Source organism: Streptomyces cinereospinus, from assembly GCF_042430725.1.
Classification (GTDB): domain Bacteria; phylum Actinomycetota; class Actinomycetes; order Streptomycetales; family Streptomycetaceae; genus Streptomyces; species Streptomyces cinereospinus.
In genome coordinates, this window is record NZ_JBHMCY010000054.1 from 1 (window position 1) to 51,978 (window position 51,978).

Consider the following 51,978-nt stretch of genomic DNA (forward strand, 5'->3'; position numbering starts at 1 on the left):
GTGCCAGTCATCCGGACGCATGCCCCATGATCCCGCGTGCTATTGGCGTCCGCCCATGATTTTCCGCTTGGGCGAGGGGGCGCCTGCACGCACGGAGAATGGCAGTAGCGGACCGCGTCGGAGCCGTGCTGGACTAGCAGGTCGGCGACCACCGAACTGCCCGCCGCGGGTCCTCGGCATCCATATCACCAGCGCCGTCAAATGGCAGCGAGCCGCAGCCGGGACTGGGACGCCTACGCGGCCGAGATCAGCCACCGGACTGATAAGGAAGTAGCTCATGGACATCCGACAATGCCGGAAAGAAGATCTTGACCTCCTGGAGAGGAACATGCCCTCGCCCGGGCGGACGCGACGCCACGCGATGCGGTTCGAAAAACAACAGCAAGGTCTGAGTACCTTCCTGGTCGCCTGGTTCGACGGAATCCCCGTCGGAACGGCGCAGATTCTGTGGCAAGGATGCGAAGCGCCCGAAGTGCGCGAGCGTTTCTCCGAGTGCCCTGAGTTGAACGGTCTGGGAGTCTGGCCGCCGCAGCTGCGGTCCCAGGGCATTGGGACGGCCATCATCCGCGCAGCGGAAACCGAGGCCCACCGCAGCGGTCACGACCGGATAGGTTTGGGCGTGGACGACCAGAACCTCCGCGCAGCCTCGCTCTACCTTCGACTCGGTTACCAGGAAACCGACTGCCGCTACCTCGACCGTTACCACTATCTCGATGACAACGGTTTGCGACACGAGGTTGCCGACGCTTGCCGGTTCTTGATCAAGCAGCTCACCGGCCGCCAGCCAACCTGACCCCAACCAGGCAGGCACAACAGGAATATAGGTGTCCGCAAGAACATCTCGGAGCTGCTCAAGGCGCCCTTGGGCATATTGGATACCGCGAGCGAAGTCGTGACCGGTGGCGGGGAGGGTCTGATGTGAGGCGTGAAGGGGTACGGTTTACCGCGAAGTGCATCTTCCGGTGACTTCGGTGTCAACAAAAGTCGACCGGCGTACCATAACTCGCCGAAGGGTCAAGGCGTCTTGACCGGAGTGCCTACGGACAGACTGTCCTCACACAGCTCTTGTCGGGTGGAAGGCTTCTTCTTCACTGAGGCCACTACCAAGGTGAGGATGTCGTCATGGCGAGTCGCAGTCCCGAACGTCCGACATACGGATTCACGGTTGCGGCTGCTGTCGACGCTGTCCCGGCCGCACGCCGCCACGTTGTTTCGCTAGCCCAGGACCTGGGGCTTCCGCTGTCGGACCAGACACTGGAGACCGTCGAACTGCTGGCTGGAGAGGTGATCGCCAACGCTGTCCTGTACACAGACGCTCCGTGCGACGTCTCTGTGACGCGGGCCGACGAACGGCTTCGTGTCGAGGTCACGGACACGGACGCATCGTTGCCGAGCGCTGTTGAGGCCGGGCCGAATGACGAGAGCGGTCGGGGCCTCCTGCTCGTGAACGCCTTGGCGGACGCCTGGGGGACGCAACCGGAACCCCCGGGCAAGACGACATGGTTCGAGATCACGCCGGAGCCCTCGACCGCCCGCTTGGGCAACAATTCCGCGGATGCACCGCCCTCACCTCATACAGGTGACGCTGCCATGCGACGAACTGAGTGCCAGAGCCGCATGGCGGTATCGGCGACCACCGCCCGTCGCACAGGCACGCTCGCGACAGCTTCTCCCGTCCACGGGTGGGTTTCTTGATTGCCACCGCCACCACACGCTCCGTATCCTGCTGGGCAACGCGTTGACGGAGACGAGTAGCCACGGATCACGCGAGCAGAGAGAGCCGCCGGCAGCTGGGAAGGCGGTCTCGCGCCCCGAGGTGAAGACCCTCCTGAGCGTGGGGAGGAACGACCCCGTCTGGTGGTCCAATGCCCCGCCGGCCGGCACAGTCCGGGGTCACCCGGTCCTGCGCCGGAGCGGTCAGGAAGTATCTGATCGCGGCACGGGGCGCGTTGACACTGACTGACGCCTGACCATAGGGGCAGCGTCGTATGTAACCGTCGGTGGACACGTATGCGGTCGCCGAGCGGCACGACCACCGCTCGCCCCCAGCCGGGGGAAGCTGCAGGTACCGCAGCTCATCGAGGTAGGCCCGGTACCCTCCGGACAGGTTGAAAAAGCGGCCAAGCCGGTCGGCGTCGAGGTGCTGCTGCAACAGATAGTCCTGGACCGATTTGCCCTCGCGGCGCAGGGCGCGCTCGTCGAGGACGACGGGGCTGAACTGAATCTCCACGTCCGCCTCGGACACGAGGTGGGCCAGCTCCTGGCACTCGCCGTCGCTCAGGCCCCAGCAGGTGACGTGCAGGATCTTCGTCCCGGTACTGATGGCGCGCAGCGTGTCGATACCTGAGGCCGCTGTACGGGTCGTGCGTCCCAGCAGCATCGCGCCTGCAGGTTAGACGATCCAGCACGACGGGCGAAGCGGCCCTCTTGCAGACGCAGCGGTGTCCGTGGCATTGGCCAGCCACCAGAGTTCGGGATCACGCCGAAGGATCACGTTCGCCGACGTCACGCTGCCTGCTCCCTTTTCGCCTGCGCGTGGGGTCCACCGAGCACGAGATCTGGCGCGTACCTGCCGCGAGTGTCGGCGGCGCCTGAATCGTGGTGCTGGGTCACTTTTCAGCCGTCGCCGACACTGCAAGCTTCCGAAAGAGGGATTGTGATTGCTGTCTGGCCGTCGCCCGCCCTATCCTCATCGCATCGCGCGAGCCGAGCCGAGTAGCTACGGGAGCCAACAATGCAGGTGGGTGAAAGCGTCGCCTTCCGCGACACGCTGACTCACCGCTGCTACGGCATCCAGGCCACTCCGCGTTCCGCGCACCTCGGTCTCCTTGCTCAGGCGCGACTTCCCCAGCGGGTCGCGTCCTCTGCGGTGACGGTGCCTGAGGTCAGCACCGGCTTGGGCCTTCGATTGCAGGCTGCTGCGCGACTATCTGCCTGACTTAGGGTCAGCAGGCCGCAGGCTCGTTCTTCATCGAGCAGGACGCCTGCTGTCTCCTCATCGCTGACTGCGACGGAGCCGGAACGGCTCAGCGGCCATCCGGTACGCCGACCTTATGTCGTCGCCAGCGGTCCTCTCTGTCTCAACACCGTCCCAGCCCCGTCGCCGTAGCCCGGCCACGGCCAGTCCGGCGGGGCTCGATCATCTCTCACGAGGAAACCCATGACCCAGGACGTCTCCATGCCGCACTTCGACCCTTACTCGATCGAGGCGCGATGGCAGCGACTGTGGCGGGATGAGCGCGCGTGGGAGGTAACGAACGCGCACGCGTTTCGCGCCAGCCAGAGGGCGTACGTGCTGGAGATGCTCCCCTACACCAGCGGTGAGCCGCATGTGGGGCACCTGAAGAACTACGCGGTCGGTGACGCGGTCGCGCACTTCCTGCGGCGGCAGGGCTACTACGTGCTGCATCCCATGGGGTACGACGCCTTCGGACTGCCGGCGGAGAACCACGCGATCCGTACCGGCAGGCATCCCCGGGATTCCACGGACGAGTCGATCGCGTCCTTCAGGGAGCAGTTCCAGCGGTGAGGTATCTCGATCGACTGGAGCCGAGAGCTCAGTACCCACTCTCCGGAGTACTACCGCTGGACGCAGTGGATCTTTCTGCAGCTGTTCAAGGCCGGTCTGGCGTACCGTAAGCGGTCGGCGGTCAACTGGTGCCCCTCGGATGCGACGGTGCTGGCGAACGAGCAGGTCGTGGACGGGCGCTGCGAGAGGTGCGGCACGCTCGTGGAGCTGAAGCAGCTCGAGCAGTGGTTCTTCCGCATCACCGGCTATGCCGAGCAGCTCCTGGAGGGGCTGGACGATGTCGACTGGCCGGCGCATGTGAAGACCATGCAGCGGGCGTGGATCGGCCGCTCCGAAGGTGCCACTGTCGCCTTCGGGTGTGCCGAGGTCGAGCACTCCCTGGAGGTGTTCACCACCCGGCCGGACACCCTGTACGGGGCTACTTTCCTGGCGCTGTCCCCGGAGCACCCGGATCTGGAGCAGCTGATCGCCGGAACGCCGCAGGAGGAAGCGGTGCGTGCGTACGTCAACGCTGCCCGCAGGGCCGGGCATGGTGAGCGTGGGAGTGACCAACGGCCGAAGACCGGCGTGTACACGGGCCGGCAGGTGATCCATCCGCTGAGCGGGCAGCAGCTCCCGATCGTGGTGGCCGACTACGTGCTGATGGAGTACGGCACCGGCGCCATCATGGGGGTGCCCGCCCACGATGAGCGCGACTTCGCGTTCGCCCGCGCGCTCGGTCTGCCGATCCAGCCGGTCATCGCCGGGGAGGGCGGGAGCGTGACAGAGCTGCCGTACACCGCCGAGGGAATCACCATTAACTCCGGTGAGTACGACGGTGTTTCAAGCCGGGATGCAGCCGCGCGCATCACAACAGCACTCGCCCAGAGCGGCCAGGGCCAGGCGGTCGTCAGCTACAAGCTGCGCGACTGGCTGGTGTCGCGGCAACGCTACTGGGGGTGCCCCATCCCCATCGTGTACTGCGACAGCTGCGGCCCGGTGGCCGTACCCGAAGAACAACTGCCTATCGTGCTGCCGGATATTGACGACTTCGCGCCGAAGGGCAAGTCGCCGCTGGCCGCAGCCGGGGACTGGGTGTCCGCGAAGTGCCCGGGCTGTGGCGCTCCAGGACGCCGGGAGACGGACACGATGGACACCTTCGTCGACTCCTCCTGGTACTTCCTGCGCTACTGCGATCCCTCCAATGGCAGCGCGCCGTGGAGCGAGGAGGCGATGCGGGCTTGGATGCCGGTTGACCAGTACATCGGTGGGGTCGAGCACGCCATCCTGCACCTGCTCTATTCGAGGTTTCTGTGCAAGGCCCTGGCTGACCTCGGATACCTGCCGGTGCGAGAGCCGTTCCGGAAGCTCTTCACGCAGGGGATGATCACCAAGGACGGGGCGAAGATGTCCAAGTCCAAGGGCAACGTCGTCTCCCCGCGGACGATTGTCGACACCTACGGCGCGGACACGGCCCGCTGCTACGTGCTGTTCATGGGGCCGCCGGAGCAGGGCGCGAACTGGTCCGACGAGGGCCTGGAGGGCGTACACCGCTTCTTCAAGCGGATCTGGCGGCACACCGAGGAGATCACCAGCACCACCAATGACGTGATCGGAACCGCAGCCTCCGACGAGCGGGATCTGGCGCTGCGCCAGCGCACGGCATGGACCATCACCAAGGTCACCGAAGACCTGTCGGAGCGGTTCGCGTTCAACACGGCGATCGCGGCCCTGATGGCGCTGTCCAACGACATCAGCAAGGCCCTGCACGACGGCATCGGCAGGCAGGCCGCGACCGAAGCGGTCAGCACGCTGGCGTCCCTCCTGCTGCCGTTCGCCCCGCACATCTCCAGCGAGATCTACCACCGGCTCACCGGCAAGCACGTGTGGGAGGAACCCTGGCCCACAGCGGACCCGGACCTGCTGCGGACGCAGACGGTGGAGCTGATCGTCCAGGTGAACGCGAAGTTCCATGCCCGGATGACCCTGCCGACCGGGACCTCCGACGAGGAGATCCGCCGGGCTGCGCTCGCCATGCCTGCAGTGCGCGAGGCCATCGAAGGACGTCACATCTCCCGGGTGATCGTGGTGCCCGGCCGCCTTGTGAACTTCGTGGTCGCCTAGGTCCGCTCGGTGTGCACCTCACCGTGGAGCCCGGGAACCCGTGGGGCGCACACCGAGCAGCGCAGCGACAACTTCGGTCTCTGAGTGACAGGGCGGTCCAGGCTATCCCCGGGCCGGCACCGACCCCTACCGGCTCGCGAGCACCAGGGTGCGAACGGAGCAGCCCGCCAGAGTCGGCTGATGTCTGTCTGGGCGGCCTGAGACGATGGGTGATCGACGAGGATCGTTGCCATGACCTACGTGATCGAATCCGCTCGTCCGGACGATTCTGCGCGGTTGGGGCCGTTGCTGCTGAGGGCTTGGCTGCAGACATACCCCAACCCGGAGGTCGGGATCGACGAGGACTGGATCCGTGAGCATCGTGGTTCGTCAGCCACCGCCGAAGGCGTCACCCAGTGGCGGGAGTTCATCGAGGAAGCGAACCAGCAACCGGACCTGCTGTTCTGCCGTGTTGTCCGTTCCGCAACTGAGATCGTCGGCGTTCTCTGTGGGCGCCGCGGCGAGGTGGTCACCCTCGGACCGATGTATTTGCTGAACCACGTCCAGGACCAGGGACTCGGTGGAGGCATGATGACCGAGTTCCTCACCTGGGCCGGAGCCGCACCCATATGCCTATGGGTCACTGACTACAACGACAGCGCGGTCCGCTTCTACCAGCGCTACGGATTCGAGATCACGGGCGAGCGAGAGCTTTGGCAAGGAAGGCTGCCCAACCTACGTATGACCCGCGAGGCCGCATCCTAGGAATGCCCGGTTGCTGAAGCCCATGCCCGATGTGCACCGTAGTAGCCGTCATGCAGCGCGCCGGCCGGCCGTCGCGGTTGGCCGGTCCTCAGTACGTTACGAAGACCCTGCGCTCTGGCCCGTCTACCCGGATAGTCCCCCCGCAGGGGATTACGAGCTGAGGGTCTGTGTGGCCAAGGTCGACGTCGAACACCGCCACCGCCTGAGGTGCGTACTCTGCCAGGGCTCGCAGCACGGCCTCTCGCTGTGCTTGGCGAAACTGCGTCTTCTGGCCAGCGTCCAACGTGCGATGGCGGGACCACGTTTTCGGACGGCCCATCAACAAGGCGGAAAATTGTTCGAGTAGACCTCGCTCCCCCATGCTGCGCATGATCACATAGACTTCCTCGGCGCTCGGCATCGAATCCCCGGTTTCCAGGAACAGCACCCCACCGGAGTACACCTCGACCGGTTGCACTGCCAGGTCCGCCATCAGGAGCCAAGACACGATCTCCAGGTCTCCTCCCCAGCCGGCGCCTTCCACTACCCGATTCGCGTTGTGCCAGATCCAGCCCTCGGCTGGCTCCATCTGCGGTTCGACTTCGAAGGTCCTTGGATCGTGCCAGGAGCCGAGGACCTCGCCAAACAGGGGTGCCTGCCGGAGTTCGAACTCGCCGGAGCTAAAGAGTGCCGCTCGCAGGGATTCTGCTGTCATCGGGTGTAATGTGCCGGGCCGGCCGTACTGAGTCATAACCATGCCGCCGTGAAAGCTGACAATGCCTAGGCTGCGCAGGAAGAGCACCAGGTTGGTGTTATCGCTGTAGCCGAAGAATGGCTTCGGGTTGGCGCGGATTAGATCGCGGTCGAGGTAGCGCAGCACTGTGATCTGGTCGGAGCCGCCGACGCTGGCGATGACTGCCTTGACCTGGGGATCAGCGAAGGCCGCGTTGATGTCGGACGCGCGAGCCTGCGGGGATGCTCCCATTGTGCGGGTAGTGGGGTATTCGACGGCCCTGAGTTGGAAGTCTTCCTGAAGCCTTCGCAGTCCCAACTCGTAGGGCAGTGGTACCTCTCCGGGTAGACCCCGAGAGGGTGACACGATCGCGACGCAGTCGCCGGGCTGGGGTTTGGGGGGATAGATCGGGACGGCCACGTCGCCATCGTAGTAAGCCAGTTGCCAGAACCCTGAGAGATCGCTGCTGGGCACGCCGTCACGGGTAGCCCCTGGCTGAGGCACGCGGGACTGCCGACGTTGAAGACGAGAATGGGACCCTGACATTGACCGCTGGACAGCGAAGCGGACGACTGCGGGCGACTGTCCGTCAGCCCGACAGCCGCCCGCGGGTCCAGGTCCTCGGTCAGCGTCCGAGGAGCTTGCTCACCTGTCCGACGACCTCGCTGAGGGTCACCTCGATCTGCTCGCGGGTTGCAAGGTTCCGAACTGCTACGAGTCCGCGCTCCCACTCACTTGGAGCGATGACGACTGCGACCTGAGCCCCGACCTGGTCGGCGCGCACCAGCTCCTTGCTCAGCTTTCGAGGCTCCAGCGGCGTAGACGTGCGGATGCCAGCCCGCCGCAAGTCTCGGGCGACGGATCGACAATCAGGCAGCAAGTCCGCACCGACAGGGATCACCACGGCGTCCACCTCGGCGCGGGGCTCCGGCAGCAGCCCGTGGCCCTCCATGAAGTCGTGGAGTGTCACGTCGCCCATGCCGAACCCAATGCCCGGAATGCTTTGGGTCGTGAAGAGCCCGGCCAGGTCCTCGTACCGGCCGCCGCCGAAGAGCGAGCGGCTGTTCTGGGGGTGCTGGTCGAAGACCTCGAACACGGTTCCGGTGTAGTACTGCAGGCCACGCACGATGAAGGGGTCGAAGGTGACCAGGTCCCGGGAGTCACCGGCCAGGATCTGCGCCAGCATGGACCGGCTGCGGGCTTCCTCGGAGATGTAGTCCAAGACGCCAGTTCCGCTACTCAGGACCTCTTCGAGGAGGTCGAACCTCTTCTCGTCGATCCCAAGGTCCTCGGCGTCGGCGACGAGCTTCTCGCGTGGGTACTTCGCCCATCGGTCGATCAGCGACGATGTCTCCTGCAGCTTGTCGGCAGGGACTTTGACCACGTCGAGGAGGATGCTCTCCAGCAGGACGCGGTCTCCGGCCCGTAGCACCCACATATCCTTGGTGGCACCGATAGCGGCCATCATGTCGTGGATCAGTTCGAAGATCTCGATCTCGCAGCTCACGCTGTCGGACCCGAAGATGTCCACGTTGATCTGCAGGTGCTCGCGCATGCGCCCGCGCTGGGGGCGTTCGTAGCGGTGGCAGATGACGTGGCTGTACCAGCGCACTGGCAACTGAAGTTGCCCGGCGTTGCCAGCGATCATGCGGGCGACCGACGGGGTCATCTCCGGGCGCAGGGCGAGCCGACGACCGCCTCGGTCGGTGAGGGAGTACAGCTGCTGATTGGCAATCTCTTGGCCGGACTTTGCCTCGTAGATCTCTGCCGACTCCAGAATGGGGCCGTCATAGCGGACGAAGCCGTAGCGCTCGATCGCCTCGTAGAGCTGATGGAAGACCTGCTGCCGAACGGACATCTCCGAGGGGAGGAAGTCCCTCGTGCCGCGATACGGGGTTGTCGGCAACAAACGTCCCACCAGGGGTGCCCTTCTACGAGAAGCGAAGCGAAGTCCGCCAAGGAAACAGACGAATCGTCAGCCTAGCAGCGGCGCAGTTACGGTGTGTTGATCTTGCATCGGCCAGGAGAGCCTGCGTTCGTGGCCTGCCGGATCCGGGTTCAGCTCCGGCGGGCCACGAGCGAGCGTGGCTCGGACGTTCTACTCAGTGCCCTCGAGCCCGCGCGGCACCAGGTCGTAGAACGCGAAGCGCGGGCCGGCGTTGCGGCGCGAGTAGACCGCGCGGCACGCGAGGTCGGAGCGCGGGAAGAGGTCGAGCCAACCGTTGTGCCTGCGCGGGAAGCCCTGGAGCGTCAGGATGTGCACCAGGTCCAGGTCGGAGTCGTTGTCCTGCCTGTCGTAGTACAGCTCGGGCTCCCCGAGAATGATTGATTTGAGCCCCCCGCTCCACGCTGCGGCGAAACGGTTCAGGATCTCAATGACCGCATCCTCTCCCTGGCGGAAGTGCTCGTGCAGGACGCCAGCCGCGAAGAGCGCGTCGGCCCGCGTGCAGGCCGCCGGCCAGGTCGCTGCATCGAAGGCGTCGGCGACGTGGAATGACACCCGCTCGGCCACTCCCGCCTCCACGGCGCGCTTGGAGGCTTCCGCGATGGCCCCTTCCGAGATGTCCAGCCCGATGCCGTGGAACTGTTGATCGCGCCGGGCGGCTTCGATGAGGAAGCCGCCGGCCCCGCACCCCAGGTCCAGGGCACAGGTCGCACTACGTCGAGCGAAGGCTTCGAGCACCACATCGATGTGGTAGAGATCGAACAGGATGTTGCAGCTGCGTCCCAGCGCCGCGCCGTCGCGCTGGATGTCACGCCCGTAGTGGGCGGTTCCCCTCAGAAGGTCCTCGATGCGCTGCGTCACCGGGCCGTAGGCCTCGATGTAGAAGCTCAACTGCGCGAGAGCAGTGTCACTCAACAGTGCGGCGCCGGCCTCGGTCGGGGCGTATCCGCCCTCGACGCGCCGGGTGTATCCGGCGGTGGAGAGCCAGCGGAGCAGCTTCTCGCCGAAGTAGGGGTCGAGAGTGCCGAGGAGGTCGCCGAGGTCCGTGCGGCCCTCTCGCAGCCGCTGGAGCACTCCGGTGCGCATGAGTGCCGCCAGGACGACGGCCTTGTGGTAGCCATCCAGGATCTCCGGCATGTCGGACTGCCGGTAGGCGCTCCATGCCTGTTCGGTGTGCTCGTCTTGGAGCTCGACACTGCGGTGGTCGTAGCGGGTGATCACGATGCTGCTCCTCCTGTGTTGAGTGATGAGGGGTGGCACGGGGTGAGCCAGTCGCCACAGGCGGGGTCAAGGCCCCGGACGACCTTTTGATAGCGACTGGCAAGCTGGTCGGCGGCCGGGCTGGTGCCGTTCCCGATGGCCTTGTGCTCGACGGAGCGCACGGCGCGGATCTCCGCACCTGTCCCCGTGAGGAACAGCTCGTCGGCGCCGAGGACCTCGTCCAGTCGGAGCGACCGCTCCGTCACCCGTAAACCGGCCGCGGGGGCCAGGGAGAAGACGCTCGATCGCGTGATCCCCGGCAGGGCGCCCTGGGGCAGTCCCGGACTGATCAGCTCGTCTCCGATGCGGACGAAAAGATTGGCTCCGGTTGACTCCACGACGTGGCCGGCCTCGTCGAGGAGCAGCGCATCGTCGTAGCCCCGTCGGACCGCGTCGGCCTTCGCGAGCATGAGCGGGCCGTAGCTTCCGTTGGCTTTCGCGCCGGGCGGCAGGATCGCCGGGCCGGGCCTGCGCCACGGACTGATCGTCAGCTGAAGATCGCCTGCTTGCAGGAGGCCACCCCAGGCGGTGACCAGGACTATCGCCCGCGCGGTGCCGACCGTCGGGTCGTTCCCAACGCCGCCTGCGTGTAGATGGATGACCGGGCGTACGTAGCAGGCGTCATGTCCGCTGGCGCGTACGGTCTCCACGACCGCGCGCCGAAGGTCCTCCTCGGTCCAGGGGATCACGTCCAGCGGAGGATAGAGGCGGGCCGAGGCGAACAGGCGGCTGATGTGCTCGGCGAGCCGGAAGGCGCTTGGGCCACGGGGAGTCGGGTAGACCCGGATGCCTTCGAACACGCCGTAGCCGTAGTGAAAGCTGGGCGACCAGGCTTCAGGGCGAGCCGCAGCCTCGTCCTGGAGTGCTCCGTCGACCCAGGCAACGGCGCCTGCTCCGCCGGTCATGAGGCCGTCCCGGTTTGCTGCAGGACCCAGCTACTGAGCTCCGCACGGTCGATCTTTCCCGTGGATCCGGTGGGCAGGCTCTCCCGGACGTACAGCACATCGGGCACCTTGTACCGCTCGACCCGTTCGAACATCCACCGAATCAGTTCCTCCGGCGTGGGCTCGTCCCCTGGCGTCGGGGCGACGACGGCGCAGAGCCGCTCCCCCAGCAACGGGTCCGGGACCCCGCAGGAAAAGGCGTCGACCACCTGGGGGTGCTGCTCCAGGACGGCCTCCACCTCGGCGGGAGCGATCTTGTTCGCCCCCTTGACGACCACGGCAGTGCCGCGGCCCAGGACTGAGATGCGGCCTCCCTTTCGAACTTCCACCTGATCCCCTGTGCGGAAGAAGCCGTCCTCCACCGCAGCGCCGGTCAGTTCTGGTTGCCCGAGGTAGCCGCGCAGGACGCCTGCGCTGGACACCGCGAGAACGCCGGTGTCGCCGACTGCGGCGGCCCGATCCGGAGCATCCACGTACCAGCGCACCCCGCTCAGGGCCCGGCCCACGGTGTCTGGATGCGCGTCGTAGTCGGCGGCGGGCAGGATGAAGTCGGGGGCGCTGGTCTCGGTCAGCCCGTAGATGATGGAGATCCCGCTGTGGGGCAGAAGTGTGCGGTAGCGGTCGCCGGTCTGCGGGGGAAGCAGTTCGCCGCCCACGACCACCTGCTGGGGCGAGCGTGTCCGCACCAGCGGGTCGCGTACGGGTTGGTTTTCCAGTAGCGGCAGGATCTGCCTGAGCATGGTGGGGACCACCGCGACGCGCGAGACCGGTTCGTCCGCCAGCGCTTCGCAGAGTCCGCTGGGGGTGAACTTGTCCAGCAGCCGGACCGAGCCACCCGTACCGAGAGTCAGCAGGATGTCCCACTGGCAGAAGAGGAAGCTCGTCCGGAGCACCGCGAGAGCCTGGTCGCCAGGCTGATAGGCCAATGCCTCTTGGACCATGGCCAGTTTGGCCAGGATTCCGGTGTGGCCGAGGACCACGCCCTTGGGGATCCCGGTCGAACCAGAGGTGAAGATGACCAGTGCGGCCCCGGAAAGCAGCGGGTCACGTTCGCCATCCTGTACGGACAACACCCGGAGCCCACCGGGCACGGCCTCCCCCAGTTTCCTCAGATCGTCGCGGGAGCGCTCGATCTCGCCCAGACTCACCGCCGCGGCACCGGTACGGTCCACTGCGCTGATGACCACCGGAGCCGGCACGGAGGCATCCAGAGGGACCGCGCAGCGTCCGGACCTCCAGACGGCGAAGAGGCGCACCAGGCTGTCGACGCTGTTGTCCATGAGGACGAGCACTGGCCCGTCGTTGGCTCCGGCGCTGCCGTGGATCAGCTGGGCCGCCTCTTCGACAGCCGTGTGGAGTCGGCTGTACGTCATGCGCGCCCCGCCGTCCGTGAGCGCGAGTCGTTCCGCGTGCTTGGCGCAAGTGAGCACCAGATAGTCGCTCAGGTCCTGCGCGTCGGTCGGCGGCGCTGCCTGGGACGTCATGCCTGCCCTCCGGAGGTCGTCGGCGTGATGGCCTGCTGCAGCCGCTGGAAGGGCAGCGGCGTGATGCTGTTGAAGGTCCGGGTGTCCCCGCAGGGCATCGTCCGGCGGCGCAGGTGGTCCCTCAGGTCTTCGACCAGGTCGTCCGTCGGGCCCAGGAGCAGCCCGCGCCTCAGGACGAAGACCGGCGGGCCGTCAACGGAGGTCTGTGGTTCCCCGTCGAGGGCGACCACGATTCGGCCTTCGGCCGCGCTGTCGAGGCCCGTGGCCTGTGCAGCGTCCTGCCACAGCTCGACCACCCTGGTGCACCCGGGAAGGTGCACGCTCCAACGGTCGTCCGACGAGTCGGTTTTCATGCCCTTCCAGTCGAGCTCCCGCTGCCAGGCGGCCAGGGCTTGGCGGACCTCGTGCATGGCCTGGTCATCCGTGAGCGGCGGCTGGTCGAAGAGCGCCTTCTCGCGGGCCGGCACGCCTGCCAGGAGTCGGCGGGGCGGGAAACTCTTGGCGACGACGGCTCCAGCGGCGACGATGCAGCTGTCGCCGATGTCCGCGCCGGGCATGATGGAGCAGTGGTAGCCGAGCCACACCTTGTTCCCGATGCGCACGCCGTCGAAGGCGGTGCTGTAACCGTCGAGGACGCTGTGGGCGAAGTGGTAGCCGTGGGTCCAGATGCTGACGTACTGGCCCGAACCGACGTTCGAGCCGATGTCGATCAGGCAGTTGGCGTTGAGGATGTTGTGGGGGCCCACGGTGACGCGATCTCCGATGCGCACGGTGGCCGTGGATTCGAGGGTGCCACCGCCTCCAACTGTGCTGTGCGGGCCTACGTAGAGGAGTCGGCCCGCGTCGAAGGCGCGGGCGACGATATCGACGCCGGTACAGATGCGAGCGGCTGGCCCGGTGCTGAAGCTGTCGGCGCAGAGGACCCGTACGCCGGCGGCGATCTCACTGTTGTCGCCGATGCTGACGTGGCCGGCGCGCAGGTCGGCCCCCGCGCCGAGGTGGACGTCGCGGCCCAGGTGGATGCGGTCGCCCACAAGCCGGACGCCGTCGTCGAGTCGTACGCCTGGTTCGATCGTCAGCTCGTGGGCGTGCACGACCACATCCCGTCCCGCTGTGCAGTCTGCGGGCAGATGCGCGCGGGGAATGGCGGAGTCGATGAGCAGGGGCATGCGAACCTCCTTGGAGTCAGTCAGCAGGCAGCTGTGCCAGCAAGTCGCAGACGCGCCGGACATCGGCGTCGGACATGGCCGGATACAGCGGCAGGGAGAGAGTTCGGGCCACAATGGCTTCAGCTGCAGGGAAGTGCTCGGGGCCGAACCCGAGTTCTCGATGCAGTAGTTCATGGCGCTGTGTCAATCGACTCGCGTCGACCTCGTGCTTGTGGAAGAAGCCGAGGAGGCGCTCGCGTTCCTTTTCGTCGGCGCACCGCAGAACGAACCGGTAAACGAGTCGGCCGGAGTCGGGCAAGTCCGCCGGCGAGAGTGCCTCGGGGCAGGCCGCGAGGTACTGGTTGGTGATCCACGCCCGACGTTCCCGTACTTGGGCGAGCCGCGAGAGCTGTGAGCGAGCCAGCGCCGCGTGCAGGTCGGACAAGGTGAGGGTCATCCGGGGCCAGCGGCTGCTGCGAAAGCTCGCCTGGGTGTAGGAGGCGATCTGTTCGGAGATCTCGGGGTCTGCGCTCCAGCACAGTCCTCCGGTCGCTCCCGTGAAGACCTTCGTGGCGTAGAGCGAGGACACCGCGATGCGCCCGAAGGTCCCGTGTTCACCGTGCGGACCCCTGCTCCCGAACGAATGGCAGCAGTCCTCGACGAGGTTGGGGCAGATCTCAGCCAGGTCGGGCAGAGCTGCGGTCGCACCGTAGGTATGCACTACGAAGGCGGCGTACGGCTTCCCTATCCGGTCGGAAGCGTCCTGCAACGACCTTGGAGACATGGTCAGTCCGTCAGGCTCAACATCGACGACGAGCGGGCGGCAGCCGGCCAGGCGTACGGCGTCGAGCAAGGCCACGCAGGAATAGGTGGGTACGGCGATGAGAGCGCCAGCTGGTGCGTCCAGGCCAACGAGTGCGAGGAACAAGGCGAGCGTGCCCGAGGTCGTGGCGACAGCATGGCCTGCGCCGAAGTACGCGACCAGGTCCTCCTCCAGGCGTCGGCGTTCGGGCCCTGGGGCAATCCAGCCGGACTGGAGCACTCGGTCTACGGCGGCTCGGTCAGCCGTGGTGACCAAGGGCGCATTGTGATCGATCCAGGTCACTGCTCATCCCTTCTCGGGGACAGGCGCTCAGTCGGCTCGCGTAGCCACTCAAGGAGGCGCCGGTCAGGATGGCCGTGCCCTGCATCGTGTTCCAGGACAACTGCTGCCGGACGACAAGTCCGCAGGACATGGGCTACTACGTCGTACGGAACCTGCGGGTGCGTGCCGCTGTCCCGGGCCGGGTACGGCCGGTGCCCAGAACCCGCCCGATCATTGTCGTAAAGGTGCACGGACCTGATGCGGGGGCCGAGTACGTCCGCGAAGGATTGCACCGCCTCAGGGCCGCCCAACTGGTGTGCGTGGCCGATGTCCAGGCACAGATCCAGGTCGGGCCACTGATCGAGGAACCGCAGGTACTGCTCGGCGCTCGCACAGTGAGGGTTGTTGGTCATGTTCTCGATCAGGACCGGGACCTGGAAGAGCTGGGTGAGCCGGGTAGCCTCCGCGAGAAACGCTGCGGCGAAGTCTTCGAACTCCTCAACGGGGAAGGGCGGATATGGCGTCGGGAAGTGGGCCACGACGTGCTGCGCCCCAAGATCTGCTGCGCACCTGACCGTGGATTCAAGGGCAGCGATCGCCGCAGCGGCCTCCTGTGGGTCGGGCCCCGTAGGGCAGTAGCGGGGCATCAGCTGCGGGTGGGGAGTCGGGGTGTGCAGCGCCGGCCTGATGTCGTGCTCGGCGCAGAACTTCAGGATCCGGGGCAGCGCTTCAACCGGATAGGTGTAGAACTCCACGAGGTCCGGCTTGTACTCCAGCAGCGCCTCCAGGTCCGACTTGACCTGCAACACGCTGGTCGAGACGCCGAGCATCATGTGCTCCCTCCGCGCGCCCACCGAGCGATCTCAAGGACGGCGTGTTGATGGATGAGTTGACTTCCGTTGATCAGCCGCTGCTGTCCGTCGACCTCGGTGGACCAGGAGTGCAGCGGGTCCTCGGACCAGCGCGACACCGTTCGGGGCGGTGCCAACGCTGTCCAGCGCCACCAAAGTCCCCGCTCTCGCAGGCCCGCTTCGACGGTCCGCCGCGACCACAGGGTCCAGCCGCTCTGCCATTCCCCGGGCGTGCCTGGGCCCGAGCGGCGTACCCGCACAAGGGTGTCCACGTCCTCAGGGTTGAACAGCCCGAAGACCACCAGCCGGACCTGCGGTGTGCCCGCTCTGAGCGCACCGTCCAGCCAGATCAGCGGTTCGTCGAAGATCGAGTGGACGCCGAGCAAGGTGACGATGTCCTGGTTTCGCGGCAGCGTCGCCGGGTCGAGAACATTTCCAACGCGCAGGTCCATGCCCGGCTGGAGCTCGCGGGCGTACTCCACGACCTGCGGCAGCACGTCGATGCCCGTGCACCGCAGCTGCGGCCAGCGCGAGCGGAGTTGCTGAAGGAATCCGCCCAGCGAGCAGCCGATGTCCAGCAGCGACGCGGAAGGATTCGCATCCAGGAAGGGGCCGAGCACATCGATGACGCCCGTGAAGTGCGGCTTGTCGAGGGCCCGGTCGGGCTCGCCGAGGCAGTTGAGGTCGATACTGCGAGAGCCGGGGGGCAGCTCAGGTCGAGCCATGCTGCTCACCTCGCAGGACACCTTTGAAGGCGGTCAAGTAGGTACGCAGGGCCGCCGTGTCCGGCGAGTCCGTGGCGTTGAGTGCCTCCTTGAGTCCGGCGCACCGGTCGGCGAAGAACGGCGGCTTGATGCCCGCGAGCTTGGTGCGGAGGCACGTCACCTTCACCCAGGTGGATTGGAAGAGCGCGGCTCCGGTCAGGTCAGCGTCCGTCAGGTCCGACTGGCTGAACCGGCTGTACGCCGCGTTGACCTCGCGTAGGTTCGCGTTGCTGAGGTCGGCCGCGATGTATGCCTGGACCAGGATCGCGCCGGCGAGTGAGGCATCGGTCATACACATGCCGCGGGGCGGGTCACCGGTGATCATCGCTCGGTAGAGGTTGCTCTGCGCGAGATCGGCACCGCGCATGTCCACGTCCCGGAAAACGGCGCAGCGGCCGGTGAATCCACCCATCCGGGCCCGCTGGAGCTGCGATTCGACCACGTGCAGGTTCTCGGCCTGGGCGTTTCCCAAGTCGGCCTCGGTCAGGCAGGTCCTGTGCACGGAGGCGGCGACGAGGCTGGCCGAGGAGAGCTTGGCACGTGTGAGGTCGCTGTCGCGCAGCCTGAGCCCGGGAAGAGCGGCTGTGCTCAGGTCGATGCCGGACAGGCTGCAGTGCCCGATGTCTGCGTCGGGCGCGTGGAGGTCACGCGCGACCACGGTGTCGCCGCGAAGACCGTCGAGGCGCAGGCGCGGCAGTCTCGCTCCACTGAGGTCGAGGCCGTCGCAGTTCGTGGCTCGTTGGATGACGACACCGGTCCCGGTCATCCCGTTGAGCCGGGTTCCGGCCATGTCGCTCTTGGTCATGGTCAGTTGATCGGCGACGGCGTTGTCGAAGGCGGTCTTGCGCAGGACGGATTCGTTGATGCTCGCGCCCTGCAGGTTGGCGGCCTTGAGATCGGAACCTTCCAGGTCGCACTGGTAGAAGGTGGTGCCGGCCAGGTGGCCGTTCGGCAAGGCGGTGCCTCGCATGGAGCAGCCGTGGAAGAGGCTGCCGGTGGCGTCTCGCAGATTGCTGAGGTCGGCGTTGTCGAAGACGGAGGTCTGTGCGGCGAGGGCGTGGACGTAAGCGTCGCGCATGCTGGCGCCGGTCAGGTCGGTGCGTTCCATTCCCGGGCAGATCATGGTGACCCGGTCCAGGAGCGCCCTGCGCAGTGAGGTGCCGTGCAGCGTGGCGCGGTTGAGGACGGCACCAGTCAGGTCGGCGTCCGCGAGGTCCAGGTTGGCGAGGTGTGCCTCGGCGAGCTGGAGTCCCCGTCCGGTGTTGTGCAGGAGATCTGCGGTAAGAGCTGCGATCTTCTTGAGGACGGGTTCGCGGTCTTCGGCGGCGTCCAGAGCGGTCAGGAGGCTCACATGCGTGGCGTTGGCCATCGGAATTCCCCTCTGTCGGTACGTGCGAGTCGGGTTGGTCCGCTGTCTGCTCAGCCCTGGGGCAGCGCTGCTCCCAGTCCGTGCTGGCGTTCCAAGGCGAAGGCTTCGGCGTACTCGGTGCCACTGAGCTGGCCGTGAAAGCGGTCGGCGAGTTGGACGACGGCACCGTCCACGGGCCGGAAGCCCGGTCGAGGGCGGGTGAATGGTTCGAGGGCTTCGGCCTTGCGCTTGAACTGGTCGGTGATGTCGACGAACACGGTGGGGCAGAACTGCGAGGTGGCGATCGTTCGAGGCTCGGCGGGGCGAAGAGAGAACAGATCCGCCCGGTGGTTGCGCAGAGCTGCGGCGACGGCTCGTCCAGTCAGGGCATGGTCGACATGCCCGTCGCCGCGCCAGTGGGTGAGCACCGTCTGCGGAGCTATCTCTGTCATCAGCCGGTCGAGGGTGGCAACGAGGGCCACCTCCCCGTAGTCGGAGACCTGGAGCGCGGGCTCCCCGCGGGGCCAGCGAAGCTCGTAGCCGAGGAGTCCGGCGGCTCGTTCGGTGTCCGCGATTCGCTGTTCCGCGCTGGGGCCGGTCTCCGCGAGAGAGAGCACCGCCGTGACGACCCGCACGCCCGCGTCACTGAGGCGAGCGATCGTCCCCCCGGCAGCGATCTCGGCGTCGTCCGCGTGAGCGACGACAACCATGACGGTACGGCGCGATGTGTCCATCCCGGCCCGCGTACCGATGGGCAGGTCCTCGTCTGCACTCATCGGGCCGACCCCGAAGCTGACGATCCGCTGACCGGGGTCGGAGTGCCCACTTCCACGTAGCGGACCCGGGTGCCGGCAAATGCTCCGCGAAGTCGGCCGAGGCTGTCGATCACAGTCGGCGGGTCAGCAAGGGCCGACAGGCGCTCGGGTAGATCCGCGTACGCCGCATGCGGGGTGGCGATGACGAGTGTCCGTACCGATGCCAGGTCTTCCGGCCAGCTCAGCGCACTCGCGCCCTCCCCGCGGGCAACGACTTCTTCCGCTGAGAGAAAGGGGTCGTGAAGTCGGACGTCCGCCCCGCGGGCAGACAGTGCTGCCGCGAGGGCGAGAGTCGGCGAACCCTGGGGCACGTGAACGTCCGGTGCGTAGCTGATGCCGAGAATGCCGACGGGACCGTCGAACTTGCTGGTCAGCCACTGGGCAACCCTGCCGGGGTGAGTGGCGTCCCATTCGAGCGCGCTGTCCACAAGGGGCAACTGCCCCTCGCCGAGGAGTCCGTCGCCGGCGTAGTGCGGGCTGAGCGGTATGCAGTAGCCACCGATTCCGATCGAGGGATGGAGGGCAGGGACGTTCCACTTGGTCCCGGCCAGCCGGAACACCTCGGCCATGTCCAGATCCGGATAGGCCGTTGCGAGCTGGTTGGTCAACACCAGGTCCACATAGCGGTAGAGGTTCTCAACCGACTTGGACAGGGCCGCGCGGGTCCAGTCGCCGGCCACGTGCACCACGTCGCTGACGGTCCCATACAGATCGGTGACCAAGGCCTGGGATGCCGCTCTCTGGGTGCCGACCACCCGGGGCAGGCTGCGCAGGTTCATCTCCGGGTCCAGCAGCCAGTCTCTGCGCGGGGCCGTTGCGAGATGGATCCCAGCTTCCACCAGCCCGGTCGCACCCGTGAGCAGCGGAAGCACCAGCTCCAACCAGCGCACGCTCACCGTGCTCTCGATGCTGACCAACAGCTCCTTGTCCGCCCGGTGCGCGGAGCCGATGGCTTTGAGTACGACTTCGAGGGGATCCCGGAACGCCTTCCCGCCGCGATCAGTGTTGACGCAGATGAGGTGGATCTGGGCTTCGAGCGCCTCCGTGTCGTCCGGCGCAACCGCGCGGAGCCGGCCGTCCCGGAGTGTTCGCGGGTCCAGGTGGATCTTGTCCTCGAAGCCAGGCAGCGGCACCGTACCAGCGTTTATGCAGCGGACCCGGTAGGCGTTCACGTCCACGATCGTGCAGCGGAAGCCTTCTTGGGCGAAGGCAGCGGCTGCCGAGAGCCCGATGAATCCGGCTCCCCAGACAGTGATCCGAGCCGACCTGTCACCGATGCTTTGATGGAGGGGGGAGGAGCTGGTGGCCATCATGCCTGCTTCCTTTCGGGACGTCGGGGAGCCACCACATGGCCTGTCAGCCGATCGGCGAGAGATGTCCTGACCGGGACCTGCCGCGTGCGGCCGACGACGGCCGTGTTCTGTAGGGTCAGTGAGCCATTGGCTTGCTCGCGTTCGCCGACGAGGGCGAACCAGACCAGCTCGTCACGGGGCATGCGCTTGAGCTCGCGGCCGAGACGTCCGGGACGCCAGTGTTCGATCACCTGCATGCCGCAGGCGCGGAGCTCACTCGCTGCCGCGAGGAAAAAGTCGAGGTCAGCGGAGCCGTGGACCTTCAGCAGGTGGACTTGCTGCATAGAACTCTCGGGCACCAGCTCAGCGAGTAACTCGACCGAGACGGCGGTGCTCCAACAGGTCTGTATGTCTTCCCGCAGGCCGTGGACGACTTGGTGGTAACCGCCACCATCCCCGAGCATTCGGCCGTCCGAGTCGTGCACGGTGAAGCTCAGCCCAGCGCCGTATTCGGTTGCGCGTGGCCATTTCATGGAGAAGGCGGTGGCAGCGCCCAGCCCTCCTGCCGTGCGGAGCACTTGGCGTACATGGCTGGTCCGGGATCGCAGCAGTGGTTCGGCACGGTCGATCGCCGATAAGGACTGCTCCGCGTCAGAGTCCTCACAAAGCGCGACAAGCTCCTGGTACCGCCGTAGGAAGCCCATCGCGCGCTGGTCGGCGACCGGTTGCTCTTTACGGACTTGGTGCAGGACAGTCCGCGCCTGCACCAGTGAGAGCCCTTCGTCCTCCGCTAGCGTGTCGATCATGTCGAAGTCGCAGTAGCGGAAGCCTGCGCCCGGAGCGCGGCCACCCAGGAGAGCGGTCCAGAGACGAAGGAGGGTCAGGTCCGCGCCGACTTCGTCCTGTTCGTTGCACAGGACAGCGACAGCCTGTGTCCAGCCTCGGCGGCGCTTGTGTCGATACCGTGCCACGGGGACGCAGGCGGCGGCCCGAACAGGCTGACCGTGCCGTAACTCCCCGGACCCTGCGATCGCCCGCAGCACTGCGACCAGAGAGTCCGCAGTCAGGGCGAGTTCTCTTCCGCCCAGGTCTGCGAAGCTGAAGATCCGCCCCGTTGCCGCCGTACCGAACTGCTCGAACGTCGCCGCATAGCCAACCGGCGACACTTGCACCGGGATGAATCCGAAGCTACTGGCCGCCGAACGGAACTCCGCCTCCGCCCGGAAGATCCCTGCTGCCATAGGCCCCACGTCGTCGGCAAATCCTCTGGGGGTTGCCCATGCGTCCACGTTGGTAGCACCTCCTTGGGCGTCGGTGGTCTTGTTTCGGGGCCTCGCGCCGCCCCGTGGCTCTCAACATCCGCAGGCTTCACAAGCCGTACTCCGGCAGCCCGGCTCCATGGCGGGAGTTGGCCGACCATCTCCCGGTCTCCAGACCATTCCACTGTCGGGCTCGTCTGAGCGGACAGGCTGTCCGTAGGCTTTCTATGTAAGGGACTTGACGGATCATCAGTGAAATGCAAGGCCCAACGGGGCGAGTCGGCTTCCGCGTTCAGGTAGGACGGAAATCTTCGAGACAAGGGAGAGCCGGAGGCGGCTTCGGTCATCAACGCACCGCGACTGGGTGACCATCGGGAGGCTCCGTCCGCTCGTGGGTTTCTTGTCCGGTGACTTCGGTTGCGCCTCACGGAGGATGTTGGGGCCCCCGTTCTGTCGGGAACCATGAGACCGGCTGTGGCGTGCCCGGAGTATCACGCACAGTTATCGAAGCTGCTCATCGCGCAGCCACACGGTTTTTCAACATCCGCTTACACATGCGTTCATGAGGGGCAGACTTAGCCTCGCGAACATGGCGAACCTGGAAGAGGCGGTAGGGGACGTGGGTAAGGTCCGCGCGGGATGGCGGCCGGAGAAACTACGGGAGCAGCGCGAAGCGCATGGGCTGACGCTGGAAGGTGCTGGAGAGAGGCTGCGAGAGGTGGCGGGAGCCGCCGGACTGACGGTTCCAGCCGCGAACTTCCAGACCCTGTGGCAACACGAACAAGGTGAGGTCTTCCCCGGCCCGCACTACCGGCGCGCGTACTGCCTGCTCTATCGGGCCACCGAGCCTGAGCTCGGATTCCGGCGCGGGCTGCCAGGCGAAGAGACCCGGATGCAGCTCACCCCGTCCAGCGAACCGCACAACGGTGCTCATGTCCTGGCCGTTGAGCGCGCCTTGCTGCAGATCGCGCCGGTCGGCGGAGACGCTGACGGCACCAAGCTGCAGCAGCGCATCCTCGACGCGTGGAAACGCCGGCATACCGGTGGCGACCCGAACCGGCCCACGTTGGTCATGGTCGGCGGCTACGCGGGCAGCGGGAAGTCGGAGTTCGCGCGGTTCCTCTCCCAGCTCACCGGCTGGCCCGTGCTCGACAAGGACCCGATCACCCGGCCGCTGGTGGAACGCCTGCTCATCGCCCTGGGCAGTGATCCCAACGACCGGCATACCGCGCTGTACCGCGAGCAGGTACGACCGCTGGAGTACCAGTGCCTGTTGGAAGCCGCGTACGCCAATGTGGACTGCTCGATCAGTACCGTCCTCACCGCACCATTCATCACCGAATTCGCCGACATTCGCTGGATGCAGCGCTTCGTCAACCGGTGCGAAGCACGAAGTGTCTCGGTCTCGCCGATCTGGATTCAATGCGACATCGACACCATGCACGAGTACATCAGCTTCCGCTCGGCTGCCCGGGATTCCTGGAAGCTCCAGCACTGGGACGACTACGCCGCCACCATCGACCCCGACATGCGCCCCGCCGTACCGCACCTCGCGGTCGACAATCGACTCGGCGCGGCCATATCGCTCACTGACCAGGTCCGTCAGGTCGCCGGGACGGTGTTCTGATGGGCCGCCAAGGCGTCCTCTTGTACGGACCGCCAGCCGCGGGCAAGGACACCGTCACGGCTGCGCTCGCAGCCCTGGATCCGCGCTACGTCCCCTTCGCTCGGCTCAAGATCGGAAGCGGGCGAACCCGGGGATACCGGATGGGCACGCCGGAGCAGTTGAAGGAGATGGAGGCCCTTGGACAGGTCCTCTACCGCAACGACCGGTACGGCAACACGTACGTTGTCGACCAGCTCGGCCTGCGTGATGCCACCGCGGACGGACAGGTCCCTTTGATCCACCTCGGACAGATCGTCGGGCTCCAGACGGTCGCCGACGGATTTCCGGCTCGCTGGTGGCGGGTGCTGCTGTGGTGTCCGCGAGAGATCACCGAGCAGCGGTCAGCGGCACGAGGAGACGGCGATACCCCAGCCCGGCTTGAGGCGTGGGACGCCACGGAGCGCGACCTGGCCGAGCAACCCGGTGCTGTCTGGGACCTGACCGTACACACCGCACTGGTGTCTCCGCAGGAGGCCGCGGCCCAGATTCACGCGCTGGTCAGCGCTCGGGGCTGACCGCCGGCGCAGCGTCACCACGCAGCTGATCGAGGGCGTCGCTGATGCTCAAATCAGCATCCCGTGCACGGTCCCAGCGAGACAGGACGGAGGCCGTGGCGCGCATGAGGTCGTCCGGCAGACCCGCCTCGGCGAGCAATTCGGCAGCCTCTTCCATCTCCGGACCCCAGCGCCATGCGCGGGCGGCGGTCTTCGGGATGTACTCGGTCTCGGCCAGATAGCTTCCGGTGCGCTGACGGGCGATGTCCAGCAGCTCGTCGGCGACTCCGTTGGCGTCCGCCAGGCCATATGCCACAGCGGCCAGGACCCGGGATGCCTTTTGGTAGCTCGTGTAGGCGAGCTTGAGCGACGACGCTTTGCCGATCTCCTCCCCGAGGGGGCAGACCTGTACGTCCGTTGTGGCGAAGAGGCCGGCAAGACGGTCCAGGGCGGCGGAAGGGCCGGAGGCGTAGAGCTTCGGCCGTTTGCCGCCGACCGGCGGCGAGCCGATCACCGTGGCATCGACGACGGTCACTTTCGGCAGCATATGCGCGATGCGACGCACGCGTTGTGGGGCGATGGCGTTCGCCTCGATGAAGATCTTCCCGGCGAAACCGTGATCCGCGATCTGCCGGGCAACGTCTTCAGCCGCAGCAGGAGGACACAGGGAGAGCACGACATCGGCGCGTGCAAGCAGCACAGAGAGATCATCCACAGGTTCCAGCGCGGCTGCCGCCGCCCGCGCGGCGGTGGCGTGACTCCGGCCGTGCGGACTCCACAGCACTGTCGTCCCGCTACGGCGGAGCTGGTCGGCGACCGCTGCCCCCATGCGGCCGGGATGCAGCATTCCCACAGTGATTCCGGCTCGGCTCATGCGGCTCTCCCTACTGGACCGATCGCGACCAGCAGATCGATCGCGGCACGGGCATCCCGTACCTGATGGTCGGGTGGGGGCAGCTCTTCCGGCCAGGATCGGCCGCGGTCGATCCATACGGTCAGGAATCCGGCTTCCCGGGCTCCGGCCATGTCGTTTACGGGGTCGTCCCCGACCACCCACATACCGACACCGTCGTGCGCGCCGCCGCAGCGGCGTACGGCTTCCTGGAACATGGCAACGCCGGGCTTGCGTGCGCCGGTTTCTTCAGAGATGCATACGGCGTCCACACGGTCGAAGATTCCAGTGGCGCGCAGCTTGGCCTGCTGAATGTCTGTGGCTCCATTCGTTGCGACGCCGATCCGCCAGCCGCTGGTACGCAGCTCCTCCAGCCCGGTCAGCACCTCGGGTGGGCAGGCGACTGTGCTTGCGATGTCGGTGCAGTAGCCATTCCATAGCGTGTCGACGGGCTCGGCGATACCGAAGCGGTCGCGTACCTCAGCGAAGTGCGCCGGGGTGGCACGATCCGCGAGCAGCTCATAGAGCCAGGACTTGAACGCGCCAGGGAGACCATGGCGAACCAGGAAGATGGCGACCCAGTCGGCGAGCGTGGATTGCCGGTCGACCAGCGTGTTGTCGAGATCGAAAAGCGCCAGCGGTTGCACGGGACATGACTCTATCCCCGTATCCCGAGGATGCTGATCACCATCCGGGATCTGGCCGTGCGCGGGTGGTCCCCCCGACGGATGCGTCGAGCTGGTGACCGCCGCCCGTTAGGAGAGGAGCTCCGCGATCGCGGTCTCCAGTCCCTCCACGTCTTCCAAGGTCCGGAGAACGACGTCCGCGCCGGCTCGCTCGAGTTCCTCCGCTGATGTCGTACCGGATGCGACGCCGATGACCGGGACGCCGCCCCCGTCCATGGCGGTACGTACGTCTTCCAGCGAGTCCCCGATGATCACCGAGTTGGAGTGGTCGAAGAAGAGGCCGTACTTGGCCTGTGCTCCCTTCTGGGCGATGCCGACGAGTGCGGGGCGGTGGTGGTCATCGGACGCGTACCCGCCGATCTCGGAGTCCACGAATGACTCGAGGTCGAAGGCCGCGAGCTTCAACATGGCGTTCGCTTTGAGATTGCCGGTAACGACGGTCGGTATGAGATCCGCACGGGCCTGTACCGCCCTCAGCGCCGCGACAGCTCCTGGCATCAGCTTTCCGTGCTGCCGGAGGTCCGCTGTGCGCGCGGCCAGCCGCTTCGGCAAAAGCTCGATCATGAGCGGCAGCAGCTCCGGCACCCGGCCCTCGGGAACGCCGTTCTCCATGAGCATCGCACGGATCGCCAGGGGCATCGTGACGCCCGTGCCTCGGGCCGGCAGACGTTCGACCGGGTAGCCGACGACCTCCGCGAAGGTCTCGCGATAGACCTGCCGATCGATCTCGCCGACGTACAGCAGCGTGCGGTCGATGTCCCACAACACGAGGGACCGTTCGGCTTCAGCCACTCCCGACTCCTTGCCTCCGATCAGGGCGGCACCACCCTATGGCTGCGTGCGTACGTGGGGACGCACCCGTCCGTCATGTCGACGTAAGCGCCTGGCTACTGTCTGCGGCTGGATGGCGAACGCGAGTATCTGGCACGTGCAGGATTCGCGCGGACAATCTGTCCGTAGGTAGTTCGACGCCTACCTCTTGACTGGAAGGCGATGACCCCACTCACCCTGCGCCCGCTTCGTCATGATGTGCCCCGCTTCGTCCATGTGGTCGGAGATCCAAGGAGGAACCGCAAGTTGGCTCGGGCCCGTTCCGCAGATCCACGTCGTGGGCGGGAGGCCATCGGCTCTGTTAACAGTTGGCGACCAAGGGCGCAGGCTTGGACATTATCCGTACTCTGATGCAAGTGCTTCGTCGCGAAGGGACAGGTCCACCGATGAGTGAAAACCTGACGCTGGGAGACCGTCTCCGTATCGCTCGCAGGACACGGAAACTGTCGGCCGCTCAACTGGCGCAAAAGGTCGCAGTCTCCCCGAGCTACGTGCAGAAGTTGGAATCCGGTGCGCGGAAGGCTTCACCGTCGCTGGTGCTGGCGCTCGCCAGAGCGCTGCGCTTCGGTCCCGAGGTTCTGACCGGCCAGCCGTACTACGGTGAGCCGGAGGCGGAGGACGGTGTCCACGCCGTCATACCCGAGCTCCGCCGCCTCCTGCTCTGCTACGACAGCCCCGACGACCTGGAGATCGCTCCGCGGGCGCTTCCCGTGCTCGCCTCGGAGGTCGACCAGGTGGCGGCCCTGCGCCGCGACGCCCGGTACGCCCCGATGGGCCCCCTGCTGCCGCCGATCATCACCGAACTGACCCACGTCGCCCTCGGTGGCGACAACGGCGACCGGGCCAAGGCGTTCTGGCACCTGGCCCGCGCCTATCGCGCCGTGAACTCGCTGGCCCACAAGATGGGTCACCACGACCTGTCGAACACGGCGCTGGAGCGCGTCCGTTGGGCGGCCGACCACTCCGGCGACCCGCTGATGCAGTTCACGGCCGGTTACCTCGTCGCGGGAGCGATGCTGCGCCAGGGCGCGTACTCGCCGGCACGCCGCAAGCTCCTCGGGCTGCGGACCGAGTTGGAGCGGTTCCAGCCGGAACGCTCCTTCACGGAAGACGCGCTTGCCGTCGACGGCGCGCTGTTGCTGAAGCTGGCCGTTCTCGAAGCCCGCGAGAACAATGCCGATCGCGCCGACGACTACCTGAGGGAGGCGGAGCAGGTGGCGGCCATGGCCGGCAATCGCGACTCCCTGGCGTACGAGATGTCGTTTGGCCCGACGAACATCCGCATTCATGAGGTGCACGCGATGATCGACACGGGCGACACCGAGCAGGCCCTCGCTCGCCTCGTCGAATGGTCTCCGGTCTCCGGCGGCGAGTGGGCGCCGCCCAGTACGACCGTCGGTGAGCGATCGAGCCACCACTTCATCGACGTGGCCTCCGCGAAGCTCGCGGAGAACGACCGGGAGGGTGCCTTCGCGGACCTCAAGCGCGCACGGAAGGTCGCGCCCAACCACACGCGGTTCCACCCGTCCGTTCGCGAGACCACTGCCGCGCTGCTCAGGATGGACTCCCACCCCTCCAACGAGCTTTCCGCGTTCGGTAGTTGGACGGGCATTAGCACAACCTGAGCTTCTGTCAAGGACTTTGGCAAGCGAACCCCACGGACAGACTGTCCGCGCAGAGCACCTTGCTGAATGGAATGGTCTCCTCACACGTAGTGGTGAGGAGGCCTTTTCCATGTCCGACGACAATCCCGCAGCTCGCGCGATCCCACCGCGCTGGATGCCCATCGGCGAGGAGCCTGAGCTGTGCTCGGCGGGGGAGTGGTGGGATGCCGTACGCGCCGTGGAGGCCGTGGGCCGACGCGCGATCGAGATCCTCAACGAGGGTGACGAACCGGTCGGCCCGGTGATCCTGGACCACGGGGGTCCGGAGCCCCGGCTGTACTTCCTGGTTCCCGTGGGTACCGCGGTCCGTTGGGAGGAGCCGGGGACCGTTGCGCTGGGACAGAAGTGCCACGTCGTTGTTCCGTCCGCGGAGAGCACGACGCCTCCGGGGATGCACTGGCACGTCTTCCCCCAAGGCCCGCGATCGCTGACGCGGCCCGATGCTCTGCGCCGCGCGCTGAGCCAGGCTCGCCGGGAGCGGCGGGGGCCCGCGGAGGAAGCGGCCTCCTGATGGCTCTGAGCATCTCATTCGTGCTGTTGCTCGGCATCGTCGTGGTCGTTCTCATCCGCAGCAAATCCGTGAAGCCCGGACCCGCGATCGTCTGCGTGCTCTTCGGGTTCTTCCTGTCCAGCACCTCCATGGCCCCGAGCATCAACCGGTTCATGACCGGCATCGCCGACATGATCGGCCAGATTCGCTTCTAGGGAGCCGGACTCGGCGTTCGAGTCCTTTTCCCTGCTCGGTCAGCGGTCCGCCCCAACCACTTCGCGGCCCCTTCCCCCCAACCTGCCTGAGGCCCCCGATGACATTCACGTCCAGCTCGGAGCGCACGTCACCTCGCACAGTCCGCACGCATCGGATGGACGGCCCCGATCCCGCTCGTCAGCGGCGCCTCGTCCGCGCCGAGGGATTCTGATGGGTCTCGTCTATCACCCGGCCGGCCATGACGACGACCTGCGCGTGGCCCTTGTCGAAGTGCAGGCGGGGCGTTGGAGGCCGGCGCGGGAGCTGCTGTGGAAGACGGGCGCGCACTGGGCACTGCGGACATCACGCACTCAGCTGCTGGCCGTGGCAGCCGCCCGATCGGACGTGGTCGACGTCTGGCTCGCCGAGGAGCCGGGCAGCTACGACGCGCAGCTGATGGGTGTTCGTGTCGCCGTCGAGAGGGCGTTGCGCGCTCACCGTCAACAACACCCTCGGACCTTGGAGTTCGAGGCAAGGGCGCGACGTGCGGCGCTGCTGGCAGCTCGTCGTGCGCCGCATGATCCCGTGCCGTGGGTGTGTCTCGTGGCGCTGGCGCAGATCGACACGCGCCAGCTGCGTCAGGAACACCGAATGAGGCCCGACGAGCCCATGCTGCCCAGCGGTCCGTGGGGGTTGCTGTACGAGGTCAACCAACGTGATCCATACAACCGCGAGGCCTACCACCGCGTGCTGCAGTTCATGCTCGCCCTTGAGGGGCCGTGGGGCGCTTCCTTGGCCGCGATCTTCGACTTCGGCCGATCAGTGGCTTCACAGCGGCCCGTCGGGTCGCCGCTGCTGCTTCTGCCAGCGTACGCGCAGATCGAGCAGCGTCGGCAATCGCGCGCCGATCCGCTGTGGCGGCGGCAGTGGGCGCAGGAGTCGACGCTCGACTACACACTGACCGCCTTTCACGACTGGTTCCACAAGGCACCTGCCGGGCAGCTCTCGGTAGCCGATCTGAACCTCCTGGCCTACGCGTTGTGGGCAGGCCACCAGTACCTGGAGGCCGCCGAGGTGTTCGAGGCGATGGGCCCATACGCCGCCCGCGAGCCGTGGGCGTCGGTGCACGACGGAGCCGCAGGGCCGGACCCCGGCGAGGCGCTGCTCCTGCGAGCGCGCGCCGAGTCCCTCTCGTACGCCCGTACCCGTAGGCCGCGCGCCGGGCCGCACCCGTGATCGGCATCCGCTGCCAACAAAGTCCCAATTGGCATGAACCTGTCCAGATATCCCCGAGTTTTTGGAGGCTGACCCGTGTCTCGCTTGAGTCCAAGCCACCGTGCGACGTCCCGGAAGTCCGATGACGCATACCTGCGGGAGCTCGGCTACGAGCCCATGCTGACCCGGCGCATGGGGCCGTTCGGGAACTTCGCGATCTCCTTCAGCGTCATCAGCGTCTTGTCCGGCTGCATGACCTTGTACGGCTTCGGCCTGAACACCGGCGGCCCGTCGGTGATGCTGTGGGGCTGGCTGGCCGTCGGCGCCATGGTGATGTTCATCGGCGCCGCACTCGCCGAGGTGACCTCCGCCTATCCGACCTCCGGGGCGCTGTACTACCAGGCGGAGCAGCTCGGCGGGCGGAAATGGGGCTGGTACACCGGCTGGCTGAACCTGCTGGGCCTGCTCGGCGCGATCGCCGGCATCGACTACGGGGCCGCGCTGTTCACGGGCGCCCTGTTCAACCTGCAGTGGGGCTTCGAGCCAACGCCGGGCAGGATCATGGTGATCTTCCTGTGCATCCTCGCCCTACACCTCGCCCTGAACCTGTTCGGGGTCCGGCTGGTCAGCATCCTCAACAGCATCAGCGTGTGGTGGCACCTCGGCGGCGTCACGGTGATCGTCGGTGCACTCGCGATCGTGCCCTCCCACCACCAGTCCACCGACTTCGTGTTCGGCGAGTTCGTCAACAACACCGGCTGGTCCAGCCCTCTGTACGTGGCGGTGCTCGGTCTGCTGCTGGCCCAGTACACGTTCTGCGGTTACGACGCCTCCGCGCACCTGTCGGAGGAGACGACCGACGCCCAGGTGTCCGCATCCCGCGGGATCATCCACGCCATCGGCTGGTCGTGGCTGGCCGGGTTCGTCCTGCTGGCCGGGCTCACGTTCGCGATCCAGGACTACGCGGGCACCGTGGGCACGGCGACGGGGGTGCCGCCGGCGCAGATCTTCCTGGATGCCCTGGGCGTGGCGGGGGCGAAGGCGCTGCTCCTGGTGGTGATCATCGCGCAGTTGTGCTGCGGCAATGCCGAGACCGCCGCGGCCAGCCGGATGGTGTTCGCGTTCTCGCGCGACGGGGCGCTGCCGGGCTCGCACCTGTGGCGCCGGGTTGACCGCCGCACCGGTACCCCGCGCATGGCCGTGCTGCTGGCGGTCGTGTGCGCCGCCGTGCTGGCCCTGCCGAGCCTGTACAGCCCGGTCGCGTACGCGGCGATCACCAGCATCAACGTGGTCGGCATCACCCCGGCCTACGCGATCCCGATCTATCTGCGTATCAAGAACCGCCACCGGTTCCGGCCCGGACCGTGGAACCTCGGCACCTGGGGCGTGACCGTCGGCACGATCGCTGTTCTCTGGGTGGTGTTTGTGACGGTGCTGTTCTGCCTGCCGCAGACGCGCCCCGCCGGCGGCGGCCTGGTGTCCGTGGAGACCTTCAACTACGCGCCGATCGCTCTGCTCGTCGTCCTCGTCCTGGCCTGGGGGTGGTGGCGGAAGCAGGGCAGCTCGTACGAAGTGCCGGCCCAGAACTTCGACCGCTCGGCGGCTACGTACGAAGACGAGGTCGTCTGATGACGAGAACCACGAGCAGCAACGGCACCGTGGCACGCCTGGCTGCCGCGTCCGCCCCCGAGCAGGGCGGGCGCTCCGAGAAGGCCTTCTCCCTGTCTGACCTGCGGAACCTCGTCAAGGCGGGTGCGATCGACACGGTGCTGCTCGCCGTCCCCGATCTGCAGGGGAGGCTGAAGGGGAAGCGGTACGACGCGAACCACTTCCTCAAGCGCGTCGCGCATCACGGCGCCGAGGTGTGCGCCTACGTCCTGGCCACCGACGTCGACATGAGCCCGGCGGACGGCTTCGCGCTGAGTTCGTGGGAGACCGGCTATCAGGACCTGTCCGTGCAGCCGGCCCTGTCGACCCTGCGGGTAGTGCCGTGGCTACCGCGTACCGCCGTCGTGCTCGGCGACGCCGTGGCCCATGACGGAACACCCATCGAGATCGCACCCCGCCAGATCCTCCACCAGCAGATGACCCGGCTGTCCAGGCACGGTCTGCACCCCAAGGCGGGGATCGAGACCGAGTTCGTCCTCTACAGGGGCACATACGCGGAAGCGGAGCAGGCCGGATACCAGGGCCTGCAGCCGCTGGCCACGGAGAACCTGGACTACGCCCTCGACCATGATCCGGTCTCCGACCGGTTCTTCCGCCGCCTTCAGCGCGCGCTCGTGGGCGCCGGCATGTCCGTGGAAGCGATCAAGACGGAGGCCGGGCCTGGCCAGGTCGAGGTGACCTTCCCGTACGGGCCCGCCCTCACCGCCTGCGACCGGCACCTGCTCTTCAAGCACGCGGTGCGCACCCTAGGCTCGCGTGCCGGACTGGCGCCCACCTTCATGGCAGCCCCGGAAACCGGCCGTGCCAACGGTCTGCACCTCCACGTGTCGCTGTGGTCGAAGGCCATCAGCCAGCTCAACGAGCCCGGCGGCGGACTCTCCCAGACCGGGCGGCACGCCATCGCGGGCCTACTCGTCGGCCTGCCGGAGGTGGTCCCTCTCTACGCCCCGAACACCAACTCCTACAAGCGGTTCACGCCTGGCTCATTCGCGCCAACCACGTACAACTGGGGCTACGACAACCGCACCTGTGCCGTCCGCGTCGTCGGCCACGGCGAAGGCCTCCATCTGGAGATCCGCGTGCCCGGCGCGGATGCCAACCCCTACCTGGCCATGTCCGCGGCCCTGGCAGCCATCGACCACGGCATCGAACAGAAGCTCACCCTCGGTCCCGCAGAGACCGGCAACTCCTACAGGGTGGGCGGCACCTCCGTGCCGCCCACCCTCGCCGACGCGCTCGCGGCCTTCCAGAACAGCGCCCTCGCCCAGGAGGCCTTCGGTACCGAGGTGGTCGAGCACTACACCCGTCTTGGCCAGCTGGAAATCGACCACGAGCGGAGCCTGGTCTCCGATGCCGAGCGGCGTCGGTGGCTGGCTCGCGCCTGACAGCCATTCCTACCCGAAAGGATCGAGAGCTCCCGTGAGTGCCCGACCGGCGCGCCCCTCCACGACATCGCTCGACCTGACACCCGCGCAGATCCGGATCGTCCAGCAGGTCGCGGAGGGCAAGAGCACCGACGCGATCGCCTCCGACCTCACGATCACGGCTGGCACGATCAACGTGCAGTTGAAGCACTGCGGACAGAAGTTCGGCATACGTGGCCGGGCCGCAGTCGTCCATGCCTGCTTCGTCACCGAGCAGCTCCGGCGCCCCGTGAAGGCCACCTTCCCGGGAGCCTTCTCGGAGGCGGAGATCGAGACGTGGCGCATGGTCGCCATCTGCGCGACGTCAAAGGAGTACGCGGAGCGCGCTCACATCAGCCACGACGAAGCCCTGGGACGAGTACGAGCGTTGCGGGAGCGCGTCGAGGCGGAAAACGACCCGCACCTGGTGACGCTCGGCTGGAGGTACGGAGTTCTGGACGAGTCCCTCCTCGAGATGGCCTCCGGCACCGCCCTTCGTCTCCGGGCACGCAAATGACCAGCTCAGAGCGCATTGTCAGTGGCACTTGGCAAGCTACCCACCCACACGTGAATACCCTGCGCGCCCGTCTAGTCACATGCTGTGGCTCAGCTGGGCGACTCAGCCAGCGGAAGGGCGCACCGACGTGACCGACATGCCCAGCGCACTCCACCAGTTGGTGGCTTCGGTGACTGACACGTACACCGTCGTAGCTGAACATCCCCGGCCCGGCGACATCCGGCCGTCGGTCTGGGAGGTCAACGGACCCGGCGGTGAGCGGTGGTTTGCCAAGCAACATGCCGGCCCCAAGCTGCACCGACGCGAAGTCGACGCCTACCAGAAGTGGACGATCTCCCTCGGCGCCGACCGTGCGCCCGAGCTGGTCGCTTCCGACGCGGAGACGCGCGCCGTCCTGGTCACCGGGGTGCCCGGGCGCAGTCTGGACACGCTGCGTCTTCCGGCCGAGCAGGAGCGCAAGGCCTACGAGCAGGCCGGCGAACTCCTTGCCCGGCACCACGCTGCGGCGACGGACGGGCCGATGACCGCGGACGTGACCGAGGAGGCGTGGGGCGCGACGGTTGCGAAGCTGCTCGACGGTGCTGCGCGGCACGTGCCGGAGCATGAGATCACGTTGGTGCGTGCCCTCCTCCAGGAGGCTCCGCCACGTCTGCCGCAGGTGGCGGCACATGGCGACTACATGCCCAAGAACTGGATGTGGGACGAGACCGAGCAGTGGCTACGGATCATCGACTTCGAGAGGTCTGAACTCCAGGCCGCCGCCCGGCGGGACTTCAGCCGCCTGCGCTACAGGATTCTGCTCCAACGTCCCGACCTCAATGCCGCCGTCCACCAAGGGTACGGCCGTCAGCTCACCGAGGAGGAGCTGGTGGCGTGCCGGGCGTACGGGGCTCTGGACGCGCTCGACTCGCTGTCCTGGGGGATCAAGCACCACGACATCGGTCTTATCGACGAGGCCCACACCATGCTGGAGAACCTGCGCCTGGAGAGCCGCACGCGCATGTGGGGCGGGTGGAGCTCGTGAACGCCTTTGCCGGCACCTCCTCGTACTACCGGCGCTTTGGCCCCGGCATCCCGACGGATCTCGCCGCTCTTCTCAACCAAGCGGCTCCCACGGGTTCTCCGCGGCGCCTTGTGGACATTGGCACCGGACCGGGGCTCGTTGCCCACGCGCTCTTGCCGTACTTCGACGATCTGTTCGCGGTCGATGCCGAGCTGGCGATGCTCGCTGAGGCCGAAGCTGTGCTTCGGCCCGTGCTCTCCAGCGACCACCAGTTGCGGACCCGGCATGCACTGGCGGAGGACTTCCTGCCGCCGGAGGGCTGGCGGCCGCATCTCGTCACCTGTGGTCGTGTCTTTCACTGGCTTGACCAACCCCGCTTCCTTGATCGGCTCAGTGAGTACGTCGCACCGGATGGCGTGGTCACGGTGTTCAGCGATCGCAGCCTGTGGACAGGAGGCTGTTCCTGGCAGCAGGCCGCACGAGAAGTCGTGCAGGACTTCCTCGGCGAACAGCGGCGCGCGGGCGACGGCTTCTTCAGCCCGGTGGGACCGCCGTACGAGGAAGTGCTGCGCGCGTCCGACTTCTGCGATGTCACCTCTACGACCGTTCCCGTGCACCGCCAGTGGAGCGTCGACCACGTCATCGGCTACCTGTACTCGACGTCGTTCGCGGCCCAGCACCTGTTCGGTGACCGCCAGGATGCCTTCGAGGCGGCTCTCACAGATGCCCTTGCCCCTTTCGCGGAGGGCGGGCAGCTCCCGGAGGACAACGCCTTCACCGTGCTCACCGCCCGCCGGCCCTCCGTGCGCAAAGAGCGGTGACAGGGATGAGCGAGGCGGACTGGGGCGCGGAGTTGACTGCTGACGTGCTGGCGGACCGGTACGGATTCGTTGTCGACGTGATCGAGCCGGTACCCATGGGCACGGACACGATCAACCGACGGGTTCTGACTGCGGACGGATTGCGGCTGTTCGTCAAGGAGTACCGGTCGGTCGCGGATCTGGATGCGGCACGGGCCGCGTTGGACATGTCGGAGTACTGCCGCGCCGCACGGCTTCCCGTACCGCGCGTGTGGCCCGATGCGGATGGCAACCTCGTCACGATCTCGGAAGGCAGAGTATGGGCGGTGGTCGACGAGGCGCCCGGTCGCGTGGCCACCTCGGCGATGACGGTTTCCCTCGCCGAACACATCGGTGTCGTGATGGGGCGCATGCACCGTGTGCTGGCCGCGTACCCGCTGCCGAAGAGTGTGCAGCAGTCCCGTTGGCGGACCGGTGCCGTCGAGGAAGCGGTCGCGAAGTGCGACAGTGTGATGGCCACGGCACTGCGCCAGGAGCACGACGGTCTCGGGCAGCTGCGGGTCGACCTCGATCATCGGCGTGAGGACCTGCACGGTCATGTCCACCGGTTACGAGAACAGTTGCCCGACGTGTTGGTGGAACAGGCTCTCCACGCGGATCTCAGCCGCACCAACCTGATCGTCCTCGCCGATGTCGTCACCGGCGTCATCGACTTCCGCTGCGCGACCGGAATGCCGGTCTGGGAGTTGGGCCGGGCGGCGTTCGACCCGCGCACCGTGGCCAACAGCCCGGACTGGGCTGCCCGCGCACTGGCGATGGTGGGCGCCTACCACGCGGAGAACCCCGGCCTCCCTCTGGCGGAAGTACGGTCCTGCGCCCGGCTCGCACTCCTGTACATGCTGTTCAGCTTCTACGGCGCCACGACCGCCGAATACGAACTTCCTCAGGAAGCCGAGGCGGACCTGAAGCAGCACTGGAGCGAGAGACAGACCACCATCCGCCGCCTGCTGAACCGCATAGACGACCTCGACGATGCGTTCGCCCGCCTTGGAGCGGACGGCGGCACGTGACACGCCCACTTGTTCGGACCGTGCCAGCACGCACGGCAGCGCAGCAGTGACCCCATCCGCACTTCACCAATAGGGGGGACGTCTTGTATCGCACGCTGATCGGCCGGCACCGGACGGCCGAGGCGGTCGCGCCGTACGTCGCGACCGCGGTCGACGCTGTCCAGGCCAGGCGCCGGACTGCGGCGGAGGGATGGAGCCGATGACGACCACCGCGAAAACCGCCCAGAAGGTCACCCGGCCCGAAGACGCGGAGGTATCAGATGAGGAACTGAGGTTCGCCATTCCCGGCGACCGCCGTATCGAGGCCGCCAACGCCATCACCAGCCGCTCCATGGCTCGCCGCCTACCCCAGCTGATCCGGCGAGCCCTCGCCCTGGGCTGGCAGGTGGACCGCAACGCGGTCATCGCCCTGCTGGTTGTACAGGTCCTCTCCGGGGTGCTGGAAGCGTTCGGGCTGATGGCCACCACCGGGGCGATCAAGCCGCTGATCGCCTCCCAGCACATCAGCAGTGACCAACTCATGGCCGCCGCACCTTCCTTGGCCGTACTGACCGGGGCCATTGGTCTGCGTGCCCTCCTGGGCATCGCCTCGTCGTCGCTGTCGGCCCGGTTGGCGCCCCGTATCTCCCGCGAAGCCGAACTCAAGCTCCTCGATGCCGCGACCAAGGCGGAATTGTCCGCGTATGACAATCCCGGATATAACGACCGCTGGGATGCGGCCGACCGTGGCGTAGAGGTCTCCCGGGACCTCCTGACGGAGACCCAGTACATCCTCGCGTCGTCGGCATCACTGATCGCCTCCGCGTGTGTCTTGACGGCTGTGCACCCGGCGCTTCTGCCGCTGCTCGTCCTTGCCGCGCTGCCGAAGGGTGTGGCCAGCGTGCGAGCGGCCCGCATCAGCTACATCGCCTCACTCGCCACATCGAAGGACCGTCGACTGCTGGGGATGCTGCGCTGGTACATGGTCGACAAGCAGACCGCAGACCAGGTCCGCTCCGGCACCATGGCGCCCTTCCTGCTCGGCAAGTACCGCACGGCAGGAGCGCGGATCGACATGACCACCGACCAGGCCACGTGGCGCGCCGCCCGGATCTCCCTGGTCGGCGGGGCCACGGGAGGCCTCGCACACGCCGTCGTCTGGGTGGCACTGGCGCTGCTGGTGTCCGCCGGCCAGATCTCGGTCGCCGCCCTCGGCACCGCGTTCCTCGCCTTGGGCCGTGTCAGCGCCGGACTGGACGGAATCGTCGGCTACGGAGCCCAACTCTTCCGTACCGGCATGTATTTGGACGACTGGGCCGACTTCATCGACGAAGCCGGCGGCCACCGCATCGACCGCGGCACCCGGAAACCGACCGGACCCACGGTCGTATGCGCCGAGAACGTCACCTTCAAGTATCCGAGTGCCGATCGCCCAGCCGTCAGCGACGTGTCTCTGGAAGTCCGGCGGGGCGAGGTCGTCGCCCTCGTGGGCGAGAACGGTTCGGGCAAGACCACGCTCAGCAAGCTCTTGTCCTCGCTGTACCTGCCTGACAACGGAGCGATCACGTGGGACGGCGTCGACGCACGGGAGTTGGATGCGCACGCAGCCTGGGAGCGAGTCGCCGTTGTACCGCAGTCCTACGCGAACTGGCCATTGTCAGCACGGGAGAACATCACCCTCGGCCAGCCCACCGAGGACGGGGACACCGCCGTACTCGCCGCAGCCCACGCGGCGGGCGCCGACGAGGTCATCGACGGTCTGCGCAACGGCCTGAACACCCTGCTCGCCAAGGAATGGTGGGGCGGACAGGAACTCTCGGGCGGGCAGTGGCAGCGCATCGCGATCGCCCGAGCGTTCCACCGCCCGGCCGGGCTCTTGGTGCTGGACGAGCCGACGGCTGCCCTCGACCCGCGGGCCGAGCACCGCATCTTCACCGGCCTCCGCCGCCTCGCCGCAGACCGCGCCGTCGTCCTGGTCACCCACCGGCTCACCAATGTTGCTATCGCGGACCGCATCGTTGTCCTGAGCAAGGGACGCGTCATCCAGGACGGAACCTTCGACGGACTCCTCGCCCAGCGCGACGGGTTGTTCCGCGAGCTGTGGGATCTGCAAAACGAGCGCACGGGACGCGTCCCCGCCCCCACCGCGTCGGCCGAGGTCATCTCGCCGGACCAGCACGCCCTGTTCTGACATGGAGCGGATGCCAAGAGACACGACGGAGTTCGTCTGCCACGGGTATCAGCCCACCGGTGCGGCAGGGTAGAGCGTCGATCCGGTACGTCGACTCTGTCGTTGATCCCATGCGGGATGTCGGCCCTGACTGCGACGTGCACCACACGCGCCACCGATGGTCGGGAGGCCAAGCCCCAGTTGGCTCAGCAGCCACCGTGATCGAGACGGACCCAAAATTGCTGGTGGTGTTCTCCGGGCGTCTGGCACTCTCCCTGCATGCTGCTGATGCTGACCGGATCGAGCTGCTCCGGGAAGTCCACCCTCGCCTTCGCTGTCGCCGACCGGATCGATCACATCGCCGTCCATGACACCGACGAGAGCGGCGTTCCGCTCAACCCACCCCCGCACTGGCGGAATCACAACACGGAGGAGTGGATTCGCCGCGCGCTCGACTACCAGGCTCACGGCATCGACCTCCTATTGACAGGACAGGCACCGCTCGGCGAGGTTCTGGCCGCCCCCTCGGCGTCTCTGCTGGACGGCATCGCGTTCTGCCTTATCGACGTCGCCGACGAGGACCGGCTCCGCCGGCTCCGCTGGCGCGACCCAGGCCGCTGGTTGGAGCCCGACGTCGACCGTTTCAACAACTGGGCAGCTTGGCACCGCGGTCACGCCCGCGACCCCCAGCATCGCCCGGACGTCATCACTGCCAGCAGCGCACCCATGATGGCGTGGCACCGCTGGACGTCCTGGACCGCCGAGGACCCCCGCTGGCAGACTCATGTCATCAACACCACTGACCGTGGCCCTGAGAAGTCCGCCGACGAGCTGGAGCAGTGGATCAACCGGCAGCGCCAAGCCGTCCGGGCAGGCAGTCATCCCTTGTGCCGGGGCTGGGCGGAGCAACGCCCGCTCCTGCGATGAGAACGACTGTAGGCGCGCTGCCATCAACTTCCGTGGACAGAACGCCTAGTCCGCGACCTTCACGGCTCTTGGCTTGGGTGCGTCTACGTGCCCCATGGCTCGCTCGATCGTGATCTGGATGACCACCCGCTCGGGGTCCGGAGCAGGCGTCCGACCGTATCGGTTGCCATAGCGCGCTACGGCATCGTTGACGACATCCGGGTGCGTGCGGACTTCGGCTGTGCCCTCCAGAGTGGCCCAGCGCCCTCCGTCGACTTGGCAGACGGCTACGCGGGCCTGACGAGGTTGTGCGGCAAGGATGTTGGCGACTTTCTTACTGGATTTGCGGGTGATAACCCGAGCGATGCCAGCGTCTGCGTCAACGGTGACTCCGACGGGCACAACGTGAGGGCTGCCATCGGGGCGCACCGTGGTCAGCGTGCACAAGTGGTACTCCCGCCAGAACTCCACGTAGCCATCGCCTTGGTTGCGTATCTCGGTCGACATGGCTGGAAGCGTAATAGTGCGCGATGCCCGAACTACCCCGAAGTGACCACGGCCACACTCGTCCTCCCGTGCCGCGATGGGAGTCGATTCGCCCGATTGTTAAACACATGCCCCAGTTGGCCCGCGACGTAAATATCTCAGATTGATAACTTCGGCATATGTCAGAAGTGAGCGATTGAAGCGCACGCGTCAGATTTTGAAGTGCCAGTTCAGGGGCATGATTCACCGTCGGAGCGGCTAATTTGCCACGATTTATCACGTCGCTGGCGATGGCTTGCGAACGTCGATTTCAGGCCATTCCTCCCTTTGGGCTTCACGTAATGTCCATGGGGTTCCCGAAGGTTCCATCGGGGCCGCTCGGCCGCGTTGGGGTTGCTGATTTGCGTACGCGATCATGACGTATTGGGGAGGTGTGGGCACATGTGCGTGCGGCTCACTTGCCGCTGTTCAGCGGTACCCACCGAGGTGTTGTCCTTCGACGCCGGTGATCGTTTTCGTCCTCGCTGTGCCGTACGGGAACTGAACGCTTGGCTCGGGCGCGGCTGCCGCCCGTCTCCCGTGAGAGCCGTCAACGGCCGGTACGAAGGGGATTTCTGATGTGGTCGGGAAGACGTGCCGGCGGGGGCTCGGCAGAATCCGAGAGGCCTGAGCAGGGCAGGGTGAGCCGTCGGTGGTTGGGGCGGTGGCGTACCGCTGAGAAGCGGACGGGCGAGAGGGACCTGCACCGCTGGCTGCGGCGAGAACTTCAGGGCCTTGGCGTAAAGCCCCCACTGGATGTGGAGGAGCTGTGCCGGGCGCTGGGCGAGAGGCGCGGGCGTCCGATCCTTCTTCGGCCGTTCCCCCTGGAGAAGCCCGGACCATCGGGGCTGTGGGTCGATACGCCTCAGATGGACGTGATCCTCTACCAGCAGGAGACGACGCGCCTGCACCAAGAGCACATCATCCTGCACGAAGTGGGCCACATCCTCGTGTCCGAGGATGAGCAGGCCGACGAGGAGCAGGAGACTCCGGACGATTTCGTCGAGGGCTGGGCGACCCTTATCCCGGTGTTGGATCCCGATCTGGTCCGCCGGGTGGCCCAGCGGTGCTCGTACGACGACGGCGAGGAATGTGAGGTCGAGCTCGCGGCCACGATCATCCTGGAGTGGTCTTCAGCGCTGGACCCTGCCACCCCGCTGTCGGACGACCCTACGCTGCGTCGGATCCAGTCAGCCCTCGGTGACCGGAGAGGGTGGCTGTAGCCGTGCTGAAGTTGCTCCTCCTGATCCCCGTGGCTGCCGTCGTATGGAAGGTGTACAAGCTGACGCGGGATCCCCATAACGCCCCTCTGCGTTCCGTCACACTGTGCCTGCTGAGTGCCGTTCTGTCGTACCCCCTGGCCATGCCTGGCGGCGCATCTGGCATCGACGCCGTGGCCGGGCATGGCACGGCGAAGCTGATTCAGAACGTGCTGCTTCTGCTGACGGTCTACTTCCTGATGTGCTTCTACCTGTACTCGGCGGACGGGCATGCCGCCCGCCGCCGTGCCCGGCGGGAAGCCGTCGTCGTCGCGTTCGTGGCGGTGTCGATCATCGTGGCCGCTGAGTCCGTTCCGAACGAGGTCTTCGCCGGCTCCTTCAGCACGGCGGACATGACAATCCCGCAGATCGCCTTCTTCTACGGCGGCGCCGGCCTGTATCTCATGTACGCCCTGGGCGTCGCCGGGTGGTGGACTCGCCAGTACGCCCGCATGTCGCGGCGCCCGCACGCCACGGGCCTGTGGATGGCCGCGATCGGGCTCGCCGCGATGGCCGTGGCCTGCGCCGTCCGCGCGGTCTTCGTCGCCATCCGCTGGACCGGCGGAACCGTACCGCAGCCGCTCATGGCCGGGGTGGCGTTCCTGCTGGTGGTGTCCATCCTGCTCTTCGTCGCTGGCGTCACCTACGCCGGGGCCCGCGCCAGGATCACGTCCCTGGCGCTCTGGCTCCGCCATCGGCGTGATCACCGTCGGCTCACCCCGCTGTGGCAACTCCTCTCCGAGGCTTACCCCGAGAACGTGCTTCGGCTCGCTTCTCCGGCACTTCGGGACCGGTGGCGGGCGCGTGGCGTGCACCGGCGCTACCACCGGCGGATAGTGGAATGCCGAGACGGACTGGTCGACATCAGCCCCTACCTGGTCGGCAAGGCCGAGGACACCGAAGTCCTAGAGCTCGACCCTGGCGAGCTGGCCGAGCGCCTCCGCCAGGCAGTAACCACGATGGGAAAGGGTGCCCTCTCGCCACGTCAGGCGGTACCGCTGGCGATGCCGCAGGGCGATGACCGGGAAGCGGATGTGCGGCAGCTGATCGCGGTTTCGGACGCGCTGCGTATGTCCGCGTAACCACCGAAGACCAAGGAGACGAAATGCTGATCACCGCTGGCCGGGTCCTAGTCGGCTCCGGGACGTACCTGGACGACGGCGCGGTCCTCGTCGAGGGCGACTCGATCACCGCGGTGGGGCCACGCGTGGAGATCGCGGAGCGGACCGGTTCGGACGTGATGCGCCTCGCCTTCCCCGAGGGGACGGTGGTGCCTGGCCTCATCGACGCCCACGTCCACCTCGCGTTCGACGGCGGCGCGGACCCTGTGGCCGCCCTGCACGAGTCGAACGACGAGACCTTGCTGACGAACATGCGCCACCGTGCGGAGCAGCTCCTGCGCAGTGGCGTGACGACGGTGCGGGACCTGGGCGACCGCAACGGCCTGGCCCTCCGTCTGGACGCGGAGATCGCCGGCGGCAGCACGCTGGGCCCGCGGATCGTGTCCGCAGGCACGCCCGCGACCCCGCCCGGAGGCCACTGCTACTTTCTCGGCGGTGAGGTCTCCGGCGCGGCCGAGGTCCGCGGACTGGTGCGGCGCAACATTGCGGCGGGCGCCGGCGTGATCAAGGCGATGGTGACCGGTGGCGGGTTGACCAAGGACGGTCCCAAGAGCTGGCAGAGCCAATTCACCCCGGAGGAACTTCACGCCCTGGTGGATGAGGCCCACCAGGCCGGCGTGCCGGTGGCGGCCCACGCTCACGGCACGGAGGGCATTGCCGCGGCCGTGGAAGCGGGAGTCGACACGATCGAGCACTGCACCTGGATGACGAGCAACGGCTTCGACCTGCGGCAGGACGTCCTGAAGCGGATCATCGACGACGGCATCGCCGTCTGCCCGGCCGTCAGCCCCCACTGGCAGATGCTCCCCCGGTTCTTCGGCGAGGAGCGGGCGGCGGCCATGTTCGACCTGGTGCGGCAGATGGCCGAGGCCGGCGTCCGGCTCATCGCCGGAACCGACGCCGGGGTCCAGCGCGCGGGGTTCGACGGCCTGGTGCCCGCCCTGTCGTTCTACGCGCACCTGGGCCTGCCGAACAGCAAGATCCTCGATCTTGCGACCGCCGATGCAGCCGACGCGCTGGGACTGGGCGAGACGACCGGGCGAATCGCTCCCGGGTTCCGGGCAGACCTGCTGGTGATCGACGGAGACCCCCTCGCAGACCTCACCGCGTTGCAGGCGGTCCGGACGGTGGTGACCGCAGGGCAGCGGCACGAGCCGCGCGAGACGGCCGCACAGCAGTAGGGGCCAGAATGTCCGGGGCTCGGGCTCTTCAGAGTCCCGGACAGGGGGCTACTCGTTCGCCTCCGGTTCTCTCTGCTCCATCTCCGTGACCAGGTCGTTGACGAACGCCATGACGTTCGCCGGCAAACCCTGGGAGCCCGTCCCCCGTCCCCTGACCCGGCCCACGGCCCCCCTCCTCGACGCCGACAGCAGTCGGAGGCCCTCGTAGACCTGACGGGCCACGGCATCGTCCGGCTGGAAGTACATCGGGGACACACCGAAGAAGGCGGCCAGGCCCTCAAGGACGACGGGCGAGGCCGTTTCCGCGACGCCGGTCCGGAGATCCCGGACACCCTCCCAGGTGATGACCTGCGACCCGGCATGAGCATTGACGGCGTCGGCGATCTCCGCATCCGTCGGCGGTCCGTGCTGTCCGGGGTACGAGCGCTCCAAGATCAAAGTGATCTTCTCGGCCAGCGTGCCGGGCGGCCCTGCGGAGGCCGGGACGGTCCCTGCATCCTTTGCGGATTGGCCCCCTTGTGTCTCCTGGGCCTTGGCGATCGACCGGTCCTCTGCCCGCCGCAGCTCCTCCTCACTCACCCCGTACGCCACCGCCAGATCCGGGACGTACTTGTCCTTGAGCCGCCGGTCCCCGCGTTCGGCTCCCGCTACCGGTCCGGCGCTCTTGGTTCCGATCAGTGCTGCCGTCTCGTACTGGTAGTAGCCGGCATCGCACCGCAGGTCCGTCAGATCGGGCAGTCCGTTACGCGGGAACAGCTCGTCCAGCCCTCGCTTGAGGGCGCGGGCCAGCGCGGGCAGTTTCTCCGCGTCAGGGACCGTGTCTCCCGATTCCCAGCCGGCGATCGTCGAGTCGGCCACGCCGACGGCTGCGGCCACCTCGGCCTGCGAGATCTCGGCAGCTCGCCGCACCGCGCGCACACGGTGTCGGTCGAAGTGACGAGCAGACATCTCACCCTCGTTTTTCGTCAAACCGAAGGAACATCGGCGCGTTGACTTTTCCGTTGAGTCGGAATAGCTTCAGCCTAGCGAAAGACGGGGAGCTTCGCACGCTTACTCGATCTTCGCCTTCGGCCTCTCTGCGACGCCTCCGGGATCGGAGAGAGGCCGCGGGGGAGCCTGCGCTGTCCCAGGTGCGGAACGATCCCGAAGCAGTCGGCGCCCGAGAATTGACACCTCTCGGACGCCGGACAGCGCGTCGCCCGCTTCGACGGCGGGTGGCGGAGATCATCTGAACGGCTGCTCGGTGCCCTTGGTGCGGTACTGGCGAAGCAGCCACCCGAGAGGAATGTCGCATGTCTTCTGCTGCTGACAACGGTCCGGCCGCCGGCTCGCCGAGATAGGTCTGGATCTTGGCGCGACCTGTGCATATGTTCGTCGTCGCTCGCCGGGCAGCCCGCCTGGGGAGCGACGGTAAGAAGGAGGCGCGTATACGAGACGGGCATACCGACCGGGCCGGGTAAGCCCGGAGAACTGCACCGGCGCCCAGGAGCGGGAACTCCCAGGCGCCGACAGGCCGCCGCCTCCCAAGAGGGGCGCGGATTCACTACCAAACGACTCGGCTGGACCTTTTCCACGAGAGACAGCCGGGCCGCTCACTACCAGCGAAGGATACTCGCATGCCCGAGCACCGGAGCGGAAGCCGGAGCGTCACGGAGCCTGACGACCGGCACCGTCGCCTGGCTGACCTACTGGCCGACATGATCCCCGGAGCCGCCACTTTCCGGGTGACCCTGCACGACCCCGCCCAGGCGTGGCCGCACCCCCACGCCCGCGCCTACGACACGGCGGGGAAGCCGATCACCCTGAATCGCACACAGGCGATTACCGCGGCCCGCTGGATCATCCGGACGTACCCGGAAGCCACCTGGGGCGATGTGTACGACTTCGACCTCGCCACCGCCTGCCTGACCCGGGCGGTCATGGCTGCCGCAGGTCGGGGGCGCTGACGTGGCGAGGATCCGCACCATCAAGCCGGAGGCGTTCTTCTCCGAGTCGCTCGCCGAGGTGAGCGTGAACGCCGAGCGGACCTTCTTCGGCCTGCTGACCCAGGCCGACGACCAGGGACGCTTCCGCGACAACGCGGCGATCATCAACGGCCTGCTGTGGCCGCTGCGCGCCGAGCACACCGCCGTCCACGCCGAGGACGACCTCCAGCAGCTCGCCGACGCCGGACTGATCTGCCGGTACACCGGATGCGACGGTCGCCGGTACCTGCACGCGGTCACGTGGCGCGAGCACCAGAAGATCGACAAGGCGTCGCAGTCCCGGCTGCCCTCTTGCCCGGTCCATCACACTGTCGACCGGTGCGGGGCATGCAAGGGCGTCTGTGCCGCTGCCTCGGCCGAGCCCGGCGACGTGTCTCCGAGCCCTACCCGAACCCTCCCCGAAGCCTCGCCGAACTCCCCCCGAAGCCTCGATCGGCCTGCCCACGCTCCCGCACCGTCCGCTCCAGCGCATCCTGACCACGGTGTCAAGCGTGGCGACGGCCGGCGGGACACCCAGGACGAAGCCGTCGCCAACCCTGCCCACGGCAATCGTGAAACGGCAGGTCAGGCGGCATTCGCTGAGGCTTCCCCGAACCTTCCCCGAAGCCTCGGGGAGTCCTCGGCGCCTGGATCTAGGATCTTGGATCCTGGATCTTCTAATCCTTCGGGGCGCACAGCGCCCGCACCATCGCCATCGGCGCGAGCCCTGATCGGCGAGTACGCCGCCGCGTGTGCCGAACGCCCGCCGAACGACGTGCTCGGACACCTCGGGCGGAAGGTCCGCGAACTACTCGGCGAGGGCATCGACCCGCAGTACGTCCGGGCGGGGCTGGAGCGCTTCCGGGCCAAGCCGATGCATCCCTCGACGCTGCCGAGCCTGGTGAACGAGGCGATGAACGCCGGGGGCGGTCGTTTGGTGCGGCCGGAAAACCGGCCTACCGTGCCCGGTCACACGGCGTGGACCAACCCGGTCGACGCTGCCGCCGCCTACGCCGAGGAGCTGTGATGCGCGACCGCAACCGCGAACCCCAGCGGCTCGGCGGCGAGGGCACCATGGCCCGCATCGCCCGGATCCTGGCAGCCCGGGGCGTCGACCCTGCCACCGCCGTGGTGCACGACACCCCCGAGCCGATCGCCGCGCTGGAGGCGGCAGAGGCCCGGATCCCGCTGCGCTACCGCAGCGCGATCGGCGATCACCCGCAGATCGAGGCGTGGGTCCGCAACGTCGCCTCGGAGGCTGTCGCTCCCAGCAGGGGCGCCCGCCGACAGGTACGCACCGGCCCGTCGCTCCTGCTCGTCGGCACCACCGGCACCGGCAAGACGCACCTGGCGTACGGCGCCATCCGCAGCCTCGTGGGTGCCGAGATCGGTGTGCGCTGGCACGCCACCACGGCCGCCGACATGTACGCGAGCCTGCGCCCCCGGGCAGGCATCGACACGGAGCGGGAACTGCTCGCGCTGTTCCGCTGCCCGCTGCTGCTCCTGGACGACCTCGGTGCGTCCAAGACCTCGGAGTGGACCGAGGAGATCACGTACCGGCTGGTCAACCACCGCTACAACCAGATGCTGCCGACGCTGATCACCACCAACCTGGCCATCCGCGACCTGCGCCGGGCCGTCGGCGACCGGGTCGCCTCCCGGCTGGCGGAGATGACCGAGCGCATCGTGCTGACCGGCGCCGACCGCAGACGAGGCCCCGCCGCCTGACCACCACCCGGCCATCCCACCGAGCAGGACCGGCCGCTCGCCCCCATCACCTCCCCGACCACGCACCATCCTCCGCCGACGCCCGCCGGGCGCGCGGAGGGCGATCGGAGACACCCCGCGCATGCCCAAGACCTCGATGCCCCCTGCCCACTTCCGCACGCTGGGCGACCACACCTGGCAGAACCGCGCCGCCTGCCGCTCCACCGAGCACCACCCAGTCGACCCCGAGCTGTTCTTCCCCGAGCCGGACGACCTCGACAAGATCGCCGCTGCCAAGGCACTGTGCGCCCAGTGCTCGGTCCGCCGCACCTGCCTGGACGTAGCCCTGGAGAACCGGTACCGCGAGGGCATCCGGGGCGGCCTGACCGAGGAGGAACGCGAGCCCCTGCACAAGAAGCTGCCGCACCGCCTGGACTACGCCCGCGTCAACGCCGTACTCGCCGGACAAGACATCCACCTCACCACCCGGGAACGCGAGGCCGCCGCCCTGGCCGCCTTCCGCAACGGCATACCCGCCAGCCGCCTCGCCTGGTTGCTGAAGATCACCGAGGAACACGCCGACAAGCTCTATCGACGCACCCGCCGCCGACTCGAAAACCGCAACGCCTCCACGGCGAAACCCAAGAAGCGCGGGCGGCCGAAGAAGAAGACCACGGTGTCCCGCGACGACCTCCGGGCGGCGGCATGACCACCGCCGTGCCGATGCCGGCGCGCATGACCGGCTGGGACCGCGCCGCCATCGTGGCCCTGGGCGCGGCAGGCAGCGCGCTGTCGTACGACGCTCTCCAGCAGATGGCCGTCGCCATCCACGTCCGCGGTTTCCTCACTTACCTCTTCCCGCTGGTGATCGACGGTTTCATCGCCTACGGAGTACGCGCCCTGGTGGTCCTGCGCGCCGCACCGCTCGGTGCCCGCGCGTACGTATGGACGCTCTTCGGCACTGCGACCGCCGCCAGCATCTGGGCCAACGCTCTGCACGCCGTCCGCCTCAACGAAGAGCGCATGACCTCCGGCAGGCTGAGGCTCGGCGACACCACGGTCGGCATCCTGTCCACCCTCGCTCCGCTGGCCCTGGCCGGAGCGGTCCACCTGTACATCCTTATCGCCCGCAGGGTCACCGAGGAGACTGCCCCCGGTTCCCTCGGACACCTGGCCGCCGCCGGTCACTCCGCTGACCGGACCGAGGTCGAGCGACCGGCGACCACCGGACACTCGCAGCCTCCAACCGCCAGCGAGGTCACCGCCGGTTACCGGCACGCTGCACTGACCGGGACACCCGGGCACGTCACGGACCGCGAGCCGGTCACCTCGGACAAGCCCGGTCAGGACAGCCGGACACCAACCGGTAGGGACACCTCGGGTCAGCCGACCGCCTCGGCGACCGAGTCGGCCGGGGCGGTATCCCGGGCCACCCGGACACCTCTCCCGGTCGGTGACCAGGACGGACATGCCGGATCCAGAGCGACCGGGGACGCTCGCCCTCACGGTGACCGACCGGTGACTCCGAGCACGGACACCAAGCCGGTCACTCGTCCGCAGCCTCTGTCCGGCGGTGACCGGGTGACCGACCCGGTCACCGAGCAACTGCTCCCGATCGCTCGGATGGCGGTCACCGAGACCGGCCGGACCACCCGCGCGGTGGTCGCCGAGGCCATCCGCGGACAGGGGCTGCCGCTGTCCAACGACCGGCTGACCGACCTGATGCGCACGCTCCGGGACGACCCTGGACAGCCCACCGACGACCGCGCCGCCTGACCGGCCACCCTCGCGCGGGCGGGTGAGCTGACGGAGGGCCCGGTCAGCTCACCCGCCCCGCATCCACGCCAAGACTTCCTTCCGTACCGGAGACGCCGCTCATGCGCACAACGCCCGCCACCGCCGCCGAAGCCGACGCCTGGCTGACCGTTCTGAACCGCCGAGGGCACCTGCACCGCGTCGAAGCCGGTCCCGACGGGGACTGGATCGTGCACCGTACGCCCGATTCGCAGCCGTGGACCCTGCACCATCCGGTCCTGGCGTTGGCCTACGTCGCCGACATCCTGCGAGATGTCCGCCGTCATAGCCCGGAGTCGAGCCGATGACGACCGCCGACTCGGCGGGCACCACTTCCTCAGCGGAGCCGGAGGCTCCGACGGTCACCGGCCGAGCAAGCTGTTGCCGTGGATATCCCAAGGGGATATCCACGGCGCATGCCCTCGCCCAGGAGTGCGAGGGAGACCCGGTTGGTTCCCGAGCGGGGGCGCACGGGAACCAACCGGAGCTGCGGCACCAGGGGGCGCCGCAGAAAGAAGGGGAAGCCGAAGAGCGCGCCGCCGACGCTGTCCCGAGCGCAAGCGATGCCGCGCTTCCCGAGCGCCGTCCACGCCGCCGCGCCTACCAACCCACGCATCGCGAAGACGTGATCGCCGTCCGCTTCACCGCCGAAGAGAAAGCCGAGATCATCGCCGCCGCAGCCCGCAGGCGCGTCTATCCCGCCGGTTTCGTCGCTACGGCCGGGCTGACTGCAGCCCGCGGTTCCGCCGCCCCACTCGACACCAACGACCAGCTCGACGCCGCCATCAACGAGTTGGCGGCCCTGCGCGCCCAGATCTCCCGTGTCGGCAACAACATCAACCAGATCGCCTACATCTACAACGTCGGCGGCCAACCCCGCCCCGGCCAACTCGACTATGCCCTCAAGGCATTGGTCCACACCCTCGCCCTGGTCGACACAGCCGCACACGACCTCGTACGAAAGCGCGTGTAGATGGTCCCGGACATCAGCCGGGGCTCACGTACGTACGGACTGCTTGCCTACCTCTACGGCCCCGGCAAACGCGACGAACACATCGACCCGCACCAGGTCGCCTCCTTCGACGGCTTCGCCCCCGACCCCGGCCGCGACGCCACCCTCACCGACCTGACCCGCGTCCTTGACCTGCGGGTGAACCAACTCGGCGACCGCGCCCCCAAGAACCACGTGTGGCACTGCTCAGTACGCACCGACCCGGGCGACCGCTACCTGTCCGACGCCGAATGGGGCGAGGTCGCCCGCCGGGTCGTCCACGCCACCGGCATTGCGGAGGAGGGAGATCAGGACGGATGCCGGTGGGTGGCCGTACGCCACGCCGACGACCACATCCACATCCTCGCCACCATCGTGCGGGGCGACCTGCGCCAGCCCCGCAACTCCTACGACCAGAAGCGCTCCCAGGCCGAATGCCGGCGCATCGAGAAGGAATTCGGCCTGCGTGAACTCAAGGCCGGCGACGGCACCGCCGCCCAGAACCCCACCAGTGCCGAACGCTTCAAGGCCGAGCGCACCGGCCACGACGGCACCCCCCGCGAGATCCTGCGCGAGACGGTCCGTCAGGCGGTCGCGGGAGCCGCCGACGAGGCGGAGTTCTTCAGCCGCCTGACCGAAGCCGGACTGCGCATCAACAAGCGACTCGCCCCGTCCGGCGACACCCTCGGCTACTCCGTCGCTCTGCCCGGCGACCGCAACCGTGATGGCCAACCCATCTGGTTCCCCGGCTCCAAACTCGCCCCGGACCTCTCCCTCCCCAAGATCCGCAAGCGTCTTGCCACCGGACCCGTCGACCAGGACCACGAACCCGACGACGTACCGCGCTCCGCGCACCGGGGCACACCGTCCTCCAGCCCGTCGCAGCCGTCGCAGGCTCGTCGCCAAGCCACACGGGCCGCCGAACGCGTCACCACCGCTCTTGGCCAGGACGACGACGAAGACGCCGCCGCCCAGCTCGTCGGCGCCGGCGAACTCCTCGACGCCCTCGCCCAGACCTCACCCGCCGCCACCCGCCACGAACTCCGCGAAGCCGCTCGCGCCTTCGAACGCGCCACCCGCTCCCACATCCGCGCCGAACGCGCAGACAACCGCGCCGTACGCGCCGCCGCCCGAGGTATCGTCCGCGCCGGAGACGCCCTCGGCCGAGGCGAAGACGGCGGAACCACCGCCATGGTCCTGTCCACCCTCGTCCTGCTCGCTATCGCCGCCGCCCGCTGGCACTCCGCCCGCGGCCACGCCCAACAGGCCGCCGCCTCCGCCCAGGCCGCCCACCACCTGCGCGCAGCCTACCGCGCCGCCGCCCGCACCCCGATACGCGCGATGCGCGAGCAGGGCCGCCGGCTCCCGCAGCCGGTCCGCCAGCGCCACGCCGATACCATCAACGCCGCCCTGCCGAACCACCAACTCGGCGGCGAGCCCGGCTGGGACGCCCTGACCGCCACACTCGATCAGGCCGAACGCGCCGGACACGACCCGGCCGCGCTACTGAAGCAGGCCATCGAGTGGCGAGAGCTGGACACCGCCGACAGCGTCACCGACGTACTCGTCTGGCGAATTCGACGCCTGGGCAAACTCCCCGCCACAGCTCTCGCCCCGCGTCGACGCAGCACGACCACCGCCAAGGACAACAAGACCAGCACGGCCAGCCGCACCGGGGCACGTACAACCCCAACGCAGACCGACACGAGTCCTGCCCCCGTTGCCCCTGCGGACCCTCGCTCGCGCGGGCCGAGGCGCTGAGCCGCAGTTCAACGCACTGGACATGGGCCGGCGGCCCTGTTATGGCTGGAAATGATGACGAGGGAGCTGACGCTGGTGCTGCACGACGACGCCGTACGTACGAGAACCGACATACCGAAGCCGGCGGTTGCGGAGGACCCGCTCCTGCGGCTCCAGGAGGAGACGCAACCGCACGAAGGTGAGTTCCGGGTCCAGTGCACCACTCACCCTGGCGAGTTGGTGATCACTGGCATCATCCAGATGTGTCCGGCCTGCGGAGCCCGCCGCGACTGGCTGCTCATCTGCGACCGTAACCAGGTCAGCATCCGGTGCCGCTGCGCCCACCAGTGGGTCGAGCGTGAGCTGGGCCGCTCCGACTTCGAGGCGATGGCCGGCCCCGGCGGCGAGGTGTACGACAGCCTGCAGACAACCATCCAGGCTGCGGGGTATGGAGGGGAGCTGAGCGGCACCTACTGGACCTAGGCTGCGCCACGAGCGCGTCTGCGGTGGTGCAGTAAACGGCCGCACGCGGCAGCTTGTCGAGGAGGTCCTGGGCAAGCTGCCCTTGGCATCGTCCTTGGCGGTCTCCCGAGCACACCGCGGAATTCCCCAGACGGTGGTGCTGCACGCTCCGACACTGAGCAGCAAGGGTCCCACCATGAGTTCGAAGGGGCCGCGCGTCGCCGTCGAGGCTTGTCGCGACCAGCTAAAAGTCGTACACCGCGAAGTCTGTGACTGGGCGGTACCCGATCCGCTGGTAGAGGC

Annotated in this window: 49 protein-coding genes and 1 pseudogene; 31 read left to right on the top strand and 19 right to left on the bottom strand. The window is 67.6% G+C overall.

Annotated elements, in window-relative coordinates; translation table 11 throughout:
* Positions 1–277 precede the first annotated feature (277 nt).
* Both ACFF45_RS24650 and ACFF45_RS24655 read left to right on the top strand, forming a co-directional pair.
* A complete protein-coding gene (locus tag ACFF45_RS24650) occupies positions 278–793 on the top strand; it encodes a GNAT family N-acetyltransferase (protein ID WP_381348632.1) in 516 nt (171 codons plus the stop codon).
* A 329-nt stretch (positions 794–1,122) separates the two neighbouring features.
* A complete protein-coding gene (locus ACFF45_RS24655) occupies positions 1,123–1,695 on the top strand; it encodes an ATP-binding protein (RefSeq protein ID WP_381348633.1) in 573 nt (190 codons plus the stop codon).
* A gap of 67 nt (positions 1,696–1,762) precedes the next feature.
* On the opposite strand, the gene ACFF45_RS24660 is transcribed toward ACFF45_RS24655, so the two are convergent.
* Complete coding sequence (locus ACFF45_RS24660) at positions 1,763–2,380, bottom strand: hypothetical protein (RefSeq protein WP_381348634.1); 618 nt, start codon at positions 2,378–2,380, stop codon at positions 1,763–1,765.
* 798 nt (positions 2,381–3,178) lie between these two features.
* Between ACFF45_RS24660 and leuS the strand changes: the two are divergent.
* From leuS to ACFF45_RS24675, 3 genes and pseudogenes are all read left to right on the top strand, one after another.
* Positions 3,179–5,029: pseudogene (gene leuS, locus ACFF45_RS24665) on the top strand (leucine--tRNA ligase); the annotation flags it as partial.
* On the top strand, positions 5,003–5,632 hold the full coding sequence (locus ACFF45_RS24670; protein ID WP_381348676.1) for a class I tRNA ligase family protein: 630 nt from the start codon (positions 5,003–5,005) through the stop codon (positions 5,630–5,632). The pseudogene leuS and the gene ACFF45_RS24670, both read left to right, overlap by 27 nt.
* 231 nt (positions 5,633–5,863) lie before the next feature.
* Positions 5,864–6,376, top strand: a complete 513-nt coding sequence (locus ACFF45_RS24675; RefSeq protein WP_381348635.1) for a GNAT family N-acetyltransferase — start codon at positions 5,864–5,866, stop codon at positions 6,374–6,376.
* An 88-nt stretch (positions 6,377–6,464) separates the two neighbouring features.
* Here the strand turns inward: ACFF45_RS24675 and ACFF45_RS24680 are convergent, their stop codons facing one another.
* The 13 genes from ACFF45_RS24680 to ACFF45_RS24740 form a co-directional block, all read right to left on the bottom strand.
* Positions 6,465–7,508, bottom strand: a complete 1,044-nt coding sequence (locus ACFF45_RS24680; protein ID WP_381348677.1) for a S66 family peptidase — start codon at positions 7,506–7,508, stop codon at positions 6,465–6,467.
* 205 nt (positions 7,509–7,713) lie between these two features.
* Positions 7,714–9,006: a histidine--tRNA ligase gene (gene hisS / locus ACFF45_RS24685; protein ID WP_381348636.1), complete on the bottom strand. Its 1,293-nt coding sequence runs from the start codon at positions 9,004–9,006 to the stop codon at positions 7,714–7,716.
* 180 nt (positions 9,007–9,186) lie between these two features.
* Entirely contained in the window at positions 9,187–10,254 is a 1,068-nt protein-coding gene (locus tag ACFF45_RS24690; RefSeq protein ID WP_381348637.1) for an SAM-dependent methyltransferase, read from the bottom strand.
* Positions 10,251–11,198 (bottom strand): aminotransferase class IV, encoded by a 948-nt coding sequence (locus tag ACFF45_RS24695; protein WP_381348638.1) that lies wholly within the window; start codon positions 11,196–11,198, stop codon positions 10,251–10,253. Before ACFF45_RS24695 ends, ACFF45_RS24690 begins: the two co-directional genes overlap by 4 nt.
* Positions 11,195–12,721 (bottom strand): class I adenylate-forming enzyme family protein, encoded by a 1,527-nt coding sequence (locus ACFF45_RS24700; protein ID WP_381348639.1) that lies wholly within the window; start codon positions 12,719–12,721, stop codon positions 11,195–11,197. Before ACFF45_RS24700 ends, ACFF45_RS24695 begins: the two co-directional genes overlap by 4 nt.
* Positions 12,718–13,890, bottom strand: a complete 1,173-nt coding sequence (locus ACFF45_RS24705) for a DapH/DapD/GlmU-related protein (RefSeq protein WP_381348640.1) — start codon at positions 13,888–13,890, stop codon at positions 12,718–12,720. The genes ACFF45_RS24700 and ACFF45_RS24705 overlap by 4 nt, the downstream gene beginning before the upstream one ends.
* A 16-nt stretch (positions 13,891–13,906) precedes the next feature.
* The gene (locus ACFF45_RS24710; RefSeq protein ID WP_381348641.1) at positions 13,907–14,974 is read right to left on the bottom strand and encodes a DegT/DnrJ/EryC1/StrS family aminotransferase; all 1,068 of its coding nucleotides are present in this window, start codon (positions 14,972–14,974) and stop codon (positions 13,907–13,909) included.
* Positions 14,971–15,786, bottom strand: coding sequence for a sugar phosphate isomerase/epimerase family protein (locus tag ACFF45_RS24715; RefSeq protein WP_381348642.1), 816 nt, complete (start codon positions 15,784–15,786; stop codon positions 14,971–14,973). The genes ACFF45_RS24710 and ACFF45_RS24715 overlap by 4 nt, the downstream gene beginning before the upstream one ends.
* Positions 15,783–16,529 carry a class I SAM-dependent methyltransferase gene (locus ACFF45_RS24720; RefSeq protein WP_381348643.1) on the bottom strand — a complete coding sequence of 249 codons (747 nt, stop codon included), beginning with the start codon at positions 16,527–16,529 and terminating at the stop codon, positions 15,783–15,785. Before ACFF45_RS24720 ends, ACFF45_RS24715 begins: the two co-directional genes overlap by 4 nt.
* Positions 16,516–17,937 (bottom strand): pentapeptide repeat-containing protein, encoded by a 1,422-nt coding sequence (locus ACFF45_RS24725; RefSeq protein ID WP_381348644.1) that lies wholly within the window; start codon positions 17,935–17,937, stop codon positions 16,516–16,518. Before ACFF45_RS24725 ends, ACFF45_RS24720 begins: the two co-directional genes overlap by 14 nt.
* 50 nt (positions 17,938–17,987) lie before the next feature.
* Positions 17,988–18,692: a PIG-L deacetylase family protein gene (locus ACFF45_RS24730; RefSeq protein ID WP_381348645.1), complete on the bottom strand. Its 705-nt coding sequence runs from the start codon at positions 18,690–18,692 to the stop codon at positions 17,988–17,990.
* Positions 18,689–20,044, bottom strand: coding sequence for a UDP binding domain-containing protein (locus ACFF45_RS24735; RefSeq protein WP_381348646.1), 1,356 nt, complete (start codon positions 20,042–20,044; stop codon positions 18,689–18,691). Before ACFF45_RS24735 ends, ACFF45_RS24730 begins: the two co-directional genes overlap by 4 nt.
* Positions 20,041–21,312: an ATP phosphoribosyltransferase regulatory subunit gene (locus ACFF45_RS24740; RefSeq protein WP_381348647.1), complete on the bottom strand. Its 1,272-nt coding sequence runs from the start codon at positions 21,310–21,312 to the stop codon at positions 20,041–20,043. The genes ACFF45_RS24735 and ACFF45_RS24740 overlap by 4 nt, the downstream gene beginning before the upstream one ends.
* 559 nt (positions 21,313–21,871) lie before the next feature.
* Between ACFF45_RS24740 and ACFF45_RS24745 the strand changes: the two genes are divergently transcribed.
* Both ACFF45_RS24745 and ACFF45_RS24750 read left to right on the top strand, forming a co-directional pair.
* Positions 21,872–22,909 carry an AAA family ATPase gene (locus ACFF45_RS24745; RefSeq protein ID WP_381348648.1) on the top strand — a complete coding sequence of 346 codons (1,038 nt, stop codon included), beginning with the start codon at positions 21,872–21,874 and terminating at the stop codon, positions 22,907–22,909.
* On the top strand, positions 22,909–23,463 hold the full coding sequence (locus ACFF45_RS24750) for a nucleoside/nucleotide kinase family protein (RefSeq protein WP_381348649.1): 555 nt from the start codon (positions 22,909–22,911) through the stop codon (positions 23,461–23,463). The genes ACFF45_RS24745 and ACFF45_RS24750 overlap by 1 nt, the downstream gene beginning before the upstream one ends.
* On the opposite strand, the gene ACFF45_RS24755 is transcribed toward ACFF45_RS24750, so the two are convergent.
* The 3 genes from ACFF45_RS24755 to ACFF45_RS24765 form a co-directional block, all read right to left on the bottom strand.
* On the bottom strand, positions 23,447–24,316 hold the full coding sequence (locus ACFF45_RS24755; RefSeq protein WP_381348650.1) for a DUF1932 domain-containing protein: 870 nt from the start codon (positions 24,314–24,316) through the stop codon (positions 23,447–23,449). The genes ACFF45_RS24750 and ACFF45_RS24755 overlap by 17 nt on opposite strands.
* Positions 24,313–24,981: an HAD family hydrolase gene (locus ACFF45_RS24760; protein WP_381348651.1), complete on the bottom strand. Its 669-nt coding sequence runs from the start codon at positions 24,979–24,981 to the stop codon at positions 24,313–24,315. The genes ACFF45_RS24755 and ACFF45_RS24760 overlap by 4 nt, the downstream gene beginning before the upstream one ends.
* A 108-nt stretch (positions 24,982–25,089) precedes the next feature.
* On the bottom strand, positions 25,090–25,812 hold the full coding sequence (locus ACFF45_RS24765; RefSeq protein ID WP_381348652.1) for an HAD family hydrolase: 723 nt from the start codon (positions 25,810–25,812) through the stop codon (positions 25,090–25,092).
* A 425-nt stretch (positions 25,813–26,237) separates the two neighbouring features.
* Here ACFF45_RS24765 and ACFF45_RS24770 point away from each other — a divergent pair, with 425 nt between their 5' ends.
* The 12 genes from ACFF45_RS24770 (at position 26,238) to ACFF45_RS24825 (ending at position 38,952) form a co-directional block, all read left to right on the top strand.
* Positions 26,238–27,476 (top strand): helix-turn-helix domain-containing protein, encoded by a 1,239-nt coding sequence (locus tag ACFF45_RS24770; RefSeq protein WP_381348678.1) that lies wholly within the window; start codon positions 26,238–26,240, stop codon positions 27,474–27,476.
* 109 nt (positions 27,477–27,585) lie between these two features.
* On the top strand, positions 27,586–28,026 hold the full coding sequence (locus ACFF45_RS24775; protein WP_009315129.1) for a hypothetical protein: 441 nt from the start codon (positions 27,586–27,588) through the stop codon (positions 28,024–28,026).
* Positions 28,026–28,220: a hypothetical protein gene (locus tag ACFF45_RS24780; protein WP_381348653.1), complete on the top strand. Its 195-nt coding sequence runs from the start codon at positions 28,026–28,028 to the stop codon at positions 28,218–28,220. The genes ACFF45_RS24775 and ACFF45_RS24780 overlap by 1 nt, the downstream gene beginning before the upstream one ends.
* A gap of 211 nt (positions 28,221–28,431) precedes the next feature.
* Positions 28,432–29,436, top strand: a complete 1,005-nt coding sequence (locus ACFF45_RS24785; RefSeq protein WP_381348654.1) for a hypothetical protein — start codon at positions 28,432–28,434, stop codon at positions 29,434–29,436.
* A 75-nt stretch (positions 29,437–29,511) separates the two neighbouring features.
* The gene (locus ACFF45_RS24790) at positions 29,512–31,044 is read left to right on the top strand and encodes an amino acid permease (protein ID WP_381348655.1); all 1,533 of its coding nucleotides are present in this window, start codon (positions 29,512–29,514) and stop codon (positions 31,042–31,044) included.
* On the top strand, positions 31,044–32,468 hold the full coding sequence (locus ACFF45_RS24795; protein WP_381348656.1) for a glutamine synthetase family protein: 1,425 nt from the start codon (positions 31,044–31,046) through the stop codon (positions 32,466–32,468). The genes ACFF45_RS24790 and ACFF45_RS24795 overlap by 1 nt, the downstream gene beginning before the upstream one ends.
* 34 nt (positions 32,469–32,502) lie before the next feature.
* Complete coding sequence (locus tag ACFF45_RS24800) at positions 32,503–33,003, top strand: LuxR C-terminal-related transcriptional regulator (protein ID WP_381348657.1); 501 nt, start codon at positions 32,503–32,505, stop codon at positions 33,001–33,003.
* Between the two features lie 136 nt (positions 33,004–33,139).
* Positions 33,140–34,027 carry an aminoglycoside phosphotransferase family protein gene (locus ACFF45_RS24805; RefSeq protein WP_381348679.1) on the top strand — a complete coding sequence of 296 codons (888 nt, stop codon included), beginning with the start codon at positions 33,140–33,142 and terminating at the stop codon, positions 34,025–34,027.
* Complete coding sequence (locus tag ACFF45_RS24810; protein ID WP_381348658.1) at positions 34,015–34,827, top strand: class I SAM-dependent methyltransferase; 813 nt, start codon at positions 34,015–34,017, stop codon at positions 34,825–34,827. Before ACFF45_RS24805 ends, ACFF45_RS24810 begins: the two co-directional genes overlap by 13 nt.
* 5 nt (positions 34,828–34,832) lie before the next feature.
* On the top strand, positions 34,833–35,876 hold the full coding sequence (locus ACFF45_RS24815) for a phosphotransferase enzyme family protein (protein WP_381348659.1): 1,044 nt from the start codon (positions 34,833–34,835) through the stop codon (positions 35,874–35,876).
* A 199-nt stretch (positions 35,877–36,075) separates the two neighbouring features.
* Positions 36,076–38,046: an ATP-binding cassette domain-containing protein gene (locus tag ACFF45_RS24820; protein WP_381348660.1), complete on the top strand. Its 1,971-nt coding sequence runs from the start codon at positions 36,076–36,078 to the stop codon at positions 38,044–38,046.
* 258 nt (positions 38,047–38,304) lie between these two features.
* Positions 38,305–38,952, top strand: a complete 648-nt coding sequence (locus tag ACFF45_RS24825) for an ATP-binding protein (RefSeq protein ID WP_381348661.1) — start codon at positions 38,305–38,307, stop codon at positions 38,950–38,952.
* A gap of 45 nt (positions 38,953–38,997) precedes the next feature.
* On the opposite strand, the gene ACFF45_RS24830 is transcribed toward ACFF45_RS24825, so the two are convergent.
* The gene (locus tag ACFF45_RS24830; protein ID WP_381348662.1) at positions 38,998–39,438 is read right to left on the bottom strand and encodes a pyridoxamine 5'-phosphate oxidase family protein; all 441 of its coding nucleotides are present in this window, start codon (positions 39,436–39,438) and stop codon (positions 38,998–39,000) included.
* Between the two features lie 887 nt (positions 39,439–40,325).
* Between ACFF45_RS24830 and ACFF45_RS24835 the strand changes: the two genes are divergently transcribed.
* Genes ACFF45_RS24835 through ACFF45_RS24845 form a run of 3 tightly spaced genes read left to right on the top strand, consistent with a single transcriptional unit; the run spans position 40,326 to position 43,017 of the window.
* Positions 40,326–40,679: a hypothetical protein gene (locus ACFF45_RS24835; RefSeq protein WP_381348663.1), complete on the top strand. Its 354-nt coding sequence runs from the start codon at positions 40,326–40,328 to the stop codon at positions 40,677–40,679.
* 2 nt (positions 40,680–40,681) lie between these two features.
* On the top strand, positions 40,682–41,797 hold the full coding sequence (locus ACFF45_RS24840) for an MAB_1171c family putative transporter (RefSeq protein WP_381348664.1): 1,116 nt from the start codon (positions 40,682–40,684) through the stop codon (positions 41,795–41,797).
* 23 nt (positions 41,798–41,820) lie between these two features.
* On the top strand, positions 41,821–43,017 hold the full coding sequence (locus ACFF45_RS24845) for an amidohydrolase family protein (RefSeq protein ID WP_381348665.1): 1,197 nt from the start codon (positions 41,821–41,823) through the stop codon (positions 43,015–43,017).
* Between the two features lie 48 nt (positions 43,018–43,065).
* Here ACFF45_RS24845 and ACFF45_RS24850 read toward each other — a convergent pair whose 3' ends face one another.
* A complete protein-coding gene (locus ACFF45_RS24850) occupies positions 43,066–43,965 on the bottom strand; it encodes a helix-turn-helix domain-containing protein (RefSeq protein ID WP_381348666.1) in 900 nt (299 codons plus the stop codon).
* A 749-nt stretch (positions 43,966–44,714) separates the two neighbouring features.
* On the opposite strand from ACFF45_RS24850, the gene ACFF45_RS24855 reads away from it, so the two are divergent.
* From ACFF45_RS24855 to ACFF45_RS24895, 9 genes are all read left to right on the top strand, one after another.
* Complete coding sequence (locus ACFF45_RS24855) at positions 44,715–44,963, top strand: transcriptional regulator (protein ID WP_381348667.1); 249 nt, start codon at positions 44,715–44,717, stop codon at positions 44,961–44,963.
* Position 44,964: 1 nt separating this feature from the next.
* The gene (locus ACFF45_RS24860) at positions 44,965–46,008 is read left to right on the top strand and encodes a hypothetical protein (RefSeq protein WP_381348668.1); all 1,044 of its coding nucleotides are present in this window, start codon (positions 44,965–44,967) and stop codon (positions 46,006–46,008) included.
* On the top strand, positions 46,008–46,709 hold the full coding sequence (locus ACFF45_RS24865; RefSeq protein WP_381348669.1) for an ATP-binding protein: 702 nt from the start codon (positions 46,008–46,010) through the stop codon (positions 46,707–46,709). The genes ACFF45_RS24860 and ACFF45_RS24865 overlap by 1 nt, the downstream gene beginning before the upstream one ends.
* Before the next feature lie 121 nt (positions 46,710–46,830).
* Entirely contained in the window at positions 46,831–47,397 is a 567-nt protein-coding gene (locus ACFF45_RS24870) for a WhiB family transcriptional regulator (protein ID WP_381348670.1), read from the top strand.
* Positions 47,394–48,464, top strand: coding sequence for a DUF2637 domain-containing protein (locus ACFF45_RS24875; protein ID WP_381348671.1), 1,071 nt, complete (start codon positions 47,394–47,396; stop codon positions 48,462–48,464). Before ACFF45_RS24870 ends, ACFF45_RS24875 begins: the two co-directional genes overlap by 4 nt.
* A 101-nt stretch (positions 48,465–48,565) precedes the next feature.
* Positions 48,566–48,790: a hypothetical protein gene (locus tag ACFF45_RS24880; protein ID WP_381348672.1), complete on the top strand. Its 225-nt coding sequence runs from the start codon at positions 48,566–48,568 to the stop codon at positions 48,788–48,790.
* A complete protein-coding gene (locus ACFF45_RS24885) occupies positions 48,787–49,455 on the top strand; it encodes a plasmid mobilization protein (RefSeq protein WP_381348673.1) in 669 nt (222 codons plus the stop codon). Before ACFF45_RS24880 ends, ACFF45_RS24885 begins: the two co-directional genes overlap by 4 nt.
* Positions 49,456–51,234, top strand: coding sequence for a relaxase/mobilization nuclease domain-containing protein (locus ACFF45_RS24890; protein ID WP_381348674.1), 1,779 nt, complete (start codon positions 49,456–49,458; stop codon positions 51,232–51,234).
* 51 nt (positions 51,235–51,285) lie between these two features.
* Complete coding sequence (locus ACFF45_RS24895; protein WP_381348675.1) at positions 51,286–51,696, top strand: hypothetical protein; 411 nt, start codon at positions 51,286–51,288, stop codon at positions 51,694–51,696.
* Positions 51,697–51,978 lie beyond the last annotated feature (282 nt).

Coding starts and splice junctions, on each gene's coding strand:
- ACFF45_RS24895 (WP_381348675.1), top strand. CDS start 51,286: ATGATGACGAGGGAGCTGACGCTGGTGCTGCACGACGACGCCGTACGT.
- ACFF45_RS24715 (WP_381348642.1), bottom strand. CDS start 15,786: ATGATGCTCGGCGTCTCGACCAGCGTGTTGCAGGTCAAGTCGGACCTG.
- ACFF45_RS24745 (WP_381348648.1), top strand. CDS start 21,872: ATGGCGAACCTGGAAGAGGCGGTAGGGGACGTGGGTAAGGTCCGCGCG.
- ACFF45_RS24815 (WP_381348659.1), top strand. CDS start 34,833: ATGAGCGAGGCGGACTGGGGCGCGGAGTTGACTGCTGACGTGCTGGCG.
- ACFF45_RS24770 (WP_381348678.1), top strand. CDS start 26,238: ATGAGTGAAAACCTGACGCTGGGAGACCGTCTCCGTATCGCTCGCAGG.
- ACFF45_RS24660 (WP_381348634.1), bottom strand. CDS start 2,380: ATGCTGCTGGGACGCACGACCCGTACAGCGGCCTCAGGTATCGACACG.
- ACFF45_RS24650 (WP_381348632.1), top strand. CDS start 278: ATGGACATCCGACAATGCCGGAAAGAAGATCTTGACCTCCTGGAGAGG.
- ACFF45_RS24845 (WP_381348665.1), top strand. CDS start 41,821: ATGCTGATCACCGCTGGCCGGGTCCTAGTCGGCTCCGGGACGTACCTG.
- ACFF45_RS24830 (WP_381348662.1), bottom strand. CDS start 39,438: ATGTCGACCGAGATACGCAACCAAGGCGATGGCTACGTGGAGTTCTGG.
- ACFF45_RS24865 (WP_381348669.1), top strand. CDS start 46,008: ATGCGCGACCGCAACCGCGAACCCCAGCGGCTCGGCGGCGAGGGCACC.
- ACFF45_RS24885 (WP_381348673.1), top strand. CDS start 48,787: ATGACGACCGCCGACTCGGCGGGCACCACTTCCTCAGCGGAGCCGGAG.
- ACFF45_RS24780 (WP_381348653.1), top strand. CDS start 28,026: ATGGCTCTGAGCATCTCATTCGTGCTGTTGCTCGGCATCGTCGTGGTC.
- ACFF45_RS24835 (WP_381348663.1), top strand. CDS start 40,326: ATGGACGTGATCCTCTACCAGCAGGAGACGACGCGCCTGCACCAAGAG.
- ACFF45_RS24795 (WP_381348656.1), top strand. CDS start 31,044: ATGACGAGAACCACGAGCAGCAACGGCACCGTGGCACGCCTGGCTGCC.
- ACFF45_RS24675 (WP_381348635.1), top strand. CDS start 5,864: ATGACCTACGTGATCGAATCCGCTCGTCCGGACGATTCTGCGCGGTTG.
- ACFF45_RS24700 (WP_381348639.1), bottom strand. CDS start 12,721: ATGACGTCCCAGGCAGCGCCGCCGACCGACGCGCAGGACCTGAGCGAC.
- ACFF45_RS24735 (WP_381348646.1), bottom strand. CDS start 20,044: ATGATGGCCACCAGCTCCTCCCCCCTCCATCAAAGCATCGGTGACAGG.
- ACFF45_RS24755 (WP_381348650.1), bottom strand. CDS start 24,316: ATGAGCCGAGCCGGAATCACTGTGGGAATGCTGCATCCCGGCCGCATG.
- ACFF45_RS24880 (WP_381348672.1), top strand. CDS start 48,566: ATGCGCACAACGCCCGCCACCGCCGCCGAAGCCGACGCCTGGCTGACC.
- ACFF45_RS24820 (WP_381348660.1), top strand. CDS start 36,076: ATGACGACCACCGCGAAAACCGCCCAGAAGGTCACCCGGCCCGAAGAC.
- ACFF45_RS24890 (WP_381348674.1), top strand. CDS start 49,456: ATGGTCCCGGACATCAGCCGGGGCTCACGTACGTACGGACTGCTTGCC.
- ACFF45_RS24785 (WP_381348654.1), top strand. CDS start 28,432: ATGGGTCTCGTCTATCACCCGGCCGGCCATGACGACGACCTGCGCGTG.
- ACFF45_RS24775 (WP_009315129.1), top strand. CDS start 27,586: ATGTCCGACGACAATCCCGCAGCTCGCGCGATCCCACCGCGCTGGATG.
- ACFF45_RS24655 (WP_381348633.1), top strand. CDS start 1,123: ATGGCGAGTCGCAGTCCCGAACGTCCGACATACGGATTCACGGTTGCG.
- ACFF45_RS24805 (WP_381348679.1), top strand. CDS start 33,140: ATGCCCAGCGCACTCCACCAGTTGGTGGCTTCGGTGACTGACACGTAC.
- ACFF45_RS24870 (WP_381348670.1), top strand. CDS start 46,831: ATGCCCAAGACCTCGATGCCCCCTGCCCACTTCCGCACGCTGGGCGAC.
- ACFF45_RS24730 (WP_381348645.1), bottom strand. CDS start 18,692: ATGAGTGCAGACGAGGACCTGCCCATCGGTACGCGGGCCGGGATGGAC.
- ACFF45_RS24720 (WP_381348643.1), bottom strand. CDS start 16,529: ATGGCTCGACCTGAGCTGCCCCCCGGCTCTCGCAGTATCGACCTCAAC.
- ACFF45_RS24705 (WP_381348640.1), bottom strand. CDS start 13,890: ATGCCCCTGCTCATCGACTCCGCCATTCCCCGCGCGCATCTGCCCGCA.
- ACFF45_RS24695 (WP_381348638.1), bottom strand. CDS start 11,198: ATGACCGGCGGAGCAGGCGCCGTTGCCTGGGTCGACGGAGCACTCCAG.
- ACFF45_RS24725 (WP_381348644.1), bottom strand. CDS start 17,937: ATGGCCAACGCCACGCATGTGAGCCTCCTGACCGCTCTGGACGCCGCC.
- ACFF45_RS24875 (WP_381348671.1), top strand. CDS start 47,394: ATGACCACCGCCGTGCCGATGCCGGCGCGCATGACCGGCTGGGACCGC.
- ACFF45_RS24850 (WP_381348666.1), bottom strand. CDS start 43,965: ATGTCTGCTCGTCACTTCGACCGACACCGTGTGCGCGCGGTGCGGCGA.
- ACFF45_RS24855 (WP_381348667.1), top strand. CDS start 44,715: ATGATCCCCGGAGCCGCCACTTTCCGGGTGACCCTGCACGACCCCGCC.
- ACFF45_RS24750 (WP_381348649.1), top strand. CDS start 22,909: ATGGGCCGCCAAGGCGTCCTCTTGTACGGACCGCCAGCCGCGGGCAAG.
- ACFF45_RS24670 (WP_381348676.1), top strand. CDS start 5,003: ATGGGGCCGCCGGAGCAGGGCGCGAACTGGTCCGACGAGGGCCTGGAG.
- ACFF45_RS24825 (WP_381348661.1), top strand. CDS start 38,305: ATGCTGCTGATGCTGACCGGATCGAGCTGCTCCGGGAAGTCCACCCTC.